This is a genomic window from Ideonella sp., assembly GCF_041914305.1.
Lineage (GTDB): Bacteria > Pseudomonadota > Gammaproteobacteria > Burkholderiales > Burkholderiaceae_C > Ideonella.
This window is the reverse complement of sequence record NZ_JAYSDQ010000015.1, coordinates 111960-168195: the sequence shown is the minus strand read 5'-3', so window position 1 is coordinate 168195 and position 56236 is coordinate 111960. Positions and strand designations below refer to the sequence as shown.

At 69.1% G+C, this 56236-nt stretch carries 51 protein-coding genes (2 of these 51 only partly in view); 21 read left to right on the top strand and 30 right to left on the bottom strand.

What is annotated here, in order from left to right:
* The 3 genes from ctaD to ACE3SG_RS19850 all read right to left on the bottom strand — a co-directional run.
* Nucleotides 1-919: the 5' portion of a cytochrome c oxidase subunit I gene (gene ctaD, locus ACE3SG_RS19860; RefSeq protein WP_374567892.1), read on the bottom strand. The gene continues 707 nt to the left of window position 1, outside the view; 919 of the gene's 1626 nt are visible here — the first part of the coding sequence; its start codon is at nt 917-919; the stop codon falls past the left edge of the window.
* 34 nt (nt 920-953) lie between these two features.
* Nucleotides 954-2126 (bottom strand): cytochrome c oxidase subunit II, encoded by a 1173-nt coding sequence (coxB, locus tag ACE3SG_RS19855; protein ID WP_374567891.1) that lies wholly within the window; start codon nt 2124-2126, stop codon nt 954-956.
* Nucleotides 2127-2342: 216 nt separating this feature from the next.
* Nucleotides 2343-3221, bottom strand: a complete 879-nt coding sequence (locus ACE3SG_RS19850) for a methyltransferase domain-containing protein (protein ID WP_374567890.1) — start codon at nt 3219-3221, stop codon at nt 2343-2345.
* Between the two features lie 57 nt (nt 3222-3278).
* Here ACE3SG_RS19850 and ACE3SG_RS19845 point away from each other — a divergent pair, with 57 nt between their 5' ends.
* Nucleotides 3279-4019, top strand: coding sequence for a phosphoribosyltransferase family protein (locus tag ACE3SG_RS19845; protein ID WP_374567889.1), 741 nt, complete (start codon nt 3279-3281; stop codon nt 4017-4019).
* Nucleotides 4019-4495: a tRNA (cytidine(34)-2'-O)-methyltransferase gene (locus ACE3SG_RS19840; RefSeq protein ID WP_374567887.1), complete on the top strand. Its 477-nt coding sequence runs from the start codon at nt 4019-4021 to the stop codon at nt 4493-4495. Before ACE3SG_RS19845 ends, ACE3SG_RS19840 begins: the two co-directional genes overlap by 1 nt.
* Before the next feature lie 9 nt (nt 4496-4504).
* Here the strand turns inward: ACE3SG_RS19840 and ACE3SG_RS19835 are convergent, their stop codons facing one another.
* From ACE3SG_RS19835 to ACE3SG_RS19820, 4 genes are all read right to left on the bottom strand, one after another.
* Complete coding sequence (locus ACE3SG_RS19835) at nt 4505-5485, bottom strand: NAD(P)H-dependent glycerol-3-phosphate dehydrogenase (protein WP_374567886.1); 981 nt, start codon at nt 5483-5485, stop codon at nt 4505-4507.
* Between the two features lie 25 nt (nt 5486-5510).
* Nucleotides 5511-5972 carry a protein-export chaperone SecB gene (gene secB, locus ACE3SG_RS19830; RefSeq protein ID WP_374567885.1) on the bottom strand — a complete coding sequence of 154 codons (462 nt, stop codon included), beginning with the start codon at nt 5970-5972 and terminating at the stop codon, nt 5511-5513.
* Nucleotides 5973-6132: 160 nt separating this feature from the next.
* Complete coding sequence (grxC, locus tag ACE3SG_RS19825; protein WP_374567883.1) at nt 6133-6393, bottom strand: glutaredoxin 3; 261 nt, start codon at nt 6391-6393, stop codon at nt 6133-6135.
* A 158-nt stretch (nt 6394-6551) separates the two neighbouring features.
* Nucleotides 6552-6962 (bottom strand): rhodanese-like domain-containing protein, encoded by a 411-nt coding sequence (locus ACE3SG_RS19820; RefSeq protein WP_374567955.1) that lies wholly within the window; start codon nt 6960-6962, stop codon nt 6552-6554.
* 91 nt (nt 6963-7053) lie between these two features.
* Here ACE3SG_RS19820 and gpmA point away from each other — a divergent pair, with 91 nt between their 5' ends.
* A complete protein-coding gene (gene gpmA / locus ACE3SG_RS19815) occupies nt 7054-7800 on the top strand; it encodes a 2,3-diphosphoglycerate-dependent phosphoglycerate mutase (RefSeq protein ID WP_374567881.1) in 747 nt (248 codons plus the stop codon).
* On the opposite strand, the gene ACE3SG_RS19810 is transcribed toward gpmA, so the two are convergent.
* The 6 genes from ACE3SG_RS19810 to ACE3SG_RS19785 form a co-directional block, all read right to left on the bottom strand.
* A complete protein-coding gene (locus tag ACE3SG_RS19810) occupies nt 7797-8558 on the bottom strand; it encodes a lysophospholipid acyltransferase family protein (RefSeq protein WP_374567880.1) in 762 nt (253 codons plus the stop codon). The genes gpmA and ACE3SG_RS19810 overlap by 4 nt on opposite strands.
* Complete coding sequence (locus tag ACE3SG_RS19805) at nt 8555-9871, bottom strand: dihydroorotase (protein WP_374567879.1); 1317 nt, start codon at nt 9869-9871, stop codon at nt 8555-8557. The genes ACE3SG_RS19810 and ACE3SG_RS19805 overlap by 4 nt, the downstream gene beginning before the upstream one ends.
* A gap of 10 nt (nt 9872-9881) precedes the next feature.
* Entirely contained in the window at nt 9882-10844 is a 963-nt protein-coding gene (locus ACE3SG_RS19800) for an aspartate carbamoyltransferase catalytic subunit (protein ID WP_329722744.1), read from the bottom strand.
* Between the two features lie 75 nt (nt 10845-10919).
* Nucleotides 10920-11429 carry a bifunctional pyr operon transcriptional regulator/uracil phosphoribosyltransferase PyrR gene (gene pyrR / locus ACE3SG_RS19795; protein WP_374567877.1) on the bottom strand — a complete coding sequence of 170 codons (510 nt, stop codon included), beginning with the start codon at nt 11427-11429 and terminating at the stop codon, nt 10920-10922.
* Nucleotides 11429-11833, bottom strand: a complete 405-nt coding sequence (gene ruvX / locus ACE3SG_RS19790) for a Holliday junction resolvase RuvX (protein ID WP_374567875.1) — start codon at nt 11831-11833, stop codon at nt 11429-11431. The genes pyrR and ruvX overlap by 1 nt, the downstream gene beginning before the upstream one ends.
* Entirely contained in the window at nt 11830-12408 is a 579-nt protein-coding gene (locus ACE3SG_RS19785) for a YqgE/AlgH family protein (protein ID WP_374567874.1), read from the bottom strand. The genes ruvX and ACE3SG_RS19785 overlap by 4 nt, the downstream gene beginning before the upstream one ends.
* Before the next feature lie 99 nt (nt 12409-12507).
* Here ACE3SG_RS19785 and ACE3SG_RS19780 point away from each other — a divergent pair, with 99 nt between their 5' ends.
* Nucleotides 12508-13995, top strand: a complete 1488-nt coding sequence (locus tag ACE3SG_RS19780) for a deoxyribodipyrimidine photo-lyase (RefSeq protein WP_374567873.1) — start codon at nt 12508-12510, stop codon at nt 13993-13995.
* A gap of 35 nt (nt 13996-14030) precedes the next feature.
* On the opposite strand, the gene ACE3SG_RS19775 is transcribed toward ACE3SG_RS19780, so the two are convergent.
* From ACE3SG_RS19775 to ACE3SG_RS19740, 8 genes are all read right to left on the bottom strand, one after another.
* Complete coding sequence (locus ACE3SG_RS19775; protein ID WP_374567872.1) at nt 14031-15089, bottom strand: alpha/beta hydrolase; 1059 nt, start codon at nt 15087-15089, stop codon at nt 14031-14033.
* Nucleotides 15090-15114: 25 nt separating this feature from the next.
* A complete protein-coding gene (locus tag ACE3SG_RS19770; RefSeq protein ID WP_374567870.1) occupies nt 15115-16143 on the bottom strand; it encodes a GGDEF domain-containing protein in 1029 nt (342 codons plus the stop codon).
* A 32-nt stretch (nt 16144-16175) separates the two neighbouring features.
* Nucleotides 16176-22571 carry an Hpt domain-containing protein gene (locus ACE3SG_RS19765; protein ID WP_374567868.1) on the bottom strand — a complete coding sequence of 2132 codons (6396 nt, stop codon included), beginning with the start codon at nt 22569-22571 and terminating at the stop codon, nt 16176-16178.
* 116 nt (nt 22572-22687) lie between these two features.
* Nucleotides 22688-25051: a methyl-accepting chemotaxis protein gene (locus ACE3SG_RS19760; RefSeq protein ID WP_374567866.1), complete on the bottom strand. Its 2364-nt coding sequence runs from the start codon at nt 25049-25051 to the stop codon at nt 22688-22690.
* 61 nt (nt 25052-25112) lie between these two features.
* Nucleotides 25113-25640, bottom strand: coding sequence for a chemotaxis protein CheW (locus ACE3SG_RS19755; protein WP_374567865.1), 528 nt, complete (start codon nt 25638-25640; stop codon nt 25113-25115).
* Between the two features lie 33 nt (nt 25641-25673).
* A complete protein-coding gene (locus ACE3SG_RS19750) occupies nt 25674-26039 on the bottom strand; it encodes a response regulator (RefSeq protein ID WP_329722728.1) in 366 nt (121 codons plus the stop codon).
* Between the two features lie 63 nt (nt 26040-26102).
* Nucleotides 26103-26510, bottom strand: coding sequence for a PleD family two-component system response regulator (locus ACE3SG_RS19745; protein ID WP_374567863.1), 408 nt, complete (start codon nt 26508-26510; stop codon nt 26103-26105).
* Between the two features lie 73 nt (nt 26511-26583).
* Nucleotides 26584-26736: a rubredoxin gene (locus ACE3SG_RS19740; RefSeq protein WP_374567862.1), complete on the bottom strand. Its 153-nt coding sequence runs from the start codon at nt 26734-26736 to the stop codon at nt 26584-26586.
* Nucleotides 26737-26925: 189 nt separating this feature from the next.
* Here ACE3SG_RS19740 and ACE3SG_RS19735 point away from each other — a divergent pair, with 189 nt between their 5' ends.
* The 16 genes from ACE3SG_RS19735 to ACE3SG_RS19660 all read left to right on the top strand — a co-directional run bounded on the left by ACE3SG_RS19735 (nt 26926) and on the right by ACE3SG_RS19660 (nt 43790).
* Nucleotides 26926-27906, top strand: a complete 981-nt coding sequence (locus ACE3SG_RS19735; RefSeq protein WP_374567861.1) for a hydroxymethylpyrimidine/phosphomethylpyrimidine kinase — start codon at nt 26926-26928, stop codon at nt 27904-27906.
* Nucleotides 27896-29206 carry a glutamate-1-semialdehyde 2,1-aminomutase gene (gene hemL, locus ACE3SG_RS19730; RefSeq protein WP_374567859.1) on the top strand — a complete coding sequence of 437 codons (1311 nt, stop codon included), beginning with the start codon at nt 27896-27898 and terminating at the stop codon, nt 29204-29206. Before ACE3SG_RS19735 ends, hemL begins: the two co-directional genes overlap by 11 nt.
* Nucleotides 29207-29266: 60 nt before the next feature.
* On the top strand, nt 29267-30634 hold the full coding sequence (gene mpl / locus ACE3SG_RS19725) for a UDP-N-acetylmuramate:L-alanyl-gamma-D-glutamyl-meso-diaminopimelate ligase (protein WP_374567857.1): 1368 nt from the start codon (nt 29267-29269) through the stop codon (nt 30632-30634).
* A 101-nt stretch (nt 30635-30735) separates the two neighbouring features.
* Complete coding sequence (locus ACE3SG_RS19720; RefSeq protein WP_374567855.1) at nt 30736-31308, top strand: YqiA/YcfP family alpha/beta fold hydrolase; 573 nt, start codon at nt 30736-30738, stop codon at nt 31306-31308.
* A complete protein-coding gene (fabG, locus tag ACE3SG_RS19715; protein WP_374567853.1) occupies nt 31305-32045 on the top strand; it encodes a 3-oxoacyl-ACP reductase FabG in 741 nt (246 codons plus the stop codon). Before ACE3SG_RS19720 ends, fabG begins: the two co-directional genes overlap by 4 nt.
* Before the next feature lie 71 nt (nt 32046-32116).
* Nucleotides 32117-34174 (top strand): ribonuclease catalytic domain-containing protein, encoded by a 2058-nt coding sequence (locus ACE3SG_RS19710; protein ID WP_374567954.1) that lies wholly within the window; start codon nt 32117-32119, stop codon nt 34172-34174.
* A gap of 5 nt (nt 34175-34179) precedes the next feature.
* Complete coding sequence (locus ACE3SG_RS19705) at nt 34180-35061, top strand: energy transducer TonB (RefSeq protein WP_374567851.1); 882 nt, start codon at nt 34180-34182, stop codon at nt 35059-35061.
* A gap of 37 nt (nt 35062-35098) precedes the next feature.
* On the top strand, nt 35099-35959 hold the full coding sequence (aroE, locus tag ACE3SG_RS19700; protein ID WP_374567849.1) for a shikimate dehydrogenase: 861 nt from the start codon (nt 35099-35101) through the stop codon (nt 35957-35959).
* Nucleotides 35956-36747 (top strand): transglycosylase domain-containing protein, encoded by a 792-nt coding sequence (locus ACE3SG_RS19695; protein ID WP_374567848.1) that lies wholly within the window; start codon nt 35956-35958, stop codon nt 36745-36747. Before aroE ends, ACE3SG_RS19695 begins: the two co-directional genes overlap by 4 nt.
* A gap of 40 nt (nt 36748-36787) precedes the next feature.
* On the top strand, nt 36788-37405 hold the full coding sequence (locus ACE3SG_RS19690; protein WP_374567953.1) for a hypothetical protein: 618 nt from the start codon (nt 36788-36790) through the stop codon (nt 37403-37405).
* Nucleotides 37402-37944: a TlpA disulfide reductase family protein gene (locus ACE3SG_RS19685; protein ID WP_374567846.1), complete on the top strand. Its 543-nt coding sequence runs from the start codon at nt 37402-37404 to the stop codon at nt 37942-37944. Before ACE3SG_RS19690 ends, ACE3SG_RS19685 begins: the two co-directional genes overlap by 4 nt.
* A 384-nt stretch (nt 37945-38328) precedes the next feature.
* Nucleotides 38329-38787, top strand: a complete 459-nt coding sequence (gene accB / locus ACE3SG_RS19680; protein WP_374567844.1) for an acetyl-CoA carboxylase biotin carboxyl carrier protein — start codon at nt 38329-38331, stop codon at nt 38785-38787.
* Between the two features lie 295 nt (nt 38788-39082).
* Nucleotides 39083-40432: an acetyl-CoA carboxylase biotin carboxylase subunit gene (accC, locus tag ACE3SG_RS19675; protein ID WP_374567843.1), complete on the top strand. Its 1350-nt coding sequence runs from the start codon at nt 39083-39085 to the stop codon at nt 40430-40432.
* A 27-nt stretch (nt 40433-40459) separates the two neighbouring features.
* Nucleotides 40460-41359, top strand: coding sequence for a 50S ribosomal protein L11 methyltransferase (gene prmA / locus ACE3SG_RS19670; protein ID WP_374567842.1), 900 nt, complete (start codon nt 40460-40462; stop codon nt 41357-41359).
* 75 nt (nt 41360-41434) lie between these two features.
* Nucleotides 41435-42814, top strand: a complete 1380-nt coding sequence (locus ACE3SG_RS19665) for a zinc-ribbon and DUF3426 domain-containing protein (protein WP_374567841.1) — start codon at nt 41435-41437, stop codon at nt 42812-42814.
* A 67-nt stretch (nt 42815-42881) separates the two neighbouring features.
* Nucleotides 42882-43790 (top strand): carbohydrate kinase family protein, encoded by a 909-nt coding sequence (locus ACE3SG_RS19660; RefSeq protein WP_374567840.1) that lies wholly within the window; start codon nt 42882-42884, stop codon nt 43788-43790.
* 31 nt (nt 43791-43821) lie between these two features.
* On the opposite strand, the gene ACE3SG_RS19655 is transcribed toward ACE3SG_RS19660, so the two are convergent.
* From ACE3SG_RS19655 to ACE3SG_RS19615, 9 genes are all read right to left on the bottom strand, one after another.
* Nucleotides 43822-44088: a DUF167 domain-containing protein gene (locus ACE3SG_RS19655; protein WP_374567838.1), complete on the bottom strand. Its 267-nt coding sequence runs from the start codon at nt 44086-44088 to the stop codon at nt 43822-43824.
* A 197-nt stretch (nt 44089-44285) separates the two neighbouring features.
* Nucleotides 44286-44792: a histone H1-like DNA-binding protein gene (locus ACE3SG_RS19650; RefSeq protein ID WP_374567836.1), complete on the bottom strand. Its 507-nt coding sequence runs from the start codon at nt 44790-44792 to the stop codon at nt 44286-44288.
* A gap of 240 nt (nt 44793-45032) precedes the next feature.
* On the bottom strand, nt 45033-46247 hold the full coding sequence (locus ACE3SG_RS19645) for a ribonucleotide-diphosphate reductase subunit beta (RefSeq protein ID WP_374567835.1): 1215 nt from the start codon (nt 46245-46247) through the stop codon (nt 45033-45035).
* Nucleotides 46248-46457: 210 nt separating this feature from the next.
* Nucleotides 46458-49373 carry a ribonucleoside-diphosphate reductase subunit alpha gene (locus tag ACE3SG_RS19640; protein ID WP_374567834.1) on the bottom strand — a complete coding sequence of 972 codons (2916 nt, stop codon included), beginning with the start codon at nt 49371-49373 and terminating at the stop codon, nt 46458-46460.
* A 555-nt stretch (nt 49374-49928) separates the two neighbouring features.
* Entirely contained in the window at nt 49929-50486 is a 558-nt protein-coding gene (gene ampD / locus ACE3SG_RS19635) for a 1,6-anhydro-N-acetylmuramyl-L-alanine amidase AmpD (protein WP_374567833.1), read from the bottom strand.
* Between the two features lie 34 nt (nt 50487-50520).
* Entirely contained in the window at nt 50521-51990 is a 1470-nt protein-coding gene (locus ACE3SG_RS19630) for a sigma-54-dependent transcriptional regulator (protein ID WP_374567832.1), read from the bottom strand.
* 67 nt (nt 51991-52057) lie between these two features.
* Nucleotides 52058-53941: a PAS domain-containing sensor histidine kinase gene (locus tag ACE3SG_RS19625; protein ID WP_374567831.1), complete on the bottom strand. Its 1884-nt coding sequence runs from the start codon at nt 53939-53941 to the stop codon at nt 52058-52060.
* 10 nt (nt 53942-53951) lie between these two features.
* A complete protein-coding gene (locus ACE3SG_RS19620; protein ID WP_374567830.1) occupies nt 53952-54185 on the bottom strand; it encodes a PP0621 family protein in 234 nt (77 codons plus the stop codon).
* A complete protein-coding gene (locus ACE3SG_RS19615; RefSeq protein WP_374567828.1) occupies nt 54182-54994 on the bottom strand; it encodes an inner membrane protein YpjD in 813 nt (270 codons plus the stop codon). The genes ACE3SG_RS19620 and ACE3SG_RS19615 overlap by 4 nt, the downstream gene beginning before the upstream one ends.
* Nucleotides 54995-55063: 69 nt before the next feature.
* Here ACE3SG_RS19615 and ffh point away from each other — a divergent pair, with 69 nt between their 5' ends.
* Nucleotides 55064-56236, top strand: partial view of a signal recognition particle protein gene (gene ffh, locus ACE3SG_RS19610; protein WP_374567827.1) — the 5' portion only. It continues 219 nt past the right edge of the window; the window shows 1173 of its 1392 coding nt (coding positions 1-1173); it begins with the start codon at nt 55064-55066; its stop codon lies off the right edge, out of view.

The window sequence follows — 56236 nt, the reverse complement described above, 5'->3', positions numbered from 1 at the left end:
CCCAGACGATGAACGACAGGATCGCGATCGACGCGGTCGCATACACCATCGAGGTGTAGCCGAACAGCTTCTTGCGGGCGAAGGCCGGGATGATCGCGCTGACGATGCCGAACGCCGGCAGGATCATGATGTAGACCTCGGGGTGACCGAAGAACCAGAAGATGTGCTGGTACATGATCGGGTCACCGCCGCCGGCGGGGTTGAAGAAGCTGGTGCCGAAGTGGCGATCGGTCAGCGTCATCGTGATCGCCCCGGCCAGCACCGGCATCACCGCGATCAGCAGGTAGGCGGTGATCAGCCAGGTCCAGGCGAACAGCGGCATCTTCATCAGCGTCATGCCGGGTGCGCGCATGTTCAGGATCGTGACGATGATGTTGATCGAGCCCATGATCGACGACGCGCCCATGATGTGCATCGCGAAGATGCCGGCGTCCATCGAGGGGCCCATCTGCAGCGTCAGCGGGGCGTAGAGCGTCCAGCCGGCGGCGGGCGCGCCGCCGGGCATGAAGAACGACCCGGCCAGCATGGTGGCCGCCGGGATCAGCAGCCAGAAGCTCAGGTTGTTCATCCGCGCGAAGGCCATGTCCGCCGCGCCGATCTGCAGCGGGATCATCCAGTTCGCGAAGCCGACGAAGGCCGGCATGATCGCGCCGAACACCATGATCAGCCCGTGCATCGTGGTGAACGAGTTGAACAGTTCGGGGTTGAAGAACTGCAGGCCCGGCTTGAACAGCTCAGCGCGGATGCACAGCGCCAGGATGCCGCCGATCATCAGCATCGTGAACGAGAACAACAGGTACATCGTGCCGATGTCCTTGTGGTTCGTCGCGAACAGCCAGCGGCGCCAGCCGTGCGGGTGGTCGTGGTGGCCGTGGTCGTCGTGCGCGTGGCCGCCCGGATGGTCAAGAACTGCGCTCATGGGGATTCCTTGTTTCTCTACGCTGCGCGGTGGCTCACTGACGGGCGGCCAGCACTTCCGAGGGCTGCACGACCTGGCCGGTGTGGTTGCCCCAGTTGTTCTTCGTGTAGGTCACGACGGCCGCAATCTCGGTGTCAGACAGTTGCTTCCACGACGGCATCGCGCCGTTGTTCTGGCCATTCAGCAGCACCTTGACCTGCACCAGCTTGTCGGCGTCGAGCACCTTGGGCGAGCCGTCCAGCGGCTTGATCGGGCCAGCGCCCTTGCCGTCGGGGCGGTGGCAGACCGCGCAGTTGGCCGTGTAGACCTTTTCGCCGCGGGCCATCAGGTCGGGTTGCGTCCAGACCTTGTTCGGGTCGTCCGCCTTGGCGGCCATCTTCTTCTTCTCGCCGGCCACCCACTTGGCATAGTCTTCTTGCGACAGCACACGCACATGGATCGGCATGTAGGCGTGTTCCTTGCCGCACAGCTCGGCGCACTGGCCGTAGAAGTCGCCGGTCTTCTCGGCCTTGAACCAGGTGTCGCGCACGAAGCCGGGGATCGCGTCTTGCTTGACCGCGAAGGCCGGCACCATCCAGGCGTGGATCACGTCGGCGGCGGTGGTGATGATGCGAACCTTCTGGTTCACCGGCACCACCAGCGGGTTGTCCACGCGCAGCAGGTAGTCGTCACCCTGCGGCGTGCCGGCGTCGGACAGCTCGCGCTGCGACACGTCGAGAGTGGACAGGAACGAAATGCCGGCGCCGTCACCCTTGAGGTAGTCGTAGCCCCACTTCCACTGGTAGCCGGTGGCCTTGATGGTCAGGTCGGCGTTGGTGGTGTCCTTCTGCGCGACGACCGTCTTGGTGGCCGCGAAGCCCATGGCCGTGACGATCACGAAAGGGACGATGGTCCACGCGATTTCGACCGCCACGCTTTCGTGGAAGTTCGCGGACTTGGCGCCCTGCGACTTGCGGTGGCGCAGGATCGAATAGAACATCACGCCGAAGACGGCGATGAAGATCACCACGCAGACCATCATGATCCAGTAGTGCAGCGTGTGCACATCACTGGCGATGCGGGTGACGGGCGGGTGCAGATCGAGCTGGTTGACCGCAGGGCCGCCAGGCAAGTCGTTGACCGCGAGGACCGCCGTCGACGCCAGGCCGGCCGCGAGCGCAAACACGCCCTGTGCGATGCCGTTGCAAAGCTTTGTTGTCATCTTCATCGTCGTCGTCACTTCAGTTCCAAACCCAAACCGCCGTCGATCCGCGCTCGGCGCTGGCTGCAAGAGCCAAGCCGATGCCACGGTGCCGAGGGGCAGAGTGCCCGTCAGACTTCAGGGTTACCGCGAGGGCAACCCGCCGCGTTCATGCTTTGAGCCGCGTCAAAGACAAACGCTTGCGCTGACGGTTCCACGTCAACCTGAGGATTCTAGCCGACGCTATTTGCGCGGCCGGGGGTGGCGCAGCATCAATTTCATGTCGTCCAGGCCGATCTGCGTCTGCGCTTCGACCCGCGGCCCGGCATCGGCCGCGCGGAACGCATGCCCATACACCAACTCGAACGTCAGGGACAGCCGCCCCGCCTCATCGGCCTGCTGCGCCAGCCGCGCCTGCAGAGCGTCGCGCCAGCGCCGCGTGCGCAGCCCCCCGAAGCGCTGGGGCGCGAGGTTCGCACCCAGGCCATGCAGCTCATCGAGCAGAGCCTCGGGCGAGGTGTAGGTCAGGGTCAGCGTCTCCTGGTCCATCACCGGCTCGGCGAAGCCGGTCTCGACCAGCATGTCGCCCAGGTCGTGCATGTCGACGAACGGCGCGTGGGCCTCGCCCCAGTCCGCGGCCTGGTACAGCCCGCGCAGCAGCGCGAGGCTGCCGGGGCCCAGGGTCGAGAACATCAGGAAGCCGTCGGGCGCCAGCGCGCGGCGCCAGTCGCGCAACAACGGCAATGGGTCGGGCGCGAAGTGCAGCCGCATGTTGGACCAGACCAGCGCCGCGGCCGCCGCCGGCACCGCCGGCGCGGCCACCCGCTGCGGCCCGCCGCGCGACCAGCGCCGCCACCACGGTGACGCCGGTGGCTCGGCGCTCATGCCAACGTCGACCACCTGCATCAGCTGCGCGCGCGGATAGGCCTCGGCCAACAGCGCATGGCAGCCACCCGACGCGCCGGACCAGTCCAGCACCTGCTCAGGCTGGCGCTTGATCCATGCCAGCCGCTCGCCCATGCGGCGCGCGGCTTCCTGGTGCAGCCAGGGCGACTCGGGTGCGCGCGCCAGGCGGGCCAGGGCGCGCCGCGCCGCGACGGCGTCAACGCGCGAAGGCAACACGCTAGATGAGGGTGAAGGGTCACTGGGCGCCATGCGGCGGGCAGTATATTGAGCCGCATGTCGCCCTTTACCGGCCCGGCCTTTGCGCGATGGCGACTGCCAGCCCCCTGCGGGGTCTGCGGCACCTGGTCGCAGCCGGCCGGCCTGTGCGCCGACTGCCTGCGCCGCTTCGCAGCCGCCACCACGCGCTGCACCCGCTGCGCGTTGCGCGTGCCGCCCGAGGTGAGCCTGTGCGGCGACTGCATTCGCGAGCTGCCCCTGTTCGAGCGCACGGTCGCGGCCTTCGACTACGCCTTCCCGTGGGACCACGCGATCGCGGCGTTCAAGTTCAGAGGCGAGTTGCAGTGGTCGGCGCCACTGGCGCGCGCGCTGGCCCATGCCGCGCAAGGCCATGGCCAGGCGGTCGACTACGTGACCGCGGTGCCGCTGGCCGACAGCCGCCTGCGCACGCGCGGCTACAACCAGGCCTGGGAGATCGCGCGCCGCTGCGCAGCCACGCTCGGCCTGCCGGCGCGGCACGACCTGCTGCACCGCCTGCGCGACACGCCGCAGCAGATGCAGCTGAAACGCGACCAGCGCGATGCCAACCTGCGCGGCGCATTCATGCCGGGCGACGCCAACGCAAGGCGCGCGGTGCAGGGCCGCTGCGTCGCGCTGGTCGACGATGTGATGACCACCGGCACCACCGCCAACGAAGCGAGCCGGGCCTTGCTTGAGGCTGGCGCGCGCAGCGTGCACCTGTGGGTGCTGGCCCGCACCGAACGGGACACGGCGCCCGCCGACGCGACAATCGCCTGATGTTTCGCATCGTCCTGGTCCAGCCCGAAATCCCGCCCAACACCGGCAACGTGATCCGCCTTGCCGCCAACACCGGTTGCGAGCTGCACCTGATCGAGCCGCTGGGTTTTTCGATGGACGACAAGCTGCTGCGCCGCGCCGGGCTGGACTACCACGAGTTCGCGCCGGTCAAGCGCCACGCCGATTGGAACGCGTTCGTGCAATCCATCGGTGCCGACACCCTGCCCGCGCGCTTCTTCGCGTTCACGACCCACGCCACGCGGGCGCCGACCGACATCGCCTGGCAAGCGGGGGACACGCTGGTGTTCGGTTGTGAGACGGCCGGCCTGCCGCCGGCACTGCGCGAGCAGTTTCCCACCGAGCAACGCGTGCGCTTGCCGATGCGGCCCGGCCAGCGCAGCCTGAACCTCAGCAACGCCGTGGCGGTGGCGGTGTTCGAGGCCTGGCGCCAGTGCGGCTTCGCAGGCGCGGCGTGAGCCGCCCGATCAGGCCTCAGCGCGCGGGTCGCGCTGCAGCAGCTGTTCGACCGCGACGCGCGCGGTCGCAGCGCCACTGACCACCGCATACACCGCCTCGGCCACCGGCATGTCGACCTGCAGCGCGCGCGAGCGCTCGATCACCGTGCCCAGGCTGTAGGCGCCCTCGGCCACATGGCCCAGGTGCGACAAGCCCTGCTCGGTCGATTCGCCCTGCGCCAGCAGCAGGCCCAGTTTGCGGTTGCGCGACAGGTCGCCGGTGGCGGTGAGCACCAGGTCGCCGAGCCCCGTCAGGCCCATGAAGGTCTCTGCCTGCGCGCCCATGCGGGTGCCCAGGCGGGTCATTTCGGCCAGACCGCGCGTGACCAGTGCGGCGCGGGCGTTGAGCCCGAGCCCCAGCCCATCGGAAATGCCGGTGGCAATCGCCAGCACGTTCTTGACCGCACCACCGATCTCGACGCCGACCGGGTCGGCCGAGGTGTAGATGCGCAGCGCGCCGTGGTGAAAGGCATCGACCACCTGCTGCGTCAACGACGGCTCGAAGCTCGCCGCGACCAAGGCGGTCGGCAGGCCTGCCGCCACCTCCTGCGCAAAGCTCGGGCCCGACAACACACCCGCCGCGGCCTGCGGCAACACGGCCGCCGCGACCTCGTGGCCGAGCAGGCCGGTGCCGGCTTCGAAACCCTTGCACAGCCAGATCACGCGGGCCTGGGCCGGCAGGCGGGCCAGCGTGCTGCGCAAGCCCGCCATCGGCGTGGCAACGATCGTCAGGCCCTGCGCGCCATGCGCCACCGCGGCATCGAAATCCGCCGTGACGGCCAGGCTGTCGGGCCACGGCAGGCCCGGCAGGTAGCGGGTGTTGCAGCGCTCGGCGGCCATCTGCGCCGCCTGGGCCGCATCACGCGCCCACAACAACACCTCGTGCCGGCGCGCGGCGGCCATCGCCAGGGCGGTGCCCCAGGCGCCTGCGCCGAGAAACGCCAGCCTCATGCCGCTGTCGACGCGAGGATCAAACTCAGTTGATCGACGGCTCGCCGCCGCCGTTGGCCTGCGCTTGTTGCTGGGCTTCGAACATGGCCTGGAAGTTCACTTCGGCCAGCAGGATCGGCGGGAAGCCGGCGCGGGTGCAGACGTCCGACACGATGGCGCGCAGGTAGGGGTAGATCATCTGCGGGCAGACCACGCCCAGCACGCCCTGCACTTGCTCGGACGGCAGGTTGCGGATCTCGAAGATGCCGGCCTGCTTGGCCTCTACCAGGAACAGCGTGCGGTCGCCGACCTTGGTCGTGACGGTCGCGGTGACCGAGACCTCGAACATGCCATCGGCGATCGACTCGGCTTGCATGCCGAGCTGGATGTCGACCTGCGGCTGCTGCTGCTCAAGCAGGATCTGCGGCGAGTTGGGCTGCTCCAGCGACAGGTCCTTCAGGTACATGCGCTGCAGCTGGAACACGGGGGTTTGATCTTGCTCGGCCATGATGGGCTTTCGAAAAACGGGTCGATGTAGAAACGACAAAGCCCGCAACCGAGATGGGTGCGGGCTGCAATGCGGATTATGGCGCAGCAACAGACGGGCTCATGGGGGTGCCGACCACCGCGCCCTGCGAGGCGCCGCGCGCCGTTGTCGAACCGAGCCGTCAGGCGGGATGGAGCAGCGGCATCAGGCCGCCGCGCTGGTCGAGATCGAACAGGTCGTCGCAACCGCCCACGTGGGTCTCGCCGATGAAGATCTGCGGCACCGTGCGGCGACCGGTCAACTCGACCATGCGGCTGCGGGCCGAGGGGTCCATGTCGACGCGGATCTCGTCGATGGCCGACACGCCGCGCTGCTTCAGCAAGGCCTTGGCCCGCACGCAGTACGGGCAGACCTGCGTCGTGTACATCACCACCTTGCTCATCGGGGCCACATCGTCAGTTGCAATGCTGCAAATTGTCGCAAGCCGCGGCCGCTTCGATGGCCGGCGCGCAGCAAGACCACGCCGGCGGCGGGCCAAAAGTCACGTCGGGCCCACGGCCCGCGCAAACTTCTGCTGGACGGGGCGCCCCGCTCGACGACCTACTTGCTGGCTTCGACAGGCAGGTTGGCTTCGCGCCAGGCCTTCAGGCCACCGGCCAGGGCCTGCGCATTGGCGTGGCCGGCCTTGCGCAACTGGGCCGCGGCGCGCGTCGCGCGGGCGCCGCTGGCGCACACCACCACCAGCGGCAAGGCCTTGTTGGTGGGCAGGTTGCTGGCGCCGTCGAGCGTCGACAGCGGCACGTTGCGCGAGCCCGCGACATGGCCGGCGGCGTATTCGGCCGGCTCGCAGACGTCGATCACCATCGCCTTCTCGCGGTTGATCAGGCGCACCGCCTCGTTGGCGGAAATGGCGCCGCCCTGCCCGCCGCGTTGCAGCACCGGCCACAGCAGCAAGGCGCCCGACACCAGGGCCATCACAGCCGGAATCCAGTTCTCGATCAGAAAGCTCAGCACGGCGGCACGACCAGGGTCAGGTTGCAAGGGGCGGAATTATAGAATTTGCCGCGTTGCAGCAACCCTTGGCGGCTCTGGCCGTTCCCCCATGTACAAGCTCGTGCTGATCCGCCACGGCGAATCGACCTGGAACCTGGAAAACCGTTTCACCGGCTGGACCGATGTCGAACTGACCGACACCGGGGTGGCCCAGGCCCGCGCCGCCGGCGCCTTGCTCAAGGCCGAAGGCTACGAGTTCGACGTGGCCTACACCTCGGTGCTCAAGCGCGCGATCTGGACGCTGTGGCACTGCCTGGACGCGATGGACCGCACCTGGCTGCCGGTCGTCAACGACTGGCGCCTGAACGAGCGCCACTACGGCGGCCTGCAAGGCCTGAACAAGCTCGACATGGCCAAGCAGTACGGCGACGAGCAGGTGCTGATCTGGCGCCGCAGCTACGACACGCCGCCGCCGCCGCTGAGCGCCGACGACCCGCGCGGCCAGCGCCAGGACGTGCGCTACGCCAAGCTGCAGCCCGACCAGGTGCCGCTGACCGAATGCCTGAAGGACACCGTGGCGCGTGTGCTGCCGTGCTGGGACGAGGTGCTGGCGCCCGCCATCCGCTCGGGCCAGCGGCTGGTGATCGCTGCGCACGGCAACTCGATCCGCGCGCTGGTCAAGTACCTGGACGGCATCAGCGACGCCGACATCGTCGGGCTGAACATCCCGAACGGCATCCCGCTGGTCTATGAACTCGGCGCCGACCTGAAGCCGATCAAGAGCTACTACCTGGGCGATGCCGACGCGGTGGCCAAGGCCGCCGCAGCGGTGGCCAACCAAGGCAAGAAGGCCTAACCCGGCGCGTCCTCGGACAGCGCCTGCTGGATCTCGTCGCGCAGGTGCGCGGCGAGTGCGCGCCGGTCGGCGTGGCTGCTGCCTTCGCTGAGCAGAAAGCGCAGCTTCACGCCCAGGCCCTGCGCACACACCACGCGCCACATGCTGTGCACCAGCGTCATCTGGTTGATGTAGCAAGCCGAGCTGCTGAAACGCTCGCCCGGCTCGTGGTAGCGCAGCACCACCGGCTGGACCGGCACTTGGCACCCGATCGCCGCCTGCAGCAGGTTGGCATGAAAAGGCAGCACGGTTTCGCCGGCCCCGGTGGTGCCTTCGGGAAACACCGCCACCGTCTCGCCGCGGCCCAGCGCCGCGGCCACCTCGTGCACCACGCGCAGCGCGTCGCGCTTGCGCTCACGCTCGATGAACAGCGTGCCGACCGAGCGGATCAACCAGCCCAGCAGCGGCCAGCGCAGCACGTCGGCCTTGGAGACGAAGCGTGCATGCGGGCAGGCCGCGTGGATCACCGCGATGTCGAGCCACGACACATGGTTGGACACCAGCAGCGCGGCGCCCGGGCGCGGCTTGCCCTCGATCTGCAGCGAGATGCCGAGCAGGCGCAAGGCCTTCGCGCTCCACCACTGCACCTTACGCGCGCGCGCCGCGGCGTCGAGCGAGCGAAAGCGCAAGGCCACGATCGCCATGCCATGCAGCAGGTGCGCGATGCCGCGCAGCAGGCGCCAGAGGCCGACGCTGGCGCGGATCACCGCTCGAATCACTGCGCGGCGTGAGCCTGGTAGGCCACTGTGCCCGCCACCAGCGTGGCACGCACCCGGCCCGGCAGCGCCATGCCGGTCGATGCGAAGTCGAACGGCGTGTGCTTGCCCTGGCTTTGCAGCTCGGCCGGGCGGACCGACCAGGTCGCGGCCGGATCGAACACGCAGACATCGGCGACACCGCCCTCCACCAACCGGCCAGCGCTGCTGGCCAGCGAGCCGAGCGCGTCGCCCAGCACAGCGACCGGCAGGCTGGTGACGCGGGCCAGCGCGGCCGACAGGTCGAGCCTGGCATCGGCGCCCCACTTCAGCGCCAGGCTCAGCAGCAGCTCCAGCCCGGTCGCGCCCGGCTCGGCCTCGCCGAAAGGCAAGGTCTTCGCGTCGGCGTCGACCGGCGTGTGATCGGACACCAGCGCGTCGACCGTGCCATCCGCCAGCGCGGCGCGCAAGGCGTCGCGATCGGCCGGTTGGCGCAGCGGCGGCGACAGCCGCATCGACGAGTTGAAGAAACCGATGTCGACATCGGTCAGGTGCAGCGAGTTGATGCTGACGTCGGCTGTGACCTTCAGCCCCTCGGCCTTGGCCGCCCGCACCAGCGCCACGCCGGCCGCGCTCGACAGCCGGCACAGGTGCACCCGTGCGCCAGTGGCACGCATCAGTTCGAAGATCGTGTGCAGCGCGATCGTCTCGGCCGCCACCGGCACGCCCGACAGACCCAGCCGCGTGGCCACCGCGCCGCTGGCGGCAACACCCTTGCCGAGGAACCCGTCTTGCGGCCGCAGCCAAACCGTGTAGCCGTAGGTCGCCGCGTACTGCAGCGCACGCCACAGCACCAGCGTGTCCTGGATCGGCACCTCGGCCTGCGAGAAGCCGACGCAGCCGCTTTCGGTCAGCTCGGCCATCTCGGTCAGCACCTCGCCGTTCAGGCCGCGCGTCAGGGCGCCGAGCGGGAACAGGCGGCACAGGCTGAGCTTGCGGGCGCGGAACTTCAGCATGTCGACCAGGCCCGGCTCGTCGAGCGCCGGGTCGGTGTCGGGCGGGCAGACCAGGCTGGTCACGCCGCCGGCCGCCGCCGCATTGAGCTCGCTTTCGAGCATGCCCTCGTGCTCGTGCCCCGGCTCGCGCAGGCGCGCCGCCAAGTCGACCAGCCCCGGCGCGACGATGCAGCCGGTGGCATCGATCACGCGCGCCGATTCGAACTCGGCCGGCACGCGGCCAATGCCGACGATGCGCCCCGCAGCCACCGCCACATCGGCGATCTCGTCGCGGCCCGACGCCGGGTCGACCACGCGGCCGTTCGAAACAAGAATCTTCATAGGTCTTCGCTCAAGCTTCGTTGCCAGCAATGATCGACATCACGGCCATGCGCACCGCGATACCGAAAGTCACCTGCGGCAGGATCACGCTGTGCGTGCCGTCGGCCACCGACGAATCGATCTCGACGCCGCGGTTGATCGGGCCCGGGTGCATCACGATCGCGTCGGGCTTGGCCAGCGCAAGCTTGTCGTCGGTCAGGCCGTAGTTCTTGAAGAACTCGCCGGCGCTGGGCAGCATCGCGCCGCTCATGCGCTCGTTCTGCAGCCGCAGCATGATGATCACGTCGGCGCCGCGGATGCCCTCGGCCATGTCGTGGCACACGCGCACACCCATCTGCGCCAGGTCGCCCGGTACCAGCGTCTTCGGGCCTACGGCGCGGATCTCGGGCACGCCCAGCGTCGTCAGCGCATGGATGTCCGAGCGGGCCACGCGCGAGTGCACGATGTCGCCGACGATTGCCACCGTCAGGTTGGAAAAGTCTTTCTTGAAGTGCCGGATCGTGTACATGTCCAGCAAGCCTTGCGTCGGGTGCGCGTGGCGGCCGTCACCGGCATTCACCACGTGCACATGCGGTGCGCAGTGCTGGGCGATCAGGTACGGCGCGCCGGACTCGCTGTGCCGCACGACGAACATGTCGGCGTGCATGGCGCTGAGGTTGGCGATCGTGTCGAGCAGGCTCTCGCCCTTGGACGCGCTGGACTTGGCGATGTCGAGATTGATCACGTCGGCGCTCAGGCGCTTGGCGGCGATCTCGAAGGTCGTGCGGGTGCGGGTCGAGTTCTCGAAGAACAGGTTGAACACGCTCTTGCCACGCAGCAGCGGCACCTTCTTCACCTCGCGGTCGTTGACCGACAGGAAGGTGCCCGCGGTGTCCAGGATGTGCGTCAACACGGCCCGCGGCAGGCCCTCGATCGACAACAGGTGGATCAGCTCGCCGTGGCTGTTCAGCTGGGGGTTGCGGCGCGACAGCATGTCAGTACCGCCCGGCCGTTCCGAAGGTGCTGACGGCCCCGTCGGGGGGCAGCGAACGAAGTGGGCGTGCGGGTCTCATGTCAGCGGGTCGTCCTTGACGGAAAAAGTGAAGCGGCCGTCGTCCTGCCGAGCCAGCGACAGGCGCTGGCTGGCCGGCAGGGCAACGCGGGCTGCGGCATAGGCCGCGGCGATGGGCAGCTGGCGCCCCCCACGATCGACCAGCACCGCCAGCTCGACGCTGGCCGGGCGGCCGAAATCAAACAGCTCGTTGATCACGGCGCGGATGGTTCGGCCGGTGTAGAGCACATCGTCGATCAGCAGGATGTGGCGGCCATCGATCTCGAACGGCAGGTGCGTGGCGTCGGTGCCCGAGGCCAGGCCGCGCTCGCCAAAATCGTCTCGGTGCAGGGTGCTGGAGATCACGCCGTGCGCGCCGGCCAGGCCCAGGTCGGCCTGCAGACGCTCGGCCAGCCAGGCGCCGCCCGACCAGATGCCGACCAGCGACGTCTCGGGTTTGAGCAGGCCGCGCACACCCTGGCGCAACTCGGCGTACAGGGCCTCGGCATCGAGCAGCAAGGTCGTCATCAGGGCATCTCGCGAAAGAATTGGTCCAGGATCAGCGCCGCGGAGGCCGCGTCCAGGTCGGCCGCGCCCGCGGCCCGCGCCTCGGTCGTCGTGTAGCGCTCGTCGACCTCGTGCACCGGCAGCTTGAAGCGGCCGTGCAGCTGGCGGGCGAAGCGCCGCGCGCGGTGGGTATTGTCGTGCTCGGCACCGTCGGGATGGAAGGGAACGCCGACGACCAGCGCGTCGGGCTGCCATTCGGCGATCAGCGCCGCGATGGCCGCGAATCGCGCATCGCCCTCGGCGGCGATGGTCTTCAGCGGCCGCGCCTGGCGCAGCACCAGCGAACCGCCGGCCACCCCGACCCGCCTGACACCAAAATCAAAAGCAAGGAAGGATTGTTCGGCCGCGCGAGCGCCGCCGCTCACGCGTGCCCCGCCTCTTGCGACAGCATGCGCGGGTCGATGCCCAGCAGCGCCAGCGCGCGGTCGTAGCGCTCGGCCACCGGCGTGTCGAAGATGATCCCGGGCTCCGCGTCGACGGTCAGCCAGCCGTTGCGGCCGATCTCGTCTTCGAGCTGGCCGGCCGACCAGCCGCTGTAGCCCAGCGTCACCAGCACCCGCTTCGGGCCCTGGCCGTGCGACATCGCTTCGAGCACGTCCTTGCTGGTGGTCATTTCGAGCCCGCCGGGCACCTGCAGCGTCGAGCTGAAGCCCTGGGCATCGCCACCTTGGGGCTCGTGCAGCACGAAGCCCCGCTCGGTCTGCACCGGGCCGCCAAAGTAGACCGGCTGCTCGGCCAGATCGTTGCCCTCGAGGCTCAGGTCGACCTTTTCGAACAGGTTGGCCAGCGTGATGTCGATCGGCTTGTTGATCACCAGACCGAGGGCGCCCTTGTCGCTGTGCTCGCACAGGTAGACCACGGCGCCCGAGAAGGTGTCGTCGGCCATGCCGGGCATGGCGATCAGGAACTGATTGGTGAGGTTGATGCCTTCCGACGCCATGCCGACATTCTATTTCAGCCCCTCCGAAAGTCCGGCGGCTTTCATCCAGGGCGGCAGCAGGGTGGCACCCCGGGCCGCCGGAGCGGCGACACTGTGGTGATGACGCCCACCACCCCCGTGCTGGACCGCGCGCTGGTCTGGTTTCGCCGTGACCTGCGCGCCGACGACCACGCCGCGCTGTACGCCGCCTGCCGAGGCGCGCGCCAGGTGTATGCGGTCTTCGTCTTCGACACCGACATCCTCGCGCCGCTGCCGCGGGCCGACCGGCGCGTCGAGTTCATTCGCGACAGCCTGGTCGACCTGGATGCGCAGCTGCGGGCGCTCGGCCAATCACATGGGGTGCCGGATGTCGGCCTGATCGTGCGCCAGGGCCACGCGGTCGACGAGGTGGCGCGGCTGGCCGGGCAATTGCGGGTACAGGCGGTCTACGCCGCCCACGACGACGAGCCGGCGGCGCTGGCCCGCGACGCTGCGGCGCGCGGGGTGCTGGCCGACGCCGGCCGCTCGCTCTACACGGTCAAGGACCACGTGATCTTCGAGCGTGACGAGGTGATGACGGCCACCGGCACGCCCTACAGCGTGTTCACCCCCTACAAGAACGCCTGGCTGAAGAAGGTCGACAGCTTCTACCTGCGCGCCTACCCGGTGGCGCGCCATGCGGCCAGCCTGGCCCGCTGGCCCGACGCAGCCGGCGACCCCGGGGTGCCGAGCCTGGTCGACATCGGCTTCGAGACCACCGACCTGCACACGCTCCGGCTGCCCAGCGGCAGCACCGGCGCGGACGAGCTGCTCGACGACTTCCTGCAGCGGATCGACGACTACGGCCGTGCGCGCGACTTTCCGGCCGTCAAAGGCCCCAGCTACCTCGGGGTGCACCTGCGCTTCGGCACGGTGTCGATCCGCCGGCTGGCGCGCGAGGCCTGGCAGCGTGTGCAGGCCGCCTCGCCGGGGGCCGAGGTGTGGTTGTCCGAGCTGATCTGGCGCGATTTCTACCACCAGGTGCTGCACCACCACCCGCGCGTGGTCGGCCATGCCTTCAAGCCCGAGTACGACGCGATCAAGTGGGAGCACGGCAAACATGCCGACGCGCTGTTCGCCGCCTGGTGCGAGGGCCGCACCGGCTACCCGCTGGTCGACGCGGCGATGCTGCAGCTGCGCCTGACCGGCTACATGCACAACCGGCTGCGCATGGTCAGCGCCAGTTTCCTGGTCAAGGACCTGGGGCTGGACTGGCGCCGCGGCGAGGCCTGGTTCGCCCAGTGGCTGAACGATTTCGACCTGGCCGCCAACAACGGCGGTTGGCAGTGGGCCGCGTCCACCGGCTGCGATGCGCAGCCGTACTTCCGCATCTTCAACCCGTTGTCGCAGAGCGAAAAGTTCGACCCCGAGGGCCGCTTCATCAAGCGCTACCTGCCGGTGCTGGCCGGGCTCGACGCGCCGGCGATCCACGCACCGTGGAAGGCCAAGCCGCTGGAGCTGCAGGCCGCAGGGCTGGTGATCGGCCGCGACTACCCCGAGCCCATCGTCGACCACGACATCGCGCGCCAGCGGACCCTGGAGCGCTTCGCGGTCGCGCGCCGCACCTGAAGACCCGGCCGCGCAGCCTCGTCAGGCCGCAGTGGTCAGTGCTTGTCGTCGACCCAGCCGAGCTTCTTCAGGCCGTTCACGATGCCGGTGACGGTGGTCTCGAAGTCACCGCCATCGCCACGCTTGGCGTTGAAAAAGCCGTGGTTGCGGCCGGGGAAGGCCTGCACGGTGACCTCGCCGCCGCCCAGCGCGCGTGAACGGTCGCGGAACTCGGTGACCTGCGAGAACGGCACCACCTTGTCGGCCGTGCCATGGAAGATCCAGGTCGGCGGCAGCGTGGCGTCCATCAGCACCGTGGGCGAGAGCTGGCGCCGCTGTTCGACCGGCACCGGCCGATCGTAGCGCTCGAGGTTGAGCGGCGGGTTCATCAAGAACAAGGCCTGCGGACGTGGGCTGACGCTCAGGTCGTCGCTGGGGTCGTCCAGCGGGTTGGCGGGCGCCGGCTTGCCGGCCACCACCGGCGCATTGGCCACCGCGGCCATGGCCGCCAGGTGGCCGCCGCTGGAGCCGCCGCCGGCGCCGATGCGCTGCACGTCGCAGCCCAGTTGGGCGGCCTTGGCCCGCACATAGCGCAAGGCCGAGCGGGCGTCCTGCACTGCGCGCAGGGGCAGGTCATCGCCGTCGCGCATCAGGCGGTATTGCACGCTGATGCCGATCACGCCCACGTCGGCCAGCTTCTGCGCATAGGCCATGAACTGCTTGGGGTCGCCACTGCGCCAGGCGCCGCCGTGGAAGAACAGCACGCACGGCCGCAGGCCCGGAAACCGCTCGGGCTCGGGCCGCGCGAAATGCATCTTCAGTTTGGCATCGGGGGTGGTCTTGTAGATCACCACCGCGGCGCGGCTGAGGGCCGAGCCGCCCGGGGCCACGGGCGCCGGGGCGGCGTTTGCCGCAGGGGCGGGTGCCGGGCCTGGCGCAGGGCCGGGCGGCACCGCCGGCGCAGGGCTCGACGGGCTTCGCGCCACGGGCGGCGCGGGCGCCACCGGGGTTTCAGGGGCGGCCGCCTGGGCCGCGCCGGCGCCGCCGAGGATGGCGGCCAGCCAACGTTTCCAGCCGCCGCGGTGGCGCGGCGGATCCGAGGGGGTTCGATTCATGGTGGACGGCCCGGCCAAGCCAGGCTCAAAACAAGTCGATGTCGCCGGCCTTCTTGTCGTCTTCAAGCAGGCCCTCGCGCACCAGGGCGGCATGGCAACGCACCTGGTCGCGGCCGTGGTTCTTCGCGAAGTAGACGGCGCGGTCCGCGCGCTCGACGGCGGCGTTGGGCGAATCACCGTTGCGCACGTCGGTGAACCCCACGCTCACGGTGATCTGCTTGACCTGCGGGAAGACATAGCCACGCACCGCTTCGCGGAAGCGTTCGAGCGCGGCCAGCGCGTCTTCTTCGCTGGTGCAGCGCAACAAGACGACGAACTCTTCACCGCCGAAGCGGTAGAGCTGGTCATAGAAACGGAAGCAGCTGCGCATCACCCGCGACAGCAGCAGCAGCACTTCGTCGCCGATCAGGTGGCCGAAGCCGTCGTTGACCTGCTTGAAGTGGTCGATGTCGACCACGCCCAGCCAATAGCTGCCGGCGGCCGCATGGCGCCGGTCGCCGGGCTGGTCGGTCGAGGCCGATCGAGGCACGGCCGAGGCCTTGTAGAAGGTCTCGTCGAAGCTCTTGCGGTTCAGCAGGCCCGTCAGCGTGTCGCGCTCGCTGTAGTCGAGCAGGCCCTGCACGTTGCGGTAGATGCGCAACACGCCCACCAGCAGGCGCTTGAAGTCGTCGTTCAGCGGCTGCTCGGTGACCAGCTCGACCACGCCGATCACCCCGGTGTCGGACGCCAGCGGCAGCAACAAGGTGGTCTGCTTTTCGCCAGTCAGCTCGATTTCGGCCGCGGTCTGCAGGCACTGCAGGCGCTCTGGCCGGTCGGCCAGCAGCGGCAAGGCCCGAGGATCGGCCCAGGACGAATCGGCCCGGGCGGCCACGTCGTCGGCCCCCAGATGGGCCCTCGTCAACCACCGCTCGTCGCCAGAATCGCCGACCACACGGTGAACCGCGACGCTGCACGGATGCAGCAGGTCGCGGATCGACGTCACCAAACTGACGTCCAGCGTGTCGCGGTCGCGCAGGCCGGTGAGTTCGGCCAGTTGGTCAACGATTTGGGCCATGCATCCTGATCAATGGGGCCGCCGCAGCCCCTTCATGCCGGCACCGCGGGTTGTGCATAGGAGCGTACCAGGGCCAGCAAAGCATCTTCATCGTACGGCTTGCCCAGGTAGTGGTCGACCCCCAGTTCCTGCGCGTGTTCGCGGTGCTTTTGCGCGATGCGCGACGTGATCATGATCACCGGCAGGTCTTGCAGGCGGGCATCGTTACGCACGTTGCGCACCAGGTCGAAGCCGTCCATGCGTGGCATCTCGATGTCGCTGAGCATCACGGCCGGCCGCTCGTCGGCCAGCTGTTCCAGCGCATCCAGGCCGTCGCGGGCCAGCACCACGCGGTAGCCTTCGCGCAGCAGCAGGCGCTGGGTCACGCGGCGCACGGTCAGCGAATCGTCGACCACCATCACCAGCGGAGCGCGGTTCTCGTTGCGCGGGATCGCGCCTTCGGTCACCGGCGACACCACCGCCAGCGTCTCTTCCAGCGACGGCTCGACCAGTTGGTCCATCACCGGCGCGGTCGGCTCCTGCAGCCATTGCACCAGACGCTGGCGGGCGTCGTCGCCGTAGATCGTGGCCAGCGCCACCGGGTTGTAGATCAGCACCGTCTCGCCGCTGGCCAGCAGCGACATGCCGGCCAGGCCAGGCAGGCGGCCCAGTTGCGGGCCGAGGTTCTTGACCACCACTTCCTGGTTGCCCAGCACCTGGCTGACGTGCAGCGCGACGCGCTGCTGCGCGCTGCGGGCGATCACCACGTGGGTGGTCTTGCCCTCCGCGGCGCCGCGCAGGCCGTGCTGCAGCAGGCTGCCGAGCCAGAAGAACGGCACCTCCTGGTCACCGTGGCGCAACACGCCGCTGTGGTAGGCCGCTTCGACCTCGGCCACCGGCACGCGGCGCACGGTTTCCACCAGGGTGGCCGGCACCGCCATGTGCAGCTCGCCGCAGGCCAGCGCCACCACCTGGGTGACGGCGGTGGTCAGCGGCAGCACCAGCTGGAACGCCGTGCCGCGGCCAGTGGCGCTGGCGGTCTCGATGCGACCGCCCAGCGAGGTGACTTCGGCGCGCACCACGTCCATGCCGACGCCCCGGCCGGCCAGTTCGGTGATCTGGTCGGCGGTCGAGAAGCCTGGCGTGAAGATCAGGCCGGCCAGCTCGCCTTCGGTCGGCTTGGCGTCGGCCGCCAGCAGGCCCAGGCGACGCGCGCGCTCGGCGATGCGGGCCAGGTTCAGGCCGGCGCCATCGTCGCGCACTTCGATGCGCACTTCATTGCCGGCCTGGTGCAGGCTGACTTCGATGTTGCCGTGCGGATCTTTGCCGGTTGCTTCGCGGACGGCCGGCGTTTCAATGCCGTGCGCCACCGCGTTGCGCAGCAAGTGTTCGAACGCCGGCGCCATGCGGTCCAGCACGCTGCGGTCGAGTTCGATCGCACCGCCGACCAGGTTCAGGCGCACCTGTTTGCCCGATTCCTTCGCGGCCTGGCGCACGGTGCGGTACAGCCGGTCCGACAGCGTGTCGAACTCGACCATGCGCGCCCGCAGCAGGTCGTCCTGCAGGTCGCGCGTCAACCGGGCCTGGAAGGCCAGTTGGTCTTCCGTGCTCTGCAGCGTCAGCTGAATGCCGCGCTGCACCGTGCCCACGTCGCCGACCGACTCGGCCAGCATCCGCGTCAGTTCCTGCACGCGGGTGAAGCGGTCCATTTCGAGCGGGTCGAAGGCCTGCTGCGAATGGCGTGCCGCTTCCATGCGCGACGTCATCTGGGTTTCGGCCTGCAACTCCAGGTCGCGCAGTTGGCGACGCAAGCGGTCCAGGTTGTCCGTCAGTTCTTTCAGCGCGCCCTGCAACTGGCCCATGTCGGACTCGATACGGGCGCGCGCGATGCCCACCTCACCGGCGTGGCTGACCAGGCGCTCGAGCAGCGGCGCGCGCACGCGCACGATGCCACCGCCCATTTCGGCGCCCGCATGGCCGGCGCCCGGCGCTGCCGCGGCGTGCACGGCGAAGCGGCCCCAGTCGATCGCCGTGGGCGTCGCCCCGCCGGCGGTGACCGGCTCGGGCTTGGCAGGCGCTTCGGCCACCGGCAAGGCCTTCGGCACCACGCCGACGTCGACGGTCGGCAGCGCAGCCGCTGCCGGAGCCGGCACCGGGGGCGCCAGCACGGCCGGGGCGGGCTTGGCCTTCTCGGCCGGTGCCCCACCACCCAACAGGCGCTGGAACTCTTCGGCCAATGCGTCGACACCGCTGTGCAGGTGCGACAGCACCGCGGCGTCGGGCGTGCCCTGCGCGGTGACCTGGCCAATCGCGGTTTCCAGGCGGTGGGCGATTTCGCCCAGGCGCATCGCACCCGCCAGACGCGAGCTGCCCTTGATCGTGTGCAGCACCCGCATGGCGGCGGTCGCCGAATCGCTGGCCTGCGGCTCGGCTTCCCACTGCCGCACGGCTTGCGCCAGGGCCGGAATCAGGTCCCGGCCTTCGTCGATGAAGATCGGGATCAACTCTTCGTCGATCGAGTCTTCGGTGTCCAGGTCTTCGGTGAAATCGCCCCACAGGCCTTCGCGGGCCACCGAGACGGGCACCGGCTCGTCGACATCGGACGGCGCTTGTTCATCGCTCAACGAGGTGAAGCGCACGGCACCCAGCGGGGCCTGCATCGTCACCGGGCCGGCTTCTTCTTCGTCGGGCTCGGTCGCCAGTTCGGCCACCGGGGCGGGCGGCGCCATGGCCACCGGGGCGGCCACGGGAGCTTCCTCTTCGGCCGGGGCCGGGGCGGGCGGCACCGGCTCGGGCACCTCGGCCGCCTCTGCCACCTCGGCCATTGGCGCCGGTGCGGCGGGCGCCTGCAGCGGCATCGGCTCGGACGGCACCGGGCCGAAATTCATCACCGCCGACACCGGCCCGTCCAACGGGGCCAGGCTGGAGCGGCCGGCGGCCAGGGCCTCTTGTGCCTCGCGCGCCTCGTGCGCATCCAGGCGTGCCAACAGCTCGGTGGCCACGGGCTTCAGGAACCCGGCGGCGAACTGGTGCAGCAGGCGGCGGATTTCGTCGCCCACGTCGGCAAACAGCCGCGCCTCGTCGGGCTGGCCCATGCCCCGCAGGACCGAGCGCTCCAGGCCGTGCTCCAGGCGGCGCGCCAGGTTCGACAGGTCGCTGTAGCCCACGGCCGCCGAGTTGCCGGCCAACGAATGGGCCAGCGCCACCGCAGCCTCGCCGACGGGGCGGTCCAGCTCGTGCTGCCATTCGGCGATCTCGACCCCGAGGCGGCGCGACTGCTCGTCGGCTTCGTTGAGGAAGATGTTGAACAGCGCGATCTGGATCCGCAGCGGGCCGACCACCTTGTAGCGATCGGCATCGTCTTCGGGCGCGGCCTCGGCGGGCGTGGCCGCGGCGGCTGTCTCTTCGACCACCGGCTCGGGCAGCGGCGCCAGCTCGGCCGGCACTTCGGCCGCCACGGCTTCGGCGGCAACGGCCTGCTCCGGCTCGGGGGCGGCTTCGACCGCCGGCGGTTCGATCGGCAGCTCGAGGTCCAGCTCCAGGTCGACCGACTCCAGCGCCTGGCTGGCCAGCTCTTCGGGCTCCTCGTTGAGCGACTCGCCCAGCAGATCGCCGAGCGACATCTCGGCGGTCGACGCCCACTCGGCGCCGGGCTCGCGCGCCGGCCGCCGCGCCACAGGCGCCGGTGCGGGGGTGGGTGTGGGCGCAGCGGCCGGCTCGGCCGGCAGGCGCAACGTGGTCGGCTCGATGTCGGCGGGCAGCGTGGCTTCGGCCGCGGGCTCGTGAAGCTCGGGCAGCGCCAGATCGGCGTCGGACAGCTCCTGCACCTCGGGCAGCGCCGGCAGGTCGAGCGACGGCAGCTCGGGCAGGGTGTCGGCGGTGATGAACGGCGACGCCATCGACGGCTCGAGCATCGGGGCCGTGTCGAGCGACGACAGGTCGATCAGCGGCGGCTCGCTTTCGACCGCCGGCGCAGCGACTGGCGCCGGGGCGGGAGCGGGAGCCGCCACATCCTGGCGCAGGCGCAGGGCCTCGGCCTCCTTGGCCAGCGGGCGACCGTCGGGCACGTTGCCGCGGCCCGAAGACAGCGCATCGACCCACTGCGACAGCAGACTCAGGGCACGCGTGCTGAAGTCGCGCAGCGCCGGGTCGGCTTCGACCACGGCTTCGGCCAGGCGCGCGTTGAACAGCTGCTCGCAGGCCCAGGCGGCTTCGCCATAGTCCTTCAGGCCGACCATGCGCGAGCTGCCCTTCAGGGTGTGGAAGGCGCGGCGCAAGACGGTCAGCGCTTCCAGGTCCTGCGGCTGCTCGGCCAGCTGGGCCAGTGCGGCCTCGCCACCTTCGACGACCTCGCGCGCTTCCTCGAAGAAGATCTCGCGCATGTCGTCGGGCTCTTCGTCCAACGGCATCGGCCGGCTGCGCGGCGATTCGGGCGGCGGCGGGGGCTCTTGCTTGGCGACGAAATCGCCCATGGTCTGGGCGATGTCGGCGCGTGCGGCGTCGCGCTCGGCCTCGCTGGCGGCGCTGGCCAGCGCGTCACGCGCCTGGGCCGCGCGCACCGCCAGTTGCGGCGCGTCGGCGGCAACGGCCTGGTTCGACAAGTTGTCCAGCGTGCGCGACAGGTCGTCGTCGGACATGCTGTGGGCCGTGGCCGATTCGACCAGCGACTGGGCTTGCTCGATCAGGCCGGCTTCGGCAGCCGGGCCGGCCGTCTGGGTCACGCGGGTGTGGCCCATGACCGCGGCGAAGCGGCCGGTCTCGGCGTTGAAGCGGAACAGGGTCTTGGCCAGCTGCGGCTGCACGCCCAGCATGTCGATCATGAACGACAGGCCGCCGACGTTGTCGGCCAGGCGGCCGGCCATGTCTTCGCCGGCTTCGGTCGCCAGCATCATTGCGTCGACGTCGTCGCGCATGCGCTGGACCGCGAGCGAGGCCTGGTCCAGGCCCAGCACCGACAGCACGCCGCGCATCGCGGCCAGCTCGCCCGGCACGCTCTTGAGCAGTTCCTTGTCGTCGGGCTGGCGGCTGAAGCGGTCGAGCTGCTGCTCGATCTCGGCCAGCGACGCGCGCAACTCGGCGACCACGCTGCCCATGGTCTGGCGGTCCGACACCTCGCGGTACAGCACCTCCATCCACGGCTCCACCGGTGGCTGCTCGCCACCGGCCGTCACCGTGCTCAGGCGCTGCGCCAGGCGGTGCATGCGCTGCTGCATCTCGGGCCGGTCGAGGTCGATGTCGTCCAGCGAAGCGTCGACACACAACAGCGCCGTCGCGACCTCCATCGCCAACGCGGGCGACGGGGTGTGGCCGCGCTGCGTGGCGGCCATCAAGGCGGCGGAAAGCTCATCGCCTTGCGGGTAGATCTGGCGCACCGACTCGGCCACCAGCGCGGCCTGTTCGGGCACCGCGGCGCCCAGCGCCGTGTCGCCCGAGACCAGCGCCGACCAGGTTTCCTTCAGGGCCGACACGCGCTTGCGCGCCAGCGGGATGATCGCCGGGTCGAAACGACCGAGTGGGCTGACGTCGTAGTTGACCGGCTCGGCGTTGCCCAGCGCCATCGAGCGGCGCACCTGGGCCAGCCGCGGTGCCACGTTGGTGTTCACCGGGCGCGCCTGGGCGCAGAAGAAGCGCAGGTCACGCAGCAGGCGACCCGGGCCGTCGGTGGCGCCGCGCTCGACCGCACGCAACTGCGCCAGCAGGCGCGAAACCAGCCGCTTGGTGTACAGGTCGGCCTTCAGCGCGCCGACAGCCTGGGCCTCGTAGAAGGCCGATGCCAGCTGCCACAGCGTGGCGGTGCGGCCCTGGGCGCTCGACGACAGGCCGGCGAACAGGTCGCTCATGCGGTGCAGCGACGCGTTGTCGCCGCTGCGCAGCGCCTTCAGCATCGCCGACTCGATGGCGGCGTGCACCTCTTGGTCAGGCTCCAGCGGCGCGAAGCCGGAGTCCCAGCTCGGCACCGGTTCGCTGCGGTCTTCGGCTTCCCACAGGTCGGCCGGGTGGATGCGGTCCACCTTGGCCATCGCCAGCACGGCCTTGTACTGCGGGAACAGCGTCAGCGGCGACAGCGGCTGGCCGGCCAGTTCGCGGCGCAGGAAATCGAGCAGCGCAAACGACGCGTGCTCGATCGCTTCGATGGCCGCGTTGTCGAGCGGCACCGTGCGGTCGATCAGGCGGCTGACCGCCTGTTCGCTGGCGTTCAGGCAGCGCGCAGCCGCCGGCAGCCCGATCATTTCGAGGGCACCGACGCCCTGGTGCATCAGGGTGCGGGCTTGCAGCAGTGCGGTCGGCGGGGCATCGGCCTCGGGCTCGGCACCAGCGCGCTGTTCGAGATCGCGCAGGTGGCGACGCAACGACTTGTGGGCCTGGTCCAACGTCCGGCGCAGTTCTTCCTGCACCCACGCCAGGGCGCTCAGGTCGCCAGGCAAGGTTTGATCGCGGTCAGAGGGCATGGCGTTCGCTGAATTGGTCGATCGGCAGGCGGCGTCAAATGCCGCAAGGCCGCCCTGGGGCGGCCAAGTGCTCCCTCACAAGGCGGGAGCACAGCGAGTGGAAGGTCGACAACACGTCAAGCGATCTTGAACCGATCCACTGATTGACGCAGTTCATCGGCGGTACGCGACAGCTCGTGCACCATGTGCGCGGTGGAGCGGGTACCGTCACCGGCTTGTTCCGTCACCGCGAAGATGTGCTGGATGTTGGCGGCCACCAGGTTGGCGGAATCGGCTTCGCGCTTGGCTTCGTCCGAAATCGCTTCAATCAGGGACGACAGCTCGCGCGTCACGCGGTCGATGTCGACCAGCGCGGTACCGGCCGCATCGGACAGTCGCGCCCCCTGCACCACGCCCTGCGTCGACTGCTCCATGGCGGCCACGGCATCTTGCGTGTCGGTCTGAATGGTCTTCACCAGCGCGGCAATCTGGCGCGTCGCGTCGGCCGAGCGTTCGGCCAGCCGCTGCACTTCTTCTGCCACCACCGAGAAGCCTCGGCCTGCTTCGCCGGCAGAGGCCGCCTGGATGGCGGCGTTCAGGGCCAGCACGTTGGTCTGTTCGGTAATGTCCGAGATCAGTTCGGTGATTTCGCCGATCTCCTGGGACGATTCGCCCAGCCGCTTGATCCGCTTGGAGGTCTCCTGGATCTGCTCGCGGATCGCGTTCATACCGCCGATCGAGTCCTGCACCGCCTGGCGGCCGTTCGAGGTCACCGTCAGCGACTGCTTGGCCACCTCGGCCGACTGCTGGGCCTGCGCGGACACCTGGTTAATCCGGGTCGCCATCTGCAGCACCGATTCGCCGGTTTCGCGAATCTCGCGCAGCTGTTCGGTCGACGCGGCCAGCAGCTCGGTCGAGGTCGACTCCACCTGCTGCGTCGTGTGCGTCACCCGCGCTGCCGTGCCCTGCACCTGGGCCACCAGGTTGCGCAGCTCTTCCACGGTGTAGTTCACCGAGTCGGCGATGGCGCCGGTGATGTCCTCGGTCACGGTCGCTTGCTGCGTCAAATCGCCTTCAGCCACCGTCTGCAGTTCGTTCATCAACCGCAGAATGGCCGCCTGGTTGGCGTCGTTGACGCGCTTGGCTTCGCGTTCGTGTTCCTCGGCCTGCTGGGCACGCAAGGCCTGGTTGCGCACATACAAGCGCAGCAAGCCCAGGCCACCCAGCGCAATCGCCACGCCCGACAACAGCAGCACGGCGATGTGCAAGGCGCTCAGGCCGCTCTGGCTTTCCAGGCCCGCCTGCACGGCTTCGAGACCCTTTCGCAGCGGCTCGGAGTCGCCCACGATCGCGGCCTGCGCTTCACGCGCCGACACCAGGCCCTGCAGGTTGCCCAGAATCGCGCTGGCCTGCGTACGGGTCTGTTCGTACTGGGTGATCAGCTGTTCCAGCCGCTCCTTGGCCTGCGGGTCCTTGGTGCCCGGCAGGCGCAGTTCGGCATTGCCCTTGAGCAGGCCATCGGCGATTTCGCGGAACGAGTTCAAGTCCTTGCCGAGCAGGAACACCGCCTCGGGGCTCACGCCTTCGAGCGTCAGGAATTCGTTCGCGCTCTTGCCGATACGCTGCGTCAGCATCACCAACTGGCCCACCGCCGACAGCTCGGACGCCGAGGCGCCGCTTTGCAGCTTCAGCGAGTTCACGGTCTCGGCGATTTCGAGCAGATCGGACGACTGGCGGTTGATCAGGCGCAGCGCCTGGCCCACCTGGGTCAGCGTCTTCTGCTGGGCCAGCACCACGCTGCCGTTCTTTTCGGCGCGGTCCAGCAGCGGCATCAGCGGCGCCAGGGTTTCCTGCACGGCCGCCGGGGCCGCGGCCACCTGTTCGTTGCCGGCGTTCAGGCCGCGCAGGCTGCGGGCCAGCACCTCGCCGCTTTCCTTCATTTCAGGGAACGCGGCCGGGCTGCCGATCAGCGCCTGCGACACCGATTTCGCCAGACGTTGCGACTGCATCAGCGCCTGACCGGTGGCGGCCAGCTGGCCGGCCTGCTTGGTCGCCGCGTTCAGCGCCAACGCACCCGTCAACACGAAGGCCACCGCGCCGCCGACGATCAGGCCGAGCAGCACGCGCTGCTGCTGCGCCAGCGGCTGCTTGCCGATCAGCGGCAGCGCCGCCGGCTCGTCGGCCGACGACATCTGCGCCTCGGCCGCTGCGGCAGCGGCCGCCCCGGCCGGCGCCACCGCGGCCAGCGCTTCGCCGAGCGCCGTCTGGTGGGCACCGTCGGCGCCGTCGCCGATGTCGGTGTCGGGGCCGGCGTCATGGGCGTGGGTCGAGGGGCCGGCGTCGCCGCTGCGCGTCGAGCCGGCATCCGAAGGGCCGCCCTTCGCCAGGCGCTGATCGATCTCGCTGAGCAGCAAATCAACTTCATGGTCGCCCGACGGGGCGGCGCCATGCGAATCGGCGGGCTTGCCGGCGGAGCTCTTCAGGGTGTCGTGCTGACTCATTGTTTCCTCTCACAGACCGCGAACGACACGCGGCGTCGACTTTCGGGCAAACCGTGGCGCGTCACGCGGCCACGTCCAGAAACTGGGGGTCTTGCGCCAGGGCCGCCAAATCAAGCTCCTGCCAGACGCGCCCCTGGGGATCGCGCCAGGACGGGCCGGCAAACCCGGGCCGCGGTTCGTTGGCCGGCGCCAAGCGCTCGAGCTGCTCGGAGTCGCGCAGGCCCGCCAGGCGATCCACCATGATCGCGGCGTTGACCCGCAACGACGGGTTCAGCATCACCAGTTGCGCGCCGGTGCGCGGAGCCGTCGGCATGGCCGTGTCGCGCAGGTGCAGGAACTGGCCCAGGTCGACCACCGCGTTGAGCTGGCCGCGCAGGTTCGCCACCCCGACCATCCAGGGCTTGGCGTGGGGCACCGGCGCCACCTGGCGCGCAGCGTGGATTTCACCGGCCTGCGCCAGCGGCAGCAGCAGGCCGAGCTGAGCGCATTCGACAGCCAGCCAGCCGGACTCGCGGGGGCGTTCGCGGGCGGCCTGGAGCCGGTTGGCCAGCCGCAATTGAAGTTCCCGGAGGGCGTCCTTGCTGGGCATCGTGGAAGTGCTGCGGTGGGTGTGGGGCGGGCGTCAGCCCAGGGCTTGGATCTTGGCCAGCAGGTCGTTGGCGTCGACCGGCTTGACGACGTAGTCGCTCGCGCCCTGGCGCAGGCCCCAGACGCGGTCGGTTTCCTGGTTCTTGCTGGTGCACATGATCACCGGCACGCCGGCGAAGCGCGGGTCACGGGTGATCGCACGGGTCAGCTGGAAGCCGTTCGTGCCGGGCATCACCACGTCCATCAGGATCAGGTCGGGCTTGGCCTCGGCCAGGCGGCGCATGGCCTCTTCGCCGTTCTCGGCGGTGCGCACGGTGTAGCCCTTCTGCGTCAGGATGTCCGACAGCAGGTGCAGCTCGGTCTTGGAGTCGTCAACGAGGAGGATGTTCTGGATCGGCATGGTGGGTAACTCCGGCAAGCCCCGGGCTCACGGGGCCCGGGTGGTGCAGTGCCCGACGGGCGCCTAAGCGGCCATCGAGCGGAAATGCGCGACCACGCGCAGCAGTTGTTCCTTGGTGAAGGGCTTGGTGAGGTAGTCGTCCGAACCCACCATGCGCCCGCGGGCTTTGTCGAACACACCATCCTTGGACGACAGCATGACCACCGGCACATTGGCGAAACGCGGATTGCGCTTGATGATGGCGCAAGTCTGGTATCCATCCAAGCGCGGCATCAGGATGTCGCAGAAGATCAGCGTCGGCTCATGGTCATTGACCTTGGCCAAGGCATCGAAGCCGTCTTCGGCCAACACGACCTCGTAGCCGCCTTGGCGCAGGAAGATCTCCGCGCTGCGGCGGATCGTGTTGCTGTCGTCAATGACCAGAACCCTGGTCGCCGACGCGGGGTGTTCCGTAGTTTTATCGGTCACCATTCGCCCCCAAACGATGATTGTTGTGCACGCCTGAATGGCGGCGGGAAATTCAAGGCTGCGATGACGGCGAGTGTCAGATCTGAACCATTTCGAAATCTTCCTTGCGTGCGCCGCATTCCGGGCAGGTCCAATTCATCGGAACGTCGTCCCAACGGGTTCCCGGCGCAATGCCATGCTCGGCGTCCCCGGCTGCCTCGTCAAAAATCCATCCGCAGATGAGGCACATCCAGGTTCTGTATTCACTCACTTTTGTCGTTGCCAGATCACTACAATCGCTTTTGATTGTAGCCACCGACCCCTGGCAAAAGCCAAGGGTTTATCGGCACATACGCCACAAAGCTCACCCTTTTCTGAACTTCTCGCCACAAGTGCGCACAACACGTGTCGCCATACTCGGCGAGCAGGCTCCTGACCGATGACCACCACACCCCAAAGCGATCCGGGCACCGGCCCTGCCGAGCCCGAACAAGAAGCCCCCGCACCCGCTTGCGTGATGAGCTTCAACGCCAGCGATCCCAGCGGCGCCGGCGGCCTGGGTGGCGACGTGGCCACCATTGCCGCGATGGGTGCGCATGCCTTGCCGGTCGTGACCAGCATCCTGATGCGCGACACGGCCGAAATCTTTGACCAGCACGTGATCGACGGCGATGCGATCGTCGAGCAAGCCCGTTACGTATTGGAAGACGTGACGCTGGCCGGCTTCAAGGTCGGATTTCTCGGCTCGGCCGAAAACGTGTCGGCGGTGGCCGAGATCCTGTCCGACTACGCCGAGGCGCCGCTGGTGTCGTATTTGCCGGCCCTGTCCTGGCTGTCGGACGACGAATCGCAGAGTTACCTCGACGCGTTCCGCGAACTGATCCTGCCGGCCACCGAGGTGCTGGTCGGCAACCACAAGACGCTGACCGATTTCCTGCTGCCCGATTGGGATTCCGACCGCCCGGCCTCGCCGCGCGAGCTGGCGGTGGCCGCCGCCGAGCACGGCACCCGCTACGTGCTGGTGACCGGCGTGATGCTGCCGGCCAAGGGCACGGGCAGCCAGTTCATCGACAACGTGCTGGCGTCGGCCCAGGGTGCGCTGACCGGCGAGAAGTTCGAGCTGTTCGAGGTCAGCTTCGTCGGCGCCGGCGACACGCTGGCCGCCGCGCTGGCCTCGCTGCTGGCCGTGGGCAGCGAGCTGCAGGCCGCCGTCGGCGAGTCGCTGCAGTTCCTCGACCAGAGCCTGGACGCAGGCTTCCGCCCCGGCATGGGCAACATCATTCCCGACCGCTTCTTCTGGGCCATGCCGCCCGAAGACGCTGAAAACCCCGAAGCGGCCGAAGACGGCAGCGGCGTCGACGACGACCTCTCCCCCAGCGAGCCCACCACCCCGCCCGGAGGCTCGCGCCGTGTCCACTGATCCCAAGACCTCCCGCAACGCCACGCTGTTCGAGCGCGCCCAGGCCAGCATCCCCGGCGGGGTCAACTCGCCGGTGCGCGCCTTCCGCGCGGTCGGCGGCACGCCGCGTTTCATCGCCCGCGCCGAAGGCGCCTACATGTGGGACGCCGAGGGCCAGAAGTACATCGACTACATCGGCTCGTGGGGCCCGATGATCCTGGGTCACGGCCACCCGGCCGTGCTGGACGCGGTGCTCAAGGCCGCGCGCGACGGCTTCAGCTTCGGCGCGCCGACCGAGCGCGAGGTCGAGCTGGCTGAAGAGATCATCCGCCACGTGCCGAGCATCGAGCAGGTGCGCCTGGTCAGCTCGGGCACCGAAGCCGCGATGAGCGCGATCCGGCTGGCGCGCGGCGCGACCGGCCGCTCGAAGCTGATCAAGTTTGAAGGCTGCTACCACGGCCATGCCGATGCGCTGCTGGTCAAGGCCGGCTCGGGCCTGGCCACCTTCGGCCACCCGACCAGCGCGGGTGTGCCGCCCGAGGTCGTGCAGCACACGCTGGTGCTGCGCTACAACGACATCGAGCAGCTCGAAGCCGCGTTCGCCACCCACGGCGCCGAGCTGGCCTGCGTGATGATCGAGCCGATCGCCGGCAACATGAATTTCGTGCGTGCCAGCGTGCCCTTCGTCAAGCGCCTGCGCGAGCTGTGCGACCAGCACGGCGCGCTGCTTGTGTTCGACGAGGTGATGACCGGCTTCCGCGTCGCCCTGGGCAGCGCCCAGAGCGTCTACGCCAAGGCCCTGCCCGGCTTCAAGCCCGACATCAGCGTGTTCGGCAAGGTCATCGGTGGCGGCATGCCGCTGGCGGCCTTCGGCACCACGCGCAAGACCATGCAGCAGCTGGCGCCTCTGGGCCCGGTCTACCAGGCCGGCACCCTGTCGGGCAACCCGGTGGCCACCGCCTGCGGCCTGGCCACGCTGCGCGAGATCGCCAAGCCGGGCTTCTACGAAGCGCTGGCCGCATCGACCCGCGCGCTGGTGCAGGGCCTGCAGGCCGCGGCCGATGACGCCGGCGTGCCGTTCGTGTCCGACAGCGAAGGCGGCATGTTCGGCTTCTTCTTCGGCGCCGAGCTGCCGCAGAACTACGACGCGGTGATGGCCACCGACAAGGAGCGCTTCAACCGCTTCTTCCATGCCATGCTCGACCGCGGCGTCTACCTCGCGCCGGCGCTATACGAGGCCGGCTTCGTCAGCGCGGCGCACACCGCCGCCGACATCGACGCGACGGTCCAGGCGGCGCGTGAAGCGCTGCGCGCCGGCTGAGTTTTCCTGACCGTGCCACGGCCCGCCGGCGGCGGGCCGCTGCCTAGAGTTTCGTCCTCCATGCACATCCACATCCTGGGCATCTGCGGCACCTTCATGGGTGGCCTCGCGGCGCTCGCCCGCGAAGCCGGCCACCGCGTCACCGGCTGCGACGCCAACGTCTACCCGCCGATGAGCGACCAGCTGCGTGCCCTGGGCATCGAGCTGATCGAAGGTTTCGGCGCCGACCAGCTGGCCCTGAATCCCGACGTGTTCGTGGTCGGCAACGTCGTGACCCGCGGCAACCCGCTGATGGAGGCGGTGCTCGACGCCGGCGCCGCCTACACCAGCGGCCCGCAATGGCTGGCCGAGAACGTGCTGCAGGGTCGCCACGTGCTGGCCGTGGCAGGCACGCACGGCAAGACCACGACCACCGCGATGCTGGCCTGGATCCTCGACCAGGCAGGCCTGGAGCCCGGTTTCCTGGTCGGCGGCGTGCCGCAGAACTTCGGTATCTCGGCCCGGCTGGGCGATGCCACACGCGGCGCCAACACGCCCTTCGTGATCGAGGCCGACGAGTACGACACGGCGTTCTTCGACAAACGCAGCAAGTTCGTCCACTACCGGCCGCGCACCGCGATCCTGAACAACCTCGAGTACGACCACGCCGACATCTTCCCGGACCTGGCCGCGATCGAGACCCAGTTCCACCACCTGGTGCGCACCGTGCCGGCCAGCGGCCGCCTGGTCGTCAACGCCCGCGACGAGGCGCTGCAGCGGGTGCTGGAGCGTGGCTGCTGGAGCGAGGTGCAGCGCTTTGGCGCGCGCAGGGAAGAGCCCGGCGCCTGGCGCGCGCGCGGCGAGCCGCAGGCCTTCGACCTGCTGCGTGGCTCGATGAAGCTGGCGCGTGTCGAATGGCCGCTGCTGGGTGAGCACAACCAGCTCAACGCACTGGCCGCCGTGGCGGCGGCCGATCACCTGGGCGTCGCCCCCGAGCAGGCCGCGGCCGCGCTGGCCCGATTCGAGAACGTCAAGCGCCGGCTCGAGCTGCGTGGCGAAGCCGGTGGCGTGAAGGTCTACGACGACTTTGCCCACCACCCGACAGCGATTCGCACCACCGTCAACGGGCTGCGCCGCAAAGTGGGTGTCGACCGCATCCTGGCCGTCTTCGAGCCGCGCTCGAACACGATGAAGCTGGGCACGATGAAGGCCCAGTTGCCCTGGGCACTGGAAGAAGCCGACCTGAGCTTCTGCCACCAGGGCAACCTGGGCTGGGACGCGCGCGAGGCGCTGGCACCAATGGGCAAGCAGGCGCAGGTCTGCGACTCGATCGACACCCTGGTCGCGGCCGTCGTCAAGGCGGCCAAGCCCGGCGACCATGTGCTGTGCATGAGCAACGGTGGCTTCGGTGGCGTGCACGCCAAGCTGCTGGCGGCACTGGCGAAATGACACCCCCACGCTCCCTTCCGGTCGCTGCCCCCCGAGGGGGCTCTTGCAGCGGACCGGCGGAGCCGGATCCGCGCAAGGCCCTTGGCTCGGCCATAACGCACGTGCTTTACCTGCACGGTTTTCGCTCGTCGCCGCTGTCGACCAAGGCCCAGATGGTCGGCCGCTGGCTGGCGCGGCACCGGCCCGAGATCCATTTCTGGTGCCCGCAACTGCCGCCTTCGCCACGCGCGGCGATGCAGCAGGTGTTTGATGGCATCGCCGATTGGCCGCACGCCACGACGGCGGTGATGGGCAGCTCGCTGGGTGGCTTCTACGCCGGCGTGGTGGCCGAGCGCATCGGCTGCCCGGCGGTGGTGCTGAACCCGGCCGTCGACCCGGCCCGCGATCTGGCTCACCACATCGGCGAGCAGACCACCTGGCACAAGCCCGAAGAACACTTCTACTTTCGCGCCGAGTACGTCGACGAACTGCGCGCGATGACCCCGCCCGTGCTGACCCGGCCCGAGCGCTACGCCGCCGTCATCGCCAAGGGCGACGAGCTGCTGGACTGGCGCGAGATGACGGCCCGCCATGCCGGCGCCCACACGCTGCTGCTCGACGGCAGCGACCATGCTCTGAGCGATTTCGACCAACAGCTGCCGTTCGTGCTGCGCTTTCTTCACCTGACCCCATGAGACTGACCGACAAGATCTGCATCGTCACCGGCGCCGCCCAAGGCATCGGCCTGGCCACCGCGCTGAAATTCGCCCGCGAAGGCGCGGTCGTCGTGGTCTGCGACCTGAAGCAAGAGGCCCTCGACGCCGCCGTGGCGCAATGCCTGGCCGCCGGTGGCCGCGCCGAAGGCCACCTGGTCGACGTGACCAAGCGCGAGCAGGTCGACGCGATGGTGGCCGCGGTGAAGGCCCGCCATGGTCGCATCGACGTACTGGTCAACAACGCCGGCATCACCCGCGACGCCCGCTTGCAGAAGATGAGCCAAGCGCAGTTCGACGCGGTGATCGACGTCAACCTGCGCGGTGTTTTCCACTGCGCGCAGGCGGTGGCCGACACGATGGTCGAGCAAGGCCAGGGCGTGATTCTCAACGCCTCGTCGGTCGTCGGCCTTTACGGCAACTTCGGCCAGACCAACTACGCCGCCGCCAAGTTCGGCGTGATCGGCTTCACCAAGACCTGGAGCCGCGAGCTCGGGCCCAAGGGCGTGCGCGTCAACGCGGTCGCACCGGGCTTCATCGAGACGCCGATACTGGCCACCATCCCCGAGAAGGTGCTGGGTCACATGCGCGAGCAGGTGCCCCTCAAGCGCCTGGGCCGGCCCGAAGAGATCGCCAACGTCTACGCCTTCCTGGCCAGCGACGAGGCCAGCTACGTCAACGGCGCGGTGCTCGAGGTGTCGGGCGGGATGACGGTTTGACGCTCACCGCCACCGTTTGACACGAGTGGGCCCAAGCCACCGGGCCGCACTCAGCGACAATCCCCGCCGTGATGTATGCCCTGTTCGATGACGCCGGCAAATTCCTCGCCGGCCGCGTGATGTCCGAGGCCGACAGTTCGATGCAGGTCGAGCTGGATTCGGGCAAGCGCGTCAAGGTCAAATCCGCCAACGTGCTGCTGCGCTTCGACAAGCCGCAGCCGGCCGAGTTGCTGGCGGCCGCGCACGCGCGCGCCCCCGAGATCGACCTCGACCTGGCCTGGGAATTTGCGCCCGAGGGCGAGTTCGGTTTTGCCGAGCTGGCGCGCGACTACTTCGACGCCAAGGCCGGCCCCGAGCTGCAGGCAGCGGCGCTGTTCCGCCTGTTCGACGCGCCGCACTACTTCCGCCGCGCCGGCAAGGGCTTGTTCAAGAAGGCGCCCGAAGAGATCGTCAAGGCCGCGCTGCTGGCGATCGAGCGCAAGAAGCAGCAGGCCGCGCAAATCGAAGCCTGGGCCGAAGAGCTGGCCGCCGGCCAGTGCCCGGCGCCGGTGAAAGAGCAGCTCTACAAGATCCTGTTCAAGCCCGACAAGAACGCGCCCGAGTACAAGGCCGTGGTCGAGGCCGCCAAGCGCAGCCAGCGCGCGCCGCTGGACCTGCTGACCGCGTCCGGCGCGATCAGCAGCCCCTACCAGTTCCACTGGCGCCGGTTCCTGTTCGAGACCTTCCCCAAAGGCTACGGCTTCCCGGCGCTCGAGGCCCCGGCGATCCGCGACGAGCTGCCGCTGTCGCCGGTCCAGGCCTTCTCGATCGACGATTCGCAGACCACCGAGATCGATGACGCGCTGTCGGTGCAAGGGCTGGGCAGCGGCACCGTCACCTTCGGCATCCACATCGCCGCACCGGCGTTGGCGATTGCGCCCGACTCGGCGCTGGACAAGGTCGCCCGCGACCGCCTGTCCACCGTCTACATGCCGGGCTTCAAGATCACGATGCTGCCCGACGCCGTGGTGCAGGCCTACACGTTGATCGAAGGGCGCGATTGCCCGGCCGTCAGCCTGTACGTCACGATCGACGAGGCCACGCTCGACGTGAAGAGCAGCGAGACCCGGCTCGAGCGGGTGCCGATCGCGGCCAACCTGCGCCACGACCAGCTCGACGAGCACGTGACCGAAGCCACGCTGACCGGCGAAGCGCCGGCCGGCTACCCGTTCGCCACCGAGCTGGCGTTCTGCTTCCGCCTCGCGCAGTCGCTGAAGGCGGCGCGCGAAGTGGTGCGCGGCAAGCCCGAGAATTTCAACCGGCCGGACTACAACTTCCGCCTCGAAGGCAACGACGGCGCCGAGCCCGATGGCAGCGAAACCGTGCGCATCACCGAGCGCCGCCGCGGCGCGCCGCTGGACCTGATCGTCTCGGAGGCGATGATCCTGGCCAACAGCCGCTGGGGCGGCTGGCTGGGCGAGCTGGGCGTGCCCGGCATCTACCGCAGCCAGGCCAGCCTGGCGCCGGGCGTGAAGGTGCGCATGGGCGTCAAGCCGGCGCCGCACGCCGGCATGGGCGTGGCCCAGTACACCTGGGCCACCTCGCCACTTCGGCGTTATGTCGACCTGGTCAACCAGTGGCAGATCATCGCCTGCGCGCGCCACGGCCGCACCGCGGCGCTGGCGGCCCCGTTCAAGCCGAAAGACGCGACGCTGTTCTCGATCATCTCGGGCTTCGACGGCGCCTATTCGGCCTACAACGGTTTCCAGAACGGCATCGAGCGCTACTGGGCGCTGCGCCATGTCGACCAACAGGGCCTGACCGAGCTCGACGCCTCGGTGATGAAGGACGGGCTGGTGCGCTGTGACCACCTGCCGCTGGTCTTCCGCGCGCTCGGCACCGACAGCCTGCCGCGTGGCACCCATGTGCGGGTGCGCGTGACCGGCATCGACCTGCTCACGCTGGACCTGCACGCCAGCCTGGTCGCGCGCCTGGACGACGGCGGCGCCGAAGACGCCGCGGCCGACGAAGAAGGCGAAGGCGACGACACCGAGCAGGCCGCCGCTGGCGCACTGACGCTGGCGATCGACCTGGCGGATGGCGGCGAAGGCAACGACGAAGCGCCCGGCGCCGTGCCGGCCGCCGCCTGATCGCCATGCGCTGGCTCGCTTCGCTCAAGGCCCTGCCGCTGACGGCGCTGCATTGGGCGCTGATCTTCTCGGCCGCCGTGCACGGCGTGTTGTTGACCGTGCGCTTCGTCGACCCCGAGGCCTTCAACCGCGTGTTCGAGGACACGCCGCTGGAGGTCGTGCTGGTCAATGCGCGCTCTGACGAGAAGCCGCTCAAGGCCCAGGCCATCGCGCAGGCCAGCCTGGCCGGCGGCGGCGAGGCCGAGAAAGGCCGCGCCACCTCGCCGCTGCCGCCGTCGGCCATCACGGTCGCCGGCGACGCCGAGACCGACGCGACCAAGCAGGTCGAGCAGATGCAGGACGTGCAGCAGCAGCTGCTGGCGCAGATCCGGCGCGAGATGGCGCTGTTGCCGCCGCCCGACCCCGCGCGCCCGGTCCAGAGCCGCGACGAAGCCGAGCGTGAAGAGCGCCGGCGCCAGCTGCTGCGCCTGCTGGCGGAGATCGAGAAACGCATCAACGATGAAAACGCGCGGCCGAAGAAGCGCTACATCAGCCCGGCCACGCGCGAAGAGGTCTATGCGCTGTACTACGACAGCCTGCGCCGCAAGATCGAAGAGCGCGGCACACGCAACTTCCCCGAGTACAAGGGCCAGAAGCTGTACGGCGAGCTGACGATGAACCTGACCATCGATGCGCGCGGCCACGTGATCGAGGCCGAAGTCGTGCGCCCGGCCAAGTCGGCCGAGCTGAACCGGCGCGCCGTCGCCATCGTGCACGCCGCCGGGCCGTTCGGCCCGTTCACCGACGCCATGCGCCGCCAGGCCGACCAGATCGTCGTCACCTCGCGTTTCCGCTTCACCCGCACCGACGGGCTGGAAACCACGCTCAGCACCGCCACGCCGCGCTGACACGCCGGCGCGGCCGACTTCGCACCGCCTCATCGCCATGCCCACGCCCCCGCTTGACCGCTACGCCGTGCTGGGCAACCCGGTCGCGCACAGCCGTTCGCCCGCGATCCACGCCGCCTTCGCCGCGGCCACCGGGCAGCCGCTGAGCTACGAGCGCGTGCTGGCCCCGATGGACGGCTTCGAGGCGACCTTGCGCGCGTTCGCCGCGGCGGGCGGGCGCGGCTGCAACGTGACCGTGCCGTTCAAGTTCGACGCTTTCCGCCTGTGCCCGCGCCACACCGAGCGCGCCGCGCTGGCCGAGGCGACCAATGTGATCCGCTTCGATGCCGAGGGCTGGTGGGCCGACAACACCGACGGCGTCGGCCTGGTGACCGACATCGAGCACAACGCCGGGCAGCCGGTCGCCGGCCAGCGCGTGCTGTTGATCGGCGCGGGTGGCGCGTCGGCCGGCGTGCTGGGGCCGCTGCTGCAGGCCAGGCCTGCCGAAGTGGTCGTCGCCAACCGGACGGTCGAGCGCGCCCAGGCCCTGTGCGCCCGCCATCAGGCCTTGGCCGATGCACAGCGCACGGCGCTGCGGGCCAGCGGCCTGGCCGATGCCGGCGTGGGCTTCGACATCGTGCTCAACGCCAGCGCCAGCAGCCTGGCCGGTGACACCGCGCCGGTGCCCGCCAGCGTGCTGCGCCCGGGCACGCTGGTGGTGGACCTGATGTACGGCCCCGCCGCCGCCGGCTTCTTGCGCTGGGCCCAGGCGCACGGGGCACGCCCCCGCGATGGCCTGGGCATGCTGGTCGAACAGGCGGCCGAAGCGTTTGCACTCTGGCGCGGCGTGCGGCCAGACACCGCTCCGGTGCTGGCGATGCTGCGCGATCAGCTCGCGCGCGAGGCCGCTTCGGCATGACCGCCGCGCTGCGCGCGCTGGGCCGGCTGCTGGCGCTGATCGTGTTGTGCGGCATCGCGCTGCAGCTGTATTTCGTGGCCCGTGTCGCGCTGATGCTCGTCGTCGCGCCCGAATCGACCAGCTTCCAGCGCAGCGAGGCCTGGCGCCTGGTGACCGAGAAGCACCAGATCCTGTGGAGCCAGCAGTGGGTCGACGACGCCCACATCTCACCGCACCTGAAGCGCGCCGTGATCGCCAGCGAAGACGCCGGCTTCACCGACCACAGCGGGGTCGAGTGGGACGCGATCGAAGCCGCCTACGAGAAGAACCAGAAGGCCGAGGCACGCGCCGAGCGCATCAACGAGCAGTTGGAAAAGCGTGAGGCCAAGCGGGCCCAGGCCGGCAAGCCCGTCACCAAGCCGGCCCCGCGCGCCACCGCCAAGGTCATCGGCGGCTCGACGATCACCCAGCAGCTGGCGAAGAACCTCTTCTTGTCCGGTGAACGCACGGCCGTGCGCAAGGGCCAGGAGATCGTCCTGGCCTATGTCCTGGAGGCGCTGCTCGACAAGCGCCGCATCCTCGAGATCTACCTGAACAGCGTCGAATGGGGCGAAGGCGTTTTTGGGGCGCAGGCCGCGGCGCGCCACTACTTCCACGTCGACGCCGCCCAGCTAGGCGCCTACCCCGCCGCGAGATTGGCGGTGATGCTGCCGGCGCCCAAGCGCTTCGAGAAGAATCCCGGGTCGGCCTATGTGAATGGCCGGGCTGGCACCATCGTGGGCCGCATGGGCGGCGTCGAGCTGCCCTGAGGGCGCGCTCCTCCAGCTTTCTATTTCTATATTGGCAACCATGGCGTCCAGCGACGAACTCACCGCCGAACTCTGCGCCCGCGCCGCGCGGCTGGTCGTGGAAGACGGCATGGACTACGCCGCCGCCAAGCGCCGCGCGCTGCGCGACATCGGCCCGCAGGCCGGCCGTGGCGCCACCCTGCCGCCGAACGAGCAACTCGAAGACGCGGTCCGCGAGCATATTGCTCTGTTCCACGCCGACACCCAGCCGGCCGAGCTGCAGGCGCTGCGCCAGCTCGCCTTGCGCTGGATGGAGCGGCTGGCGGAATTTCGCCCCTACGTGGGCGGCGCCGTCTGGCGCGGTACCGCCACCCGGCTGTCGCCGGTGCTGATCGACCTGTACTGCGACGACATCAAGGCGGCCGAGATCGGTTTCCTGAACCTCGGCATCACCTTCGACAGCCACAGCGACCCCGGCGACGACGAGACCGTGTTGACGGTCGAGGCGCGCTGCCCCGAATTGGGAGAAATGGTGAGCGTTCACTTTATCGTCCATGACCACGACGACCTGCGAGGCGCGCTCAAGCCCGACGCTCGCGGCCAAAGCTGGCGCGGCGACGCGGCCGCGTTGCGGCAACGTTTGGTCCCGCCTCCCCCCGCCGAAGGGGGCGCCGCATGAGCCCGGTCGCGCGGCGCGGGCTGTTCGTGCTGGCCGGGGCCGGCGCCCTGGCGGCCGGGCTGGGCTGGCGCGCCTGGCGATCAACCGCGCCGAGCGGTGGCGAGGCGGCCGGCAGCGGCGACCCGCTGGAAGACTTCTGGGCCCTCGAGCTGCCCACGCCCAGCGGCGCCGGCATGCCGCTGCGCTCGCTGCGAGGGCGCCCGCTGGTGGTCAATTTCTGGGCCACCTGGTGCCCGCCTTGCGTGAAAGAGATGCCCGAGCTGGACCGCTTTGCGCGCGAATTCGGCGGCCAGGGCTGGCAGGTGCTGGGCGTGGCGATCGACCAGGCAGCACCGGTGCAGGCTTTTCTGAAGCAGACTCCGGTGGGTTTCCCGGTCGTGCTGGCCGGCAACGAGGGCCTGAGCTGGGTCCGCCGGCTCGGCAACCCGGCCGGCGGGCTGCCATTCAGCGTGCAATTTGGTGCCGATGGCTTGGCCGCACGCCGAAAGCTGGGCGCGACCAACTTCGACGAACTGGCCGGCTGGGCTCGGCCGGGCTGAAAAACGAGCTCGGCAGGGGCATTTGCCGGTAACAAGCGGTTGCCACCCCGCGCCAGCCCTGTCAATAGGTTGACGCCACTTTATTTTGGCCCTAGCTGCCTTTAAGTGAAGTCAAAAGGCGTAAAGTTCGCGTCTTTGAAAAACGGCCGGCGGCTTTTGGGAGCCGTACCGCAAGCCAAGAATGCCTGTTCTTGACCTTCGCGCGCCGAATCAACCTGCGTTGGGCGCCCTGAACTCACGGGGCGAAATCGGTGGTTGTTCGACGACGATCAGCGCCGAACGGCGCGGGATCGCCGCGTGCCACTCCGAACCGGGGCCAAGCCCCCGAGTCGGCCCGTCTTCGCCTCGCGCCCGCGACGAAACCTCTGCTGGAGACTGATCCCCATGGACCTTCGCAAGCTCAAGACCCTGATCGACCTGGTCTCGGACTCGAACATCGCCGAACTCGAAATCACCGAGGCCGACGGCAAGGTTCGCATCGTCAAGTCTGGTGGGGCCGTGATGGCCGCCCCGGCGCCGATGATGATGCCCGCCCAGGCCGCCCCGGCGATGGTGCCAGTGGCCGGCAGCGCGCCCGCCGCCGAAGCGGCCGCCCCGCCGGCGCCGACCGGCCACATCGTCAAGTCGCCGATGGTCGGCACCTTCTATGTCTCGTCGACCCCCGGTGGCAAGCCGCTGGCCGAAGTGGGCACCGTGGTGAAGGAAGGTGACGCGGTTTGCATCATCGAAGCGATGAAGATCATGAACGAGATCGAGGCCGACAAGGCCGGCACGATCACGCAGGTACTGGCCCAGAACGGCCAGGCCGTCGAGTTCGGCCAACCGCTGTTCGTGATCGAGTAAGCGGCACGCCCCAGGCACCATGTTCAAGAAAATTCTCATCGCCAACCGAGGCGTTCGCGCGCAGCGCGGGGGAATGCTCATGTGCGCCTGCGCACGTGAGCAATCACCAAATTGCTCGGTGGTTGCAGACCACCGGGGCGATTGAGCCGAGGCACCCATGTTCAAGAAAATTCTCATCGCCAACCGAGGCGTTCGCGCGCAGCGCGGGGGAATGCTCATGTGCGCCTGCGCACGTGAGCAATCACCAAATTGCTCGGTGGTTGCAGACCACCGGGGCGATTGAGCCGAGGCACCCATGTTCAAGAAAATTCTCATCGCCAACCGAGGCGAGATCGCCCTGCGCATCCAGCGCGCCTGCCGCGAGATGGGCATCAAGGCGGTCGTCGTCTACTCCGAGGCCGACCGTGACGCCAAGTACGTCCGACTGGCCGAAGAGGCCGTGTGCATCGGTCCGGCACCGTCCGGCCAGAGCTACCTCAACATGCCGGCGATCATCTCGACCGCCGAGGTGACCGACGCCGAGGCCATTCACCCCGGCTACGGCTTCCTGTCCGAGAACGCCGATTTCGCCGAGCGCGTGGAGCAAAGCGGCTTCACCTTCATCGGCCCGACGCCCGATTCGATCCGCATGATGGGCGACAAGGTGTCGGCCAAGCAGGCGATGATCAAGTCCGGCGTGCCCTGCGTGCCCGGCTCGGAGGGCGCGCTGCCCGACGACCCGAAGGAGATCATCAAGATCGCCCGCGCGATCGGCTACCCGGTGATCATCAAGGCGGCCGGCGGCGGCGGCGGGCGCGGCATGCGGGTCGTGCACACCGAAGCGGCGCTGATCCACGCAGTGCAGACCACGCGCGCAGAAGCCGGCGCGGCCTTCAACAACTCGGCCGTCTACATGGAGAAGTTCCTCGAGAACCCGCGCCATGTGGAGATCCAGATCCTGGCCGACGAGCACAAGAACGCCGTCTGGCTGGGGGAGCGCGACTGCTCGATGCAGCGCCGCCACCAGAAGATCATCGAAGAAGCGCCGGCGCCGGGCATCCCGCGCCGCATCATCGAGAAGGTGGGTGAGCGTTGTGCCGCCGCCTGCAAGAAGATCGGCTACCGCGGCGCCGGCACCTTCGAGTTCCTGTACGAGAACGGCGAGTTCTACTTCATCGAGATGAACACCCGCGTGCAGGTCGAGCACCCGGTGACCGAGCTGGTCACCGGCATCGACATCGTGCAGATGCAGATCCGCGTGGCGGCCGGCGAGAAGCTGCCGTTCACCCAGCGCCAGATCGAGATGCGCGGCCACGCGATCGAGTGCCGCATCAACGCCGAAGACCCGTACAAGTTCTTCCCGTCGCCGGGCCGCATCACGATGTGGCACGCGCCGGGCGGCCCGGGCGTGCGTGTCGATTCGCATGCTTATACGAACTACTTCGTGCCGCCGAACTACGACTCGATGATCGGCAAGATCATCTGCCACGGCGACACCCGCGATCAGGCGTTGGCGCGCATGCGCACCGCCCTGCTCGAGACGGTGGTCGAAGGCATCCAGACCAACATCCCGCTGCACCGCGAGCTGATGGTCGACGCCAATTTCATCGCCGGCGGCACCAGCATCCACTACCTGGAAGGCTGGCTGGCCGAGCATCGCCGTTGACGGGCGCCACGGAGCATTGAAGTGGCCATGTTCGAATTGATCTTGAGCGCACCGCAGGCGCTGGTGGAGCCGGTGTCCGATGCGCTGATGGACGAGCTCGGCGCGTTGTCGGTGTCGGTCGAAGACGCCGACGCCGACACCGATGCCGAACGCGCGCTGTTCGGCGAGCCCGGCATGCCGGCGCCGCAGCCGGGCTGGGAGCGCTCGACGCTGAAGGCCTTGTTCGACAGCGAGGCCTCGGCCACCGATGCGATGACCTTGCTGCTGGCACAAGACTGGGTCGAGGGCCTGGCGGTGCGAAGCCTGCAACAGGTGCAAGAGCAAGACTGGGTCCGCCTGACGCAGTCGCAGTTCGCGCCCGTCGAGATCACGCCGAGCTTCTGGATCGTGCCCAGCTGGCATGAGCCGCCGGCCGCCGCCGCGCGCGTGATCCGGCTCGATCCGGGCCTGGCCTTCGGGACCGGCACCCACCCGACCACCCGCATGTGCCTGCGCTGGATTGCGCAGCACGGGGCCGAGGTGGCCGGCGCGCGTGTGCTGGACTACGGTTGCGGCTCCGGCATCCTGGCGATCGGCGCGGCGCTGCACGATGCCGGCGCGGTGGACGCACTCGACATCGACCCTGCGGCCGTCGAGTCCACACGCTACAACGCCAACGCGAACGGCGTGGTGCTGCAAGCCGGCCTGGCCGATCTGGCGCAGGGCCGGTACGACATCGTGCTGGCCAACATCCTGGCCACGCCGTTGAAGCTGTTGGCGCCGCTGTTGTGCGGGCACCTGAAGCCCGGCGGCCACCTGGTCCTGGCCGGCATCCTGGAGCGGCAGGCCGACGAGTTGATCCAGGCCTATGCGCCCTGGTGCGCGATCCAGGTGCTGGACCAGGAAGACGGCTGGATCCTGATGGGCGGGCCGGGCCGAGCGTCCTGACGTGAAGGGCCCCGGACCGCGCGGACCCCATGTTCGCGGGCTGAACCGCTTCGACCCCATGGCATCATTCCTCGCATGAGCCTGGCCACACGATGCCCCGCCTGCAGCACGGTGTTCCGCGTGCTGCAGGACCAGCTTCGCGTGTCCGAAGGCTGGGTTCGCTGCGGCCAGTGCCAAGAGGTCTTCAACGCACTGGAAACCTTGTTCGATCTCGGCGGGCCGACCGAGGCCGGGGCCGAGGTGAGCCCGCCGCCCGCGACCTTCGCGCCACCGCCGCCCGAGCCGCCGCAGTTCAGGCCTTACGCGCCGCCCCCGGCCACAACCCCGCCGCCACCCGCACCGCCGCCCGCGCACATCGCCGAAGAGCAGCCCGAGTTCGAGCCGACGGCGCCGGCCACCGCCGCGCCGGACGACCCGTTCAACGACATCGACACCTTCACGGTGCTGGACGATGGCGACAGCCTTGGCGGCATCATCGCCGGCGGCCCGGTGCCCGAGGACGACTGGCATTCGCTGTCCCCACCGCTGCCGGCCGACGACCAAGAGCCGCCGCCGCGATCGGCAACGTCGCCGGCGCCGTCGCCAACCCCGCCACCGTCGGCCCCCACGCCCGCGGAACGCGCGGCCTCATTCGCCGCCCCGGTAGGGGGTGCGCGCCCGCCCGCCGCACCGGCGCAGGCCCCCGCGAACGAACCGAACGACTTCTTCAGCGATGAGGTCGACACCGTGTCGGCCGCGGCGTTCGAGGCGGGCGTCGACGAAGAAGAAGACGCCGAAGCACCGACCCCGTCGCGCTTCATCGGCCCGATGCCGGACTGGGCCCGCACGCCCTCGCGGCAGCGCCGCAGCGGCAAGAAGAGCAAAGCCAAACTCCCCCATGGCGATGGGGACGGCCCGCACGCGCAGGCCCACCAGAGCGGCAAGGCCCATCGCAAGCGCCGCAAGCCCGAGTTCGTCCGCCAGGCCGAGCGGGCCGCGTTGTGGCGCCGCCCGCTGGTGCGCCTGACGCTGGGCGCGGCCGCGCTGGCGCTGTGTGTGCTGCTGGCTGGGCAGGTCGGCTACCACTACCGCGAACCACTGGCCGCCCAGGTGCCGGCGCTGGCCCCGGCCCTGCATGCCGGCTGCGACTGGCTGCACTGCAAGATCGGCGCACCGCGCGCGATCGAGCGCATCCGCCTGGACGCGAGCGACCTGACCCGCACCGAGCAAGACCAGGTGCTGCGCTTCACGGCCGACCTGCACAACACTGCCGAGTACCCGGTGCGCGCCCCCGCGCTGGATGTGAGCTTCACCGACGCGCTGGGCCGCATCGTCTCGCGCAAGGTGCTGCTGCCCACCGATCTGGGCGCGCGCAGCGAGTCGATCGCGGCAGACGCCCAGTGGCGCATCGATGCCCGGCTGGCCGTGGGCGAGCTGCAGGTCGCCGGCTACACGGTCGAAGTCTTCTACCCCTGAATCTCCACTGACCGGGCCGCCGCGCCGGCCCGGGCGCCTCCGTTCATCACTTCACCGGTACACCACCATGGCCTGTCTCGTCAGCGGCTCGCTCGCCTTCGACACCATCACCAACTTCCCGGGCCGCTTTGCCGAGCAGATCATGCCCGAGCAGGTGCACATCCTGAACGTGTCGTTCCTGGTGCCCACGCTGCGGCGAGAGTTCGGCGGCTGCGCCGGCAACATCGCCTACACGCTGGCCGCGCTCGGCGGCGACGCAGTGGTCGTCGCCGCGGTCGGCAACGATGGCGAGGCCTACCTCGACCGCCTGCAGCAGCTGGGCATCGACACCCGGCAGGTGCTGCAGGTGCAGGACACCTACACCGCGCAGGCGATGATCATCACCGACGCCGACAACAACCAGATCACCGCCTTCCACCCCGGCGCCATGCAGCAGGCGCACGAGATCGGCCTGCCCGAACGCGACGACATCCGCCTCGCGATCATCGGCCCCGACGGCCGCGACGCGATGCTGCGCCGGGCGCGCGACCTGGCCGCGGCCAAGATCCCGTTCGTGTTCGACCCGGGCCAGGGCCTGCCGATGTTCGATGGCGAGGCGTTGAAGGGCTTCATCGCGCAGGCCACCTGGGTCGCCGTCAACGACTACGAAGGCCGCATGCTGTGCGAACGCACCGGCGAATCGCTCGACAGCCTGTCGCGCTCGCACCTGAAGGGCGTGATCGTCACGCTGGGCGCCGAGGGCTGCGACGTCTGGGTCCAGGGCCGGTGCGAGCGCGTGCCGGGCGTGGCGGCCACCGAGGTGCTCGACCCGACCGGCTGCGGCGATGCTTTCCGTGGCGCGATGCTGTTCGGCCTGGAGCGCGGCTGGCCGCTGGTCGACTGCGTGGCACTGGGCAACCGCCTGGGCGCCCTGAAGATCGCGCAGCGAGGTGGCCAGAACCACCAGGTGGACCGTCAGGCGCTCGGCGTCGCCTGAGCGCCCGCGCGCAGCCGCTCGGGCTGCCGCCTCAAGCGGCCTGAAGCCGCGACACCAGCCAGGCCTGCACCGCAGCCAGCGGTGCATCGATATCGACCTGCTTGTGACGCGCCGCCGCACCACGGCGCAAGCTCACCGCGCGCTTGGGCAGGCCCAACTCTTTCGCCAGCCAAGCCGTGAGCGCCAGATTCGCCTGGCCGTCGATCGGCGGCGCTGCGAGCTTCACCCGCAGCGCCCCTTCGAACAACCCGACGACCTCGGTCTGCCGCGCGTTGGGCTGCACCGCGAGCGTCAGCACGCACGCGCCCGTCTTGGCCTCGCGCAGGCACGGTAGGCCGCCGGCGTTGCTCGATGCAGCAGCCGGCGCCGGGGCGCCTGGGCGAGCGGGTTGCTTGGACACGGCGTCAGTCGATGGGTGTGATCAGCAGGCAAGAAAAAGCCCGGCCGAAGCCGGGCTTGTCAGAACAGGGGCACCACCAGGGCGCCCCCAATCGCTCAGGGCTTGTTGCCCGTCGGGAACGGCCATGCGGCCGCCGGGCTCAGGGCTGTCTTCGCTGCAGGGGCCGCAGGGGCAGCAGGGGCAGTGGGGGCAGCGGGCTTCTTGGCCGCCGCCTTCTTGGCCGCCGGCTTCTTGGCAGCCGGCTTCTTCGCCGCAGCAGCCTTCTTCGCCGGTGCCGCCTTCTTCGCAGCAGCCTTCTTCGCAACCGGCTTCGCAGCAGCCTTCTTCGCGACCGGCTTCTTCGCCGCGGCCTTCTTGGCCGGTGCAGCCTTCTTCGCCGGTGCAGCCTTCTTCGCTGCAACCTTCTTCGCCGGTGCGGCCTTCTTCGCCGGTGCAGCCTTCTTCGCTGCAGCCTTCTTCGCCGGCGCGGCCTTCTTGGCCGGTGCAGCCTTCTTCGCTGCAGCCTTCTTCGCCGGTGCGGCCTTCTTGGCCGGTGCAGCCTTCTTCGCCGGAGCCTTCTTCGCCGGGGCCTTCTTGGCCGCAGCCTTCTTCGCAGTTGCCATTTCAATCTCCTTGATCAAGTTGCAAAAAACACCGGGCTGCTCGAGATACAGCTCGGCGATTCACCGCTGTGGGCCGCTCCTGTCACGGTCTAGAGGCCGTTTCAGGCTGCCCCCATCCGATGAATGGGGTGTCGGCTCGCCGCTGCACTTCGTGGTGGTGAAGCTGGCGAACCGAGGATCTTGATCTCTCTCACACTGCTGGAACGAAAGCACCGGCGCTTCGATGGCGCCGTGCGCTGTTCAGTCCCAGCTCAATGCGCCACCGGATTGGTACTCGATGACGCGGGTTTCAAAAAAGTTGCGTTCCTTCTTCAGGTCGATCATCTCGCTCATCCACGGGAACGGGTTTTCCTCGTTCGGGAAGAGCGCCTCGAGGCCGATCTGCGTGGCACGCCGGTTGGCGATGTAGCGCAGGTAGCCCTTGAACATCGATGCATTCAAGCCGAGCACGCCGCGCGGCATGGTGTCTTCGGCGTAGCGGTACTCGAGCTCGACGGCCTTCTGGAACAGGGCCTTGATCTCGGCCTTGAACTCGGCCGTCCACAGGTGCGGGTTCTCGAGCTTGATCTGGTTGATCAGGTCGATGCCGAAGTTGCAGTGCATCGACTCGTCGCGCAGGATGTACTGGTACTGCTCGGCCGCGCCGGTCATCTTGTTCTGCCGGCCCAGCGCAAGAATCTGCGTGAAGCCGACATAGAAGAACAGGCCTTCCATCAGGCACGCGAAAACGATCAGGCTCTTCAGCAGCGTCTGGTCGGCTTCGGGGGTGCCGGTGACGAAGTGCGGGTCCATGATCGCGTCGATGAACGGGATCAGGAACTCGTCCTTGTCGCGGATCGACTGGACCTCGTGGTACGCGTTGAAGATCTCCGACTCATCGAGCCCGAGCGATTCGACGATGTACTGGTAGGCGTGCGTGTGGATCGCTTCTTCGAAGGCCTGACGCAACAGGAACTGGCGCGCCTCGGGGGCCGTGATGTGGCGGTACGTGCCCAGCACGATGTTGTTGGCGGCCAGCGAATCGGCGGTGACGAAGAAGCCGAGGTTGCGCTTGATGATGCGGCGCTCGTCTTCGCTCAGGCCGTTCGGGTCTTTCCAGGTCGCGATGTCGCGCGACATGTTGACCTCTTGCGGCATCCAGTGATTCGCACAGGTAGCGAGGTACTTCTCCCACGCCCACTTGTACTTGAACGGCACCAGCTGATTCACATCGGTCTGGCCGTTGATGATGCGCTTGTCGGCGACGTTGACGCGACGGTCATGGCGCACGGCGGTGGATGCAGCAGCGGTCACCGCAGGCGCCATCGGCGACGACGATGTCGTCGTGGTCACGGGGGCAACTTGAAGAGGTGACGGGGTCACGGGCTGCAGGCCGCGAGGCTCGAAAGCGGGCTCGGGCGTGAAGCGATTTGCAGGTGTCTGCGGGGCGCGAAGGTCGTCTTCCCAGACCAGCATGTGCATGTTTCCTATGGGTCGCGATTATCGGAGTGTTGTGTTCAAACACCAAGCACTTCTTGACATTGAAGCCTCGTCGTTGTTGCAGCTGTGCATCGCAACACAGCACCTCAACACGCTCGCTCGCATCGACTCGCGCGGCATCACGATCGTGATGTCGCGCGAGTGCTCGATGCGATGCGAAGCCATCACGTCGGCTTCAGCTTGAGCTCACTGGCAGGCTTCGCAGGTCGGGTCATCGACACCGCAGAACTTGATGTCGGTGGCCGGCTGCGCAGCGAGCATCGCCTGCGCTTGCGCAGCCACGGCATCGAGTGCCGACATGCCTGTGCCGCCTGCCATGCCACCACTGCTGGGCACCGAGTTCATCTGCCCTGCGGCGACGGTCGATTTCTCGGCGTGCGTCGCACCCACCGTGCGCAGGTAGTAGGTGGTCTTCAGACCACGCAGCCACGCGAGCTTGTAGGTGTCGTCGAGCTTCTTGCCCGACGCGCCGGCGATGTAGATGTTGAGCGACTGGGCCTGGTCGATCCACTTCTGGCGGCGCGCGGCGGCTTCGACCAGCCACTGCGTCTCGACCTCGAACGCGGTCGCGTACAGCGCCTTCAGCTCTTCGGGCACGCGGTCGATGCGACGCAGCGAACCGTCGTAGTGCTTCAGGTCCATCACCATCACGCTGTCCCACAGGCCGAGCTTCTTCAGGTCGCGCACCAGGTATTCGTTGACGACGGTGAACTCGCCCGACAGGTTGGACTTGACCGACAGGTTGCCGAAGCAGGGCTCGATCGATGCGTCGACGCCGATGATGTTGGAGATCGTCGCGGTCGGCGCGATCGCCACGCAGTTGCTGTTGCGCATGCCGTGCGCGCTGATGCGCTGGCGCAGCGCGTCCCAGTCCATGCTGGTGCTGCGGTCGACCTCGACATAACCGCCACGCTGCTCAGCCAGCAGGTTCAGCGAATCCAGCGGCAACACGCCACGGTCCCACAGCGAGCCGCGGTAGGTCGAGTAGCGGCCGCGCTCGGCCGCCAGTTCGGTCGAGGCCCAGTAGGCGTAGTAGCACAGCGCTTCCATCGAACGGTCGGCGAACTCGACCGCGGCCTCGCTGGCGTAGGGCGTGCGCAGTTGGTAGAGCGCGTCCTGGAACCCCATCACGCCCAGGCCGACCGGGCGGTGGCGCAGGTTCGAGTCGCGTGCCTTCTTGACCGCGTAGTAGTTGATGTCGATGACGTTGTCGAGCATGCGCATCGCCGTGGCCACGGTGGCCTTCAGCTTGGCGTGGTCGACACCACCGTCCTTCAGGTGCTGGGCCAGGTTGATCGAGCCGAGGTTGCAGACGGCGATCTCGTCGGGGCCGGTGTTCAGCGTGATCTCGGTGCACAGGTTGCTCGAGTGCACGACGCCCACATGCTGCTGCGGCGAACGGACGTTGCAGGCGTCCTTGAAGGTGATCCAGGGGTGGCCGGTCTCGAACAGCATCGAGAGCATCTTGCGCCACAGGTCCTTGGCGGGCATGCGCTTGTAGAGCTTGATCTCGCCGCGGTCGACCTTGGCCTCATACGCCACGTAGGCCTTCTCGAACTCGGCGCCGATCTTGTCGTGCAGATCGGGGCAGGTCGACGGCGAGAACAGCGTCCAGTCGGCACCTTCCATCACGCGACGCATGAACAGATCGGGGATCCAGTTCGCGGTGTTCATGTCGTGCGTGCGGCGGCGATCGTCGCCGGTGTTCTTGCGCAGCTCGAGGAACTCTTCGATGTCCAGGTGCCAGGTCTCCAGGTAGGCGCAGACCGCACCCTTGCGCTTGCCGCCCTGGTTGACCGCGACCGCGGTGTCGTTGACCACCTTCAGGAACGGCACCACGCCTTGCGACTTGCCGTTGGTGCCCTTGATGTACGAGCCGAGCGCGCGGACGTTGGTCCAGTCGTTGCCCAGGCCGCCGGCGAACTTGCTCAGCAGCGCGTTCTCTTTCAGCGCTTCGTAGATGCCGTCCAGGTCGTCGGCCACGGTCGTCAGGTAGCAGCTCGACAGTTGCGAGCGGCGGGTGCCAGCGTTGAACAGCGTCGGCGTCGACGACATGAAGTCGAAGGTCGACAGCACGTTGTAGAACTCGATCGCGCGCGTCTCGCGGTCGATCTCGTTCAGCGCCAGGCCCATCGCGACGCGCATGAAGAACGCCTGCGGCATCTCGATGCGGGTTTCCTCGATGTGCAGGAAGTAGCGGTCGTACAGCGTCTGCAGGCCGAGGTAGTCGAACTGCAGGTCGCGGTCGGCGTTCAACGCGGCGCCCAGCTTGGCCAGGTCGAACTGCATCAGCTTTTCGTCCAACAGTTCGGCCTCGACGCCCTTCTTGATGTACTTGGGGAAGTACTCGGCGTACTTCGCGGCCATCTCACCTTGCATCACCTCGCCGCCGATGATCTCGCGGCGGATCGTGTGCAGCAGCAGGCGCGCGGTGGCGCGGGTGTAGGCCGGGTCTTGCTCGATCAACGTGCGGGCGGCCAGGATGGCGGCCTTGTAGACCTCGTCGATCGGCACGCCGTCGTACAGGTTGCGGCGCGTCTCGGCCAGGATCGGCTCGGGGCGCACGTCGTCGCCCAGGCCGGCGCAAGCCGACTCGACCAGCGCCTGCAGGCGCGCTTCATCCAGCGGCACGCGCAGGCCGCCGTCGATCACGTGCAGCGCATGCACCGGGGCGGCCACCGTGGCCGGCGCCTGCTTGGCGCGCTCTTGCGCACGGCGCTCGCGGTACAGCACGTAGGCACGGGCCACTTCATGGTGGCCGCTGCGCATCAGGCCCAGCTCGACCTGGTCCTGCACGTCTTCGATGTGGAAAGTGCCGCCGGCCGGGCGCGAGCGCAGCAGCGCGCGCACCACGGTTTCGGTCAATGCATCGACCGTCTCGCGCACGCTGGCCGAGGCCGCGCCTTGCGTGCCGTGCACCGCAAGAAAAGCCTTCATCAGCGCGACCGCGATCTTGTTCGGCTCGAAGGCCACGACCGCGCCGTTGCGACGGATCGTCTGGTAGCCCTGGTAGGCGTTGGGCAGAGTGCCTGCGGCGCTGGGCGCGGCGGCCGGACGCGCCAGGACGGCGGCGTCGGTGCTGATGGAAGCAACGGCTTGCATGAGATCCCCTTGTTTGAATATGCAGCGGTGAATGTGCGGACCTGGTGAACCCGCGCCGGCCATCCCCTTTCACGCCGGCGACGGCGATGCCTCGTGCCTGCGCCGGGCAGGCCGTCAGGCCTGTCGGCAGCGCGACACGAAATTCATCGTCGTCGGTGCTTGTGGCCCCGAGATCTCGGGACGCAAGGGATTGCCAGAATCTGTGACGGCTGTTCCACGCGCTCAATGCAGCGGGCGCTCAACAAGCCGAAGACAACAGACATGGGCTTTTGGAAGTGCCGAGAGGTTAGCACGAAAGGACACTATAGCTAGCGTGCCGGGGCATCACAAGCGCTACCTATAGCGTGGCGTGGAATGACTAACCCTCTTGACGGGCGACCATTCGTTTGATCCTCGCGCGCCCTGCAGCAAGCCCATGTCAACGCGATGACAGTGTCGGCCGCATGGCTTCAAGCCGCGTCGACACAAGGCCTGAATTCATGCGGCTTGCGCCGCCAAAATGCCGGCCAGGCCGCGTCGATGCTGGCTTCGTGCGCTGCGGCGGTGCCGGCTCGCTCAAGCCGCAAAGCGTTCGCCGCGCCAGCGCAGCAGCGACTTCAGGCCCGCCCAATCGAAGCCAGGGCCTGGATCACGCTTGCGTCCGGGCGCCACGTGTTCGTGTCCCGCCACATCGAAGCGGCCGTACCTCTTTTGAAGGACACGCAGCAGCGTGGCCAGACGCGTGTACTGCACCGCTTCGAAGGGCTCACCTTCGAGGCCTTCGAGCTCGATGCCGATCGAGTAGTCGTTGCAGTTGTCGCGCCCACGCCAGTGCGACACGCCGGCATGCCAGGCACGCCGATCACATGAGACGAACTGCATCAGTTCGCCATCGCGGCGAAGAAAGAAATGAGCCGAGACCTGCAGCCCACGCAGGTCGGCGAAGGCGGGGTGGGCCGCGGGGTCGAGCTGGTTGGTGAACAGGCGCTCGACCGCATCGCCGCCGTACTGCCCCGGCGGCAGGCTGATCGAATGCAGCACGACCAGCGACACGTGGGTGCCCGCGGGCCGCGGCCCGAAGTTGGGCGACGCGATGGCCCGCGCGCCGGACCACCAGCCATCGGCCCAGCTCACCGTGGGCCTGCTGCGCGAACGCGATCGAGGCGGGTCATGCGCCGTCGCCGTGGCTGTCGCCGCTCTCGGTGATGCCCAGCCGCGCCATGCGGTAACGCATCTGGCGCAGCGACAGCCCGAGCCGCGCGCCGGCGGCGGTGCGGTTGAAGCCATGCTGTTCGAGCGCCCGCACGAGGATCGCGCGCTCGACATCGTCGAGGTGCCGCGCCAGGTCGCTCGGCAGCATCACCTCGCTGTCGGCCGAGGTGCCGGTCACCGACGGGTCGGCGAGCAGGTCCATGCTCAAGGTGCCGGCTTCGGTATCGCCGCCGCTGTCTTGCAGCACGGCCTCGGGCAGGCCCAGGTCTTCGGCATCGAGCAGGTCGCCAGGCGACAAGGCCACCGCGCGGTGCAGCAGGTTCTCCAGCTCGCGCACGTTGCCGGGGAAGGGGTAGTGCGTCAGCCGCTCGTGCGCTGCCGGCGTCAAGCGCGGCGCGGGGCTGACGCCGGCATCGCGGGCGATGCGGTCCAGCAGCGCCAGGCTGATCGACTCGATGTCGCTGCGACGCTCGCGCAACGGCGGCACGTCGATGCGGATCACGTTCAGGCGGTAGAACAAGTCTTGCCGGAAGCGGCCGGCGGCCACCTCGGCGACGAGGTCCTTGTGGGTGGCGCTGACGATGCGCACATTCAACGGCACCTCGGACACCGCACCGACCGGGCGCACCGCGCGCTCCTGGATCACCCGCAGCAGCTTGCTCTGCATCGCCAGCGGCAGGTCGCCGATCTCGTCGAGGAACAAGGTGCCGCCGTTGGCAGCCTGGAAGAAGCCGGCGCGGTCTTCGGTCGCGCCGGTGAACGCGCCCTTGCGGTAGCCGAAGAACTCGGCCTCGAGCAGGTTCTCGGGGATCGCGCCGCAGTTGACGGCCACGAAGGGCTGGCCGGCGCGCGCGCTGACCTCGTGGATGGCCCGCGCGACCAGCTCCTTGCCGGTGCCCGACTCGCCCTGCACCAGCGCCGGCGCCATGCTGCGCGCCACCTTCTCGATCAACTCCTTGACCTGGCGCATCGTGTCCGACGTGCCGACCAGGCGCGCCAGCGGTGCGCTCGCCGCCGGCAGGCCGGGCCGGGGCGCGGCGGTGGGCGCCGCACGGCCCAAGGCACTGGCGACCACCGCGCGGAACTGGCGCAGGTCCACCGGCTTGGTCAGGTAGTCGAAGGCGCCGGCCTTCAATGCCTCAACCGCGTTCTCGGCCGAACCATAGGCAGTGATGACGATCACCTTCTCGGGCCGTTTGGCTTGTTCCAGCCGGTGCATCAGCTCCAGCCCCGACCCGTCGGGCAGGCGCATGTCGCTGATGACGAGGCGGAACACGCGGTCCTGCAGCCGGGCCCAGGCCTCGGCCACGGTGGACGCGGTCTCGACCTCGTGGCCCTCGCGCAGCAGCGTCAGTTCATACAGCGTCAGCAGGTCGGGCTCGTCGTCGACGACCAGCACGCCGCCCGCGGCAAACGATTCAGTCATGACAGCCCCCAGGCCGGATGGGATGCAGCGCGGCACGCGGCCCGCACGGAAGTCGACACAGCTTGCTTCACAGATGCAACCTTCCTTCAGCCGCCACCGTGTCCCGCTGCATCACCACCTGGAACAGATTGGCGTGGCGCTCGTCGGGGCGGCGCAGGTAATCGATGCTGGCGCCGTGGCGCTCGCACAGCTCGCGACAAATATAGAGGCCCAGGCCGGTGCCGCGGCTGCGGGTGGAGTGGAAAGGCTCGAAAAGGTGCGCTTCGACCTCGGCCGGGATCGGGTCCCCGTCGCTGGCCACGGCCAGGCGCACGAACGGGCCGTCGAGCGCCTCGAGGATCACCAGCACCGCGCCCGGCCGGTCGCTCGCGTGGCGCAGCGCGTTTTCGAGCAGGTTGATCAGCACGCGACGCAGGTGGTCGGGGTCGAACACGGCACCCAGCGGCTCTTTGGGCAGCAGCACGCGCAAACGGCTGTCGCTGCCGAGCACCAGGCCCTCGGTGCGTGCCCATTCGGCGCAGATGGCGGCCACCTCGGCGGTCGCGTCGATCGTGCGCGAGGGCGACATGCTGCCCGGTGCCGCCTCCATCACGTCGTCGACGATGCGGCGCAGCCGCTCGACGTTGTCGGCGACGATGCGCACCAGGCGCTGCTGGTCCGGCCGCAGCACGTCTTCTTGCAGCAGCGCGTTGGCCTGCGAGACAGCCGCCAGCGGGTTGCGGATCTCGTGCGCGATGCCGGCCGAGATGCGGCCCATCGCCACCAGGCGCTCTTCGCGCTGGCGCGCCAGCACCGAGCGCAGTTCTTCGAGGAACAGCACGCCGAGCACTTCTTCGCTCGACCGCTCGGGCACCGCCGCGGCGTTCAGGCGGACGCCGCGCGTGAAGCGCGCACGCACGCGGATCGAGCGCGGGCTCTCGCCCGCGTACGCCACGGTCAGGTCCATGCCGGCGGAGGGCCACTGGCCCGATTCGTAGGCCCCCTCCACCGCGTCCAGCAGCCGACCCCAGCCGGGCTGGCTGGCGAGCGAGAACGGCGCCGGCGGGCAGGACCCGCGCTCGGACAGCAGCGCCCGCGCCGCCGGGTTGGCCGCGCGCACGCGCCCGCGCCGGTCGACCACCAGCACGCCGTCGCTCATCTCGTCGATGACCAGCCGGTTCAGCTCGGCCTGTTGGCGCGCGAGCTCGAGGCTGCCGCGCGCCGCGCGCTCTTCACGCGCCAGCCGGCTGGCCATCTGACCGGCCACCAGCACGATGACGAACAGCCCCATGCCGGCCAGGCCCGCCTGCGACAGCAGTGGCGTCAGGTCGCCGCCGGCCATCGCCCGCCGCCAGGCCGTGGCCAACAGCAACAGGCTGGCCGCCGCGGCGGTGGCCAGCGCCGGCACCCGGGCGCTCAGCACCGCGGCCATCAGCACCGGCAACACCAGCAAGGCCGCGTGGTTCAGCGTGGACTGGGGATCCAGCCAATGCATCGCCCCGAAGGCCAGCAGGTCGACCCCCACCGTGGCCCACCAGCGCCAGCGCCGCCGGCCCGCGCCGAGCGGGCGGTCGTCGCCGGCGGTCCACAGGCGCAGCACCATCGCCTGCATCGCATAGGCGCCGCACAACGCGAGCACCAGCGACGGCCCGTGGCCGCCGAACAGGTCGATCGCCAGCTGCGCCATCACCAGCGTCATGCCCAACGCCGCGCGGGCGGTCAGGTAGGTGCGGTAGACCCGCTGGTGCGCGCTGTTGTCGGCGCTGATCAGCCGCCTGGCCTGGCGTGACAGGAAGCTGCTGTCATCGCCGCCGCTGCCGGTGTGGTCGGCCCACTTCGGGTCGAGCGTCGAGCCGCCTTCGAGCGCCGAGGGCTCGCCAAAGCCCAAGGCTTCGAGCCAGGACTCGCTGCCACCGGTGACCGGCGCCGTGCCGTCCGCCTGACTGCGGCGGGCGTTGTCGTTGGATGCCATCAGCGGCCCATCAACGCGGGCCGAGCCGCCGATGCTCGGCGCTGCAATAGTGGCGCCCGCCCTCGCCTTCGACGGCATCGGGCTGTGGCAAGTGCAAACCGCAATGGGCGCAAGACACCATCGGCTGCGGGCCGGGTGGCCGCCGACGGGCACCACCGGGCGACGCACCGCCGCCCCGCCCCTTGCCGAACCACAGCATCAACGCGATCACGACGATCGCGATCGTGAGCAGCCACTTGATCATGCGGGGGGGCGTTGCAACACCACTTCGTAGACGAAGCGGGTGCCAACGTAAGCCAACAGCAACAACAGCGAGCCGGCGTAAAGCCAGCGCGTGGCCTGGCGACCGCGCCAGCCGCGCCACAGGCGGCCGACGATCAGGGCGGCGAACGTCGCCCAGCCCAGCACCGACAACACGCTCTTGCGGTCCCAGTGCCACTGCGCCTCGGACTGCAGGCCCAGCCACAGCGCGAGCGTGAGCACGACGAAGCCGGCCTCGACGAAACGAAAGGTCAGGCGCTCCAGCGTCAGCAAGGGCAGCCCCCTGCCGCCGACAATGCCCGAGCCGCCGCCGGGGCCCTTGTGACGCAGGCGCTTGTCGGCCGTGTCGAGCAGCACCGCATGCAGCACCGCGGCGCCGAACAGGCCATACGACGTGAGCCCCAGCACCCAGTGCATCGGCGCCCAGCGCGAATGGGCGATGGCCCGCACCTCACCCGGGAAGACCCAGGCCAGCAGCACCGCCAACGCGCCTGCCAGCGCCAGCGCGCGACGCGCCATCGCCACCGGCAGGAAGCGGCTTTCGATGCCATGCACCGCCAGCACCAGCCAGACCGTCAGCGACAGCACCGGAGCAAAGCCCAGCCGCAGGCCCTGGGCATCACCGGCCCACACGCCGGCACCGGCCAGCAGCACCACCGCGTGCAGCACCCAGGCCGCAAAAAGCAGCTGCGCAGGCCAGCGCCGATCGGGCGCCGCCGGCAGCAAAGCGCCCAGGTAAGCCAGCATGGCCGCCAAAGCGCAGAACACCGCAGGGTCAGCGGATAAAATCATGGCCACAGTTTACCGGCGCGTCGCGGGCTCCCCGCAGGGAAAAAGCCCTTCCACACGGCGCGCACACCCATGGCATCCACCCTCACCGACAGACTGTCGCGCCTGGTCAAGACCATGCGCGGCCAGGCCCGCATCACCGAGTCCAACGTGCAGGACATGCTGCGCGAGGTGCGCATGGCGCTGCTCGAAGCGGACGTGGCCTTGCCCGTCGTGCGCGACTTCATCGCCCGCGTCAAGGACAAGGCGCTGGGCCAGGAGGTCATCGGCTCGCTGAACCCCGGCCAGGTGCTGGTGTCGCTGGTCCACAAGGAACTCGCCGCCACCATGGGCGAGGGCGTGGCCGACATCAACCTCGCCGCGCAGCCGCCGGCGGTCATCCTGATGGCGGGCCTGCAAGGCGCCGGCAAGACCACCACCACCGCCAAGCTGACCAAGCACCTGATCGAGAAGCGCAAGAAGAAGGTGCTGACGGTCTCGGCCGACGTCTACCGCCCGGCCGCGATCGAGCAGCTGAAGACGGTGACCCAGCAGGCCGGTGGTGAGTGGTTCGCGTCGACCCCCGACCAGAAGCCACGCGATATCGCGCTGGCCGCGATCGACTACGCGAAGAAGCACTACTTCGACGTGCTGCTGGTCGACACCGCCGGCCGCCTCGCGATCGACGAAGCCCTGATGGCCGAGATCCGCGAACTGCACGCCACGCTGAACCCGGTCGAGACGCTGTTCGTCGTCGACGCGATGCAGGGCCAGGACGCGATCAACACCGCCAAGGCCTTCAAAGAGGCGCTACCGCTGACCGGCGTCATCCTGACCAAGCTCGACGGCGACTCGCGCGGCGGCGCGGCGATGTCGGTGCGGCAGATCACCGGCGCGCCGATCAAGTTCGCCGGCGTGTCCGAGAAGATCGACGGGCTCGAGGTGTTCGACGCCGAGCGCCACGCCGGCCGTGTGCTCGGCATGGGCGACATCGTCGCGCTGGTCGAAGAGGTGCAGAAGGGTGTCGACCTCGACGCCGCGAAGAAGCTGGCCGACAAGGTCAAGTCGGGTGATGGCTTCGACCTCAACGACTTCCTGTCGCAGATCAGCCAGATGAAGAAGATGGGGGGTTTGGGCAGCCTGATGGACAAGCTGCCCACCCAACTGGCCGCCAAGACCGGCCAGGCCGACATGGACCGCGCCGAGCGCGACATGAAGCGCATGGAAGGCATGCTCAACGCGATGACCGCGAAAGAGCGGCGCCAG

What these genes read in the sequence shown, in the direction of transcription:
- accB (WP_374567844.1), top strand. Translation starts at nt 38,329, where the DNA reads ATGGACCTTCGCAAGCTCAAGACCCTGATCGACCTGGTCTCGGACTCG.
- ACE3SG_RS19620 (WP_374567830.1), bottom strand. Translation starts at nt 54,185, where the DNA reads ATGATCAAGTGGCTGCTCACGATCGCGATCGTCGTGATCGCGTTGATG.
- ACE3SG_RS19650 (WP_374567836.1), bottom strand. Translation starts at nt 44,792, where the DNA reads ATGGCAACTGCGAAGAAGGCTGCGGCCAAGAAGGCCCCGGCGAAGAAG.
- gpmA (WP_374567881.1), top strand. Translation starts at nt 7,054, where the DNA reads ATGTACAAGCTCGTGCTGATCCGCCACGGCGAATCGACCTGGAACCTG.
- ACE3SG_RS19735 (WP_374567861.1), top strand. Translation starts at nt 26,926, where the DNA reads ATGACCACCACACCCCAAAGCGATCCGGGCACCGGCCCTGCCGAGCCC.
- ACE3SG_RS19765 (WP_374567868.1), bottom strand. Translation starts at nt 22,571, where the DNA reads ATGCCCTCTGACCGCGATCAAACCTTGCCTGGCGACCTGAGCGCCCTG.
- ACE3SG_RS19805 (WP_374567879.1), bottom strand. Translation starts at nt 9,871, where the DNA reads ATGAAGATTCTTGTTTCGAACGGCCGCGTGGTCGACCCGGCGTCGGGC.
- ACE3SG_RS19665 (WP_374567841.1), top strand. Translation starts at nt 41,435, where the DNA reads ATGAGCCTGGCCACACGATGCCCCGCCTGCAGCACGGTGTTCCGCGTG.
- ACE3SG_RS19695 (WP_374567848.1), top strand. Translation starts at nt 35,956, where the DNA reads ATGACCGCCGCGCTGCGCGCGCTGGGCCGGCTGCTGGCGCTGATCGTG.
- ACE3SG_RS19770 (WP_374567870.1), bottom strand. Translation starts at nt 16,143, where the DNA reads ATGGCCCAAATCGTTGACCAACTGGCCGAACTCACCGGCCTGCGCGAC.
- ACE3SG_RS19685 (WP_374567846.1), top strand. Translation starts at nt 37,402, where the DNA reads ATGAGCCCGGTCGCGCGGCGCGGGCTGTTCGTGCTGGCCGGGGCCGGC.
- ACE3SG_RS19690 (WP_374567953.1), top strand. Translation starts at nt 36,788, where the DNA reads ATGGCGTCCAGCGACGAACTCACCGCCGAACTCTGCGCCCGCGCCGCG.
- ACE3SG_RS19745 (WP_374567863.1), bottom strand. Translation starts at nt 26,510, where the DNA reads ATGGTGACCGATAAAACTACGGAACACCCCGCGTCGGCGACCAGGGTT.
- ACE3SG_RS19660 (WP_374567840.1), top strand. Translation starts at nt 42,882, where the DNA reads ATGGCCTGTCTCGTCAGCGGCTCGCTCGCCTTCGACACCATCACCAAC.
- ACE3SG_RS19835 (WP_374567886.1), bottom strand. Translation starts at nt 5,485, where the DNA reads ATGAGGCTGGCGTTTCTCGGCGCAGGCGCCTGGGGCACCGCCCTGGCG.
- ACE3SG_RS19800 (WP_329722744.1), bottom strand. Translation starts at nt 10,844, where the DNA reads ATGCTGTCGCGCCGCAACCCCCAGCTGAACAGCCACGGCGAGCTGATC.
- ACE3SG_RS19710 (WP_374567954.1), top strand. Translation starts at nt 32,117, where the DNA reads ATGTATGCCCTGTTCGATGACGCCGGCAAATTCCTCGCCGGCCGCGTG.
- secB (WP_374567885.1), bottom strand. Translation starts at nt 5,972, where the DNA reads ATGGCCGAGCAAGATCAAACCCCCGTGTTCCAGCTGCAGCGCATGTAC.
- ACE3SG_RS19640 (WP_374567834.1), bottom strand. Translation starts at nt 49,373, where the DNA reads ATGCAAGCCGTTGCTTCCATCAGCACCGACGCCGCCGTCCTGGCGCGT.
- ACE3SG_RS19755 (WP_374567865.1), bottom strand. Translation starts at nt 25,640, where the DNA reads ATGCCCAGCAAGGACGCCCTCCGGGAACTTCAATTGCGGCTGGCCAAC.
- ACE3SG_RS19615 (WP_374567828.1), bottom strand. Translation starts at nt 54,994, where the DNA reads ATGATTTTATCCGCTGACCCTGCGGTGTTCTGCGCTTTGGCGGCCATG.
- ACE3SG_RS19780 (WP_374567873.1), top strand. Translation starts at nt 12,508, where the DNA reads ATGACGCCCACCACCCCCGTGCTGGACCGCGCGCTGGTCTGGTTTCGC.
- ACE3SG_RS19760 (WP_374567866.1), bottom strand. Translation starts at nt 25,051, where the DNA reads ATGAGTCAGCACGACACCCTGAAGAGCTCCGCCGGCAAGCCCGCCGAT.
- ACE3SG_RS19840 (WP_374567887.1), top strand. Translation starts at nt 4,019, where the DNA reads ATGTTTCGCATCGTCCTGGTCCAGCCCGAAATCCCGCCCAACACCGGC.
- ACE3SG_RS19750 (WP_329722728.1), bottom strand. Translation starts at nt 26,039, where the DNA reads ATGCCGATCCAGAACATCCTCCTCGTTGACGACTCCAAGACCGAGCTG.
- pyrR (WP_374567877.1), bottom strand. Translation starts at nt 11,429, where the DNA reads ATGACGACCTTGCTGCTCGATGCCGAGGCCCTGTACGCCGAGTTGCGC.
- ACE3SG_RS19625 (WP_374567831.1), bottom strand. Translation starts at nt 53,941, where the DNA reads ATGGCATCCAACGACAACGCCCGCCGCAGTCAGGCGGACGGCACGGCG.
- fabG (WP_374567853.1), top strand. Translation starts at nt 31,305, where the DNA reads ATGAGACTGACCGACAAGATCTGCATCGTCACCGGCGCCGCCCAAGGC.
- coxB (WP_374567891.1), bottom strand. Translation starts at nt 2,126, where the DNA reads ATGAAGATGACAACAAAGCTTTGCAACGGCATCGCACAGGGCGTGTTT.
- ACE3SG_RS19630 (WP_374567832.1), bottom strand. Translation starts at nt 51,990, where the DNA reads ATGACTGAATCGTTTGCCGCGGGCGGCGTGCTGGTCGTCGACGACGAG.
- aroE (WP_374567849.1), top strand. Translation starts at nt 35,099, where the DNA reads ATGCCCACGCCCCCGCTTGACCGCTACGCCGTGCTGGGCAACCCGGTC.
- accC (WP_374567843.1), top strand. Translation starts at nt 39,083, where the DNA reads ATGTTCAAGAAAATTCTCATCGCCAACCGAGGCGAGATCGCCCTGCGC.
- grxC (WP_374567883.1), bottom strand. Translation starts at nt 6,393, where the DNA reads ATGAGCAAGGTGGTGATGTACACGACGCAGGTCTGCCCGTACTGCGTG.
- ACE3SG_RS19645 (WP_374567835.1), bottom strand. Translation starts at nt 46,247, where the DNA reads ATGCTGGTCTGGGAAGACGACCTTCGCGCCCCGCAGACACCTGCAAAT.
- ACE3SG_RS19785 (WP_374567874.1), bottom strand. Translation starts at nt 12,408, where the DNA reads ATGGCGTCGGAAGGCATCAACCTCACCAATCAGTTCCTGATCGCCATG.
- ACE3SG_RS19740 (WP_374567862.1), bottom strand. Translation starts at nt 26,736, where the DNA reads ATGTGCCTCATCTGCGGATGGATTTTTGACGAGGCAGCCGGGGACGCC.
- mpl (WP_374567857.1), top strand. Translation starts at nt 29,267, where the DNA reads ATGCACATCCACATCCTGGGCATCTGCGGCACCTTCATGGGTGGCCTC.
- prmA (WP_374567842.1), top strand. Translation starts at nt 40,460, where the DNA reads ATGTTCGAATTGATCTTGAGCGCACCGCAGGCGCTGGTGGAGCCGGTG.
- ACE3SG_RS19705 (WP_374567851.1), top strand. Translation starts at nt 34,180, where the DNA reads ATGCGCTGGCTCGCTTCGCTCAAGGCCCTGCCGCTGACGGCGCTGCAT.
- ACE3SG_RS19775 (WP_374567872.1), bottom strand. Translation starts at nt 15,089, where the DNA reads ATGAATCGAACCCCCTCGGATCCGCCGCGCCACCGCGGCGGCTGGAAA.
- ACE3SG_RS19845 (WP_374567889.1), top strand. Translation starts at nt 3,279, where the DNA reads ATGTCGCCCTTTACCGGCCCGGCCTTTGCGCGATGGCGACTGCCAGCC.